61 protein-coding genes and 1 pseudogene are annotated in these 56,063 nt (G+C 69.6%); 24 read left to right on the top strand and 38 right to left on the bottom strand.

The features are described from left to right. Nucleotides 1-140 precede the first annotated feature (140 nt). Nucleotides 141-261, bottom strand: a pseudogene (locus AB0M73_RS37485) (IS30 family transposase); the annotation flags it as partial. A gap of 268 nt (nt 262-529) precedes the next feature. Between AB0M73_RS37485 and AB0M73_RS37490 the strand changes: the two are divergent. The 4 genes from AB0M73_RS37490 to AB0M73_RS37505 all read left to right on the top strand — a co-directional run bounded on the left by AB0M73_RS37490 (nt 530) and on the right by AB0M73_RS37505 (nt 5,846). Further along, on the top strand, nt 530-3,016 hold the full coding sequence (locus AB0M73_RS37490) for a hypothetical protein (RefSeq protein WP_363901450.1): 2,487 nt from the start codon (nt 530-532) through the stop codon (nt 3,014-3,016). Between the two features lie 127 nt (nt 3,017-3,143). Continuing rightward, nucleotides 3,144-3,269 carry a hypothetical protein gene (locus tag AB0M73_RS37495; protein ID WP_363901453.1) on the top strand — a complete coding sequence of 42 codons (126 nt, stop codon included), beginning with the start codon at nt 3,144-3,146 and terminating at the stop codon, nt 3,267-3,269. Nucleotides 3,270-3,426: 157 nt separating this feature from the next. Next, nucleotides 3,427-4,695, top strand: coding sequence for an ATP-binding protein (locus AB0M73_RS37500; RefSeq protein WP_363901456.1), 1,269 nt, complete (start codon nt 3,427-3,429; stop codon nt 4,693-4,695). Beyond that, complete coding sequence (locus AB0M73_RS37505) at nt 4,692-5,846, top strand: S8 family serine peptidase (RefSeq protein WP_363901459.1); 1,155 nt, start codon at nt 4,692-4,694, stop codon at nt 5,844-5,846. The genes AB0M73_RS37500 and AB0M73_RS37505 overlap by 4 nt, the downstream gene beginning before the upstream one ends. On the opposite strand, the gene AB0M73_RS37510 is transcribed toward AB0M73_RS37505, so the two are convergent. After that, on the bottom strand, nt 5,836-6,480 hold the full coding sequence (locus tag AB0M73_RS37510) for a TetR family transcriptional regulator (protein ID WP_363901462.1): 645 nt from the start codon (nt 6,478-6,480) through the stop codon (nt 5,836-5,838). The genes AB0M73_RS37505 and AB0M73_RS37510 overlap by 11 nt on opposite strands. A 59-nt stretch (nt 6,481-6,539) precedes the next feature. Between AB0M73_RS37510 and AB0M73_RS37515 the strand changes: the two genes are divergently transcribed. Continuing rightward, the gene (locus AB0M73_RS37515; protein ID WP_363901465.1) at nt 6,540-6,980 is read left to right on the top strand and encodes a VOC family protein; all 441 of its coding nucleotides are present in this window, start codon (nt 6,540-6,542) and stop codon (nt 6,978-6,980) included. 139 nt (nt 6,981-7,119) lie between these two features. On the opposite strand, the gene AB0M73_RS37520 is transcribed toward AB0M73_RS37515, so the two are convergent. The 6 genes from AB0M73_RS37520 to eccCa all read right to left on the bottom strand — a co-directional run bounded on the left by AB0M73_RS37520 (nt 7,120) and on the right by eccCa (nt 14,383). Further along, a complete protein-coding gene (locus AB0M73_RS37520) occupies nt 7,120-7,839 on the bottom strand; it encodes a hypothetical protein (RefSeq protein WP_363901468.1) in 720 nt (239 codons plus the stop codon). 2 nt (nt 7,840-7,841) lie between these two features. Beyond that, nucleotides 7,842-9,065, bottom strand: a complete 1,224-nt coding sequence (locus tag AB0M73_RS37525) for a WXG100 family type VII secretion target (RefSeq protein ID WP_363901471.1) — start codon at nt 9,063-9,065, stop codon at nt 7,842-7,844. Beyond that, entirely contained in the window at nt 9,056-9,406 is a 351-nt protein-coding gene (locus AB0M73_RS37530) for a hypothetical protein (RefSeq protein WP_363901474.1), read from the bottom strand. Before AB0M73_RS37530 ends, AB0M73_RS37525 begins: the two co-directional genes overlap by 10 nt. Nucleotides 9,407-9,494: 88 nt before the next feature. Further along, entirely contained in the window at nt 9,495-9,797 is a 303-nt protein-coding gene (locus tag AB0M73_RS37535) for a hypothetical protein (protein ID WP_043723824.1), read from the bottom strand. Between the two features lie 16 nt (nt 9,798-9,813). Further along, a complete protein-coding gene (locus tag AB0M73_RS37540) occupies nt 9,814-10,173 on the bottom strand; it encodes a hypothetical protein (RefSeq protein WP_363901478.1) in 360 nt (119 codons plus the stop codon). Between the two features lie 331 nt (nt 10,174-10,504). Then, complete coding sequence (gene eccCa, locus AB0M73_RS37545) at nt 10,505-14,383, bottom strand: type VII secretion protein EccCa (protein ID WP_363901621.1); 3,879 nt, start codon at nt 14,381-14,383, stop codon at nt 10,505-10,507. A gap of 361 nt (nt 14,384-14,744) precedes the next feature. Between eccCa and AB0M73_RS37550 the strand changes: the two genes are divergently transcribed. Further along, nucleotides 14,745-14,981 (top strand): hypothetical protein, encoded by a 237-nt coding sequence (locus AB0M73_RS37550; RefSeq protein WP_363901481.1) that lies wholly within the window; start codon nt 14,745-14,747, stop codon nt 14,979-14,981. 4 nt (nt 14,982-14,985) lie between these two features. Then, on the top strand, nt 14,986-16,743 hold the full coding sequence (locus tag AB0M73_RS37555) for a recombinase family protein (RefSeq protein ID WP_363901484.1): 1,758 nt from the start codon (nt 14,986-14,988) through the stop codon (nt 16,741-16,743). A gap of 90 nt (nt 16,744-16,833) precedes the next feature. Here the strand turns inward: AB0M73_RS37555 and AB0M73_RS37560 are convergent, their stop codons facing one another. The 29 genes from AB0M73_RS37560 to AB0M73_RS37700 form a co-directional block, all read right to left on the bottom strand. Then, nucleotides 16,834-16,998, bottom strand: coding sequence for a hypothetical protein (locus AB0M73_RS37560; RefSeq protein WP_363901487.1), 165 nt, complete (start codon nt 16,996-16,998; stop codon nt 16,834-16,836). After that, nucleotides 16,995-17,321: a hypothetical protein gene (locus tag AB0M73_RS37565; protein ID WP_363901489.1), complete on the bottom strand. Its 327-nt coding sequence runs from the start codon at nt 17,319-17,321 to the stop codon at nt 16,995-16,997. The genes AB0M73_RS37560 and AB0M73_RS37565 overlap by 4 nt, the downstream gene beginning before the upstream one ends. A gap of 161 nt (nt 17,322-17,482) precedes the next feature. After that, nucleotides 17,483-18,457, bottom strand: coding sequence for a GH25 family lysozyme (locus tag AB0M73_RS37570; protein WP_363901492.1), 975 nt, complete (start codon nt 18,455-18,457; stop codon nt 17,483-17,485). Between the two features lie 68 nt (nt 18,458-18,525). Next, the gene (locus AB0M73_RS37575) at nt 18,526-18,855 is read right to left on the bottom strand and encodes a hypothetical protein (protein ID WP_363901495.1); all 330 of its coding nucleotides are present in this window, start codon (nt 18,853-18,855) and stop codon (nt 18,526-18,528) included. Between the two features lie 6 nt (nt 18,856-18,861). Continuing rightward, complete coding sequence (locus AB0M73_RS37580; protein WP_363901498.1) at nt 18,862-21,129, bottom strand: hypothetical protein; 2,268 nt, start codon at nt 21,127-21,129, stop codon at nt 18,862-18,864. Nucleotides 21,130-21,133: 4 nt separating this feature from the next. Continuing rightward, on the bottom strand, nt 21,134-21,967 hold the full coding sequence (locus AB0M73_RS37585) for a hypothetical protein (protein ID WP_363901501.1): 834 nt from the start codon (nt 21,965-21,967) through the stop codon (nt 21,134-21,136). A 6-nt stretch (nt 21,968-21,973) separates the two neighbouring features. Then, nucleotides 21,974-24,967, bottom strand: a complete 2,994-nt coding sequence (locus AB0M73_RS37590) for a hypothetical protein (RefSeq protein WP_363901504.1) — start codon at nt 24,965-24,967, stop codon at nt 21,974-21,976. 3 nt (nt 24,968-24,970) lie between these two features. After that, the gene (locus AB0M73_RS37595) at nt 24,971-25,300 is read right to left on the bottom strand and encodes a hypothetical protein (RefSeq protein ID WP_363901507.1); all 330 of its coding nucleotides are present in this window, start codon (nt 25,298-25,300) and stop codon (nt 24,971-24,973) included. A gap of 71 nt (nt 25,301-25,371) precedes the next feature. Further along, nucleotides 25,372-25,656: a hypothetical protein gene (locus tag AB0M73_RS37600; protein ID WP_363901510.1), complete on the bottom strand. Its 285-nt coding sequence runs from the start codon at nt 25,654-25,656 to the stop codon at nt 25,372-25,374. Beyond that, nucleotides 25,653-25,901: a hypothetical protein gene (locus tag AB0M73_RS37605; protein ID WP_363901513.1), complete on the bottom strand. Its 249-nt coding sequence runs from the start codon at nt 25,899-25,901 to the stop codon at nt 25,653-25,655. Before AB0M73_RS37605 ends, AB0M73_RS37600 begins: the two co-directional genes overlap by 4 nt. Continuing rightward, a complete protein-coding gene (locus AB0M73_RS37610; protein WP_363901516.1) occupies nt 25,898-26,533 on the bottom strand; it encodes a hypothetical protein in 636 nt (211 codons plus the stop codon). Before AB0M73_RS37610 ends, AB0M73_RS37605 begins: the two co-directional genes overlap by 4 nt. A 92-nt stretch (nt 26,534-26,625) precedes the next feature. Then, nucleotides 26,626-27,051, bottom strand: a complete 426-nt coding sequence (locus AB0M73_RS37615) for a hypothetical protein (RefSeq protein ID WP_363901519.1) — start codon at nt 27,049-27,051, stop codon at nt 26,626-26,628. Further along, complete coding sequence (locus AB0M73_RS37620) at nt 27,048-27,410, bottom strand: hypothetical protein (protein ID WP_363901522.1); 363 nt, start codon at nt 27,408-27,410, stop codon at nt 27,048-27,050. Before AB0M73_RS37620 ends, AB0M73_RS37615 begins: the two co-directional genes overlap by 4 nt. Nucleotides 27,411-27,414: 4 nt before the next feature. Continuing rightward, the gene (locus AB0M73_RS37625) at nt 27,415-27,753 is read right to left on the bottom strand and encodes a hypothetical protein (protein ID WP_363901525.1); all 339 of its coding nucleotides are present in this window, start codon (nt 27,751-27,753) and stop codon (nt 27,415-27,417) included. Then, nucleotides 27,750-28,229 (bottom strand): hypothetical protein, encoded by a 480-nt coding sequence (locus tag AB0M73_RS37630; RefSeq protein ID WP_363901528.1) that lies wholly within the window; start codon nt 28,227-28,229, stop codon nt 27,750-27,752. Before AB0M73_RS37630 ends, AB0M73_RS37625 begins: the two co-directional genes overlap by 4 nt. After that, a complete protein-coding gene (locus AB0M73_RS37635; protein ID WP_363901531.1) occupies nt 28,226-29,119 on the bottom strand; it encodes a P22 phage major capsid protein family protein in 894 nt (297 codons plus the stop codon). The genes AB0M73_RS37630 and AB0M73_RS37635 overlap by 4 nt, the downstream gene beginning before the upstream one ends. A 179-nt stretch (nt 29,120-29,298) precedes the next feature. After that, on the bottom strand, nt 29,299-29,835 hold the full coding sequence (locus AB0M73_RS37640; RefSeq protein WP_363901534.1) for a hypothetical protein: 537 nt from the start codon (nt 29,833-29,835) through the stop codon (nt 29,299-29,301). 37 nt (nt 29,836-29,872) lie between these two features. Beyond that, nucleotides 29,873-30,673: a hypothetical protein gene (locus tag AB0M73_RS37645; RefSeq protein WP_363901537.1), complete on the bottom strand. Its 801-nt coding sequence runs from the start codon at nt 30,671-30,673 to the stop codon at nt 29,873-29,875. A 2-nt stretch (nt 30,674-30,675) separates the two neighbouring features. Further along, nucleotides 30,676-32,004, bottom strand: coding sequence for a phage portal protein (locus AB0M73_RS37650; protein WP_363901540.1), 1,329 nt, complete (start codon nt 32,002-32,004; stop codon nt 30,676-30,678). Between the two features lie 32 nt (nt 32,005-32,036). After that, complete coding sequence (locus AB0M73_RS37655) at nt 32,037-33,713, bottom strand: Terminase (protein ID WP_363901543.1); 1,677 nt, start codon at nt 33,711-33,713, stop codon at nt 32,037-32,039. 4 nt (nt 33,714-33,717) lie between these two features. Then, nucleotides 33,718-33,984 carry a hypothetical protein gene (locus tag AB0M73_RS37660; RefSeq protein WP_363901546.1) on the bottom strand — a complete coding sequence of 89 codons (267 nt, stop codon included), beginning with the start codon at nt 33,982-33,984 and terminating at the stop codon, nt 33,718-33,720. 475 nt (nt 33,985-34,459) lie between these two features. Further along, entirely contained in the window at nt 34,460-34,678 is a 219-nt protein-coding gene (locus AB0M73_RS37665) for a hypothetical protein (protein WP_363901549.1), read from the bottom strand. A gap of 608 nt (nt 34,679-35,286) precedes the next feature. Then, nucleotides 35,287-36,267: a hypothetical protein gene (locus AB0M73_RS37670; RefSeq protein WP_363901552.1), complete on the bottom strand. Its 981-nt coding sequence runs from the start codon at nt 36,265-36,267 to the stop codon at nt 35,287-35,289. Next, nucleotides 36,264-36,662 (bottom strand): hypothetical protein, encoded by a 399-nt coding sequence (locus AB0M73_RS37675; protein ID WP_363901555.1) that lies wholly within the window; start codon nt 36,660-36,662, stop codon nt 36,264-36,266. The genes AB0M73_RS37670 and AB0M73_RS37675 overlap by 4 nt, the downstream gene beginning before the upstream one ends. Next, nucleotides 36,659-37,186: a hypothetical protein gene (locus tag AB0M73_RS37680; RefSeq protein ID WP_363901558.1), complete on the bottom strand. Its 528-nt coding sequence runs from the start codon at nt 37,184-37,186 to the stop codon at nt 36,659-36,661. The genes AB0M73_RS37675 and AB0M73_RS37680 overlap by 4 nt, the downstream gene beginning before the upstream one ends. Then, on the bottom strand, nt 37,183-37,482 hold the full coding sequence (locus tag AB0M73_RS37685; RefSeq protein ID WP_363901561.1) for a hypothetical protein: 300 nt from the start codon (nt 37,480-37,482) through the stop codon (nt 37,183-37,185). Before AB0M73_RS37685 ends, AB0M73_RS37680 begins: the two co-directional genes overlap by 4 nt. A 650-nt stretch (nt 37,483-38,132) precedes the next feature. After that, complete coding sequence (locus AB0M73_RS37690; protein WP_363901564.1) at nt 38,133-38,795, bottom strand: helix-turn-helix domain-containing protein; 663 nt, start codon at nt 38,793-38,795, stop codon at nt 38,133-38,135. A gap of 237 nt (nt 38,796-39,032) precedes the next feature. Then, complete coding sequence (locus AB0M73_RS37695; RefSeq protein WP_363901567.1) at nt 39,033-39,569, bottom strand: hypothetical protein; 537 nt, start codon at nt 39,567-39,569, stop codon at nt 39,033-39,035. Continuing rightward, entirely contained in the window at nt 39,566-39,862 is a 297-nt protein-coding gene (locus AB0M73_RS37700) for a hypothetical protein (RefSeq protein WP_363901570.1), read from the bottom strand. The genes AB0M73_RS37695 and AB0M73_RS37700 overlap by 4 nt, the downstream gene beginning before the upstream one ends. A gap of 464 nt (nt 39,863-40,326) precedes the next feature. Here AB0M73_RS37700 and AB0M73_RS37705 point away from each other — a divergent pair, with 464 nt between their 5' ends. The 15 genes from AB0M73_RS37705 (at nt 40,327) to eccD (ending at nt 52,555) form a co-directional block, all read left to right on the top strand. After that, nucleotides 40,327-40,764 (top strand): hypothetical protein, encoded by a 438-nt coding sequence (locus AB0M73_RS37705; protein ID WP_363901573.1) that lies wholly within the window; start codon nt 40,327-40,329, stop codon nt 40,762-40,764. 463 nt (nt 40,765-41,227) lie between these two features. Beyond that, entirely contained in the window at nt 41,228-41,773 is a 546-nt protein-coding gene (locus AB0M73_RS37710) for a hypothetical protein (RefSeq protein ID WP_363901576.1), read from the top strand. A 131-nt stretch (nt 41,774-41,904) separates the two neighbouring features. Beyond that, nucleotides 41,905-43,143, top strand: coding sequence for a helix-turn-helix transcriptional regulator (locus AB0M73_RS37715; protein ID WP_363901579.1), 1,239 nt, complete (start codon nt 41,905-41,907; stop codon nt 43,141-43,143). 350 nt (nt 43,144-43,493) lie between these two features. Further along, the gene (locus tag AB0M73_RS37720; RefSeq protein WP_363901582.1) at nt 43,494-43,757 is read left to right on the top strand and encodes a hypothetical protein; all 264 of its coding nucleotides are present in this window, start codon (nt 43,494-43,496) and stop codon (nt 43,755-43,757) included. Further along, nucleotides 43,754-43,939, top strand: coding sequence for a hypothetical protein (locus tag AB0M73_RS37725; RefSeq protein ID WP_363901585.1), 186 nt, complete (start codon nt 43,754-43,756; stop codon nt 43,937-43,939). The genes AB0M73_RS37720 and AB0M73_RS37725 overlap by 4 nt, the downstream gene beginning before the upstream one ends. 573 nt (nt 43,940-44,512) lie before the next feature. Continuing rightward, entirely contained in the window at nt 44,513-44,758 is a 246-nt protein-coding gene (locus tag AB0M73_RS37730; RefSeq protein ID WP_363901588.1) for a hypothetical protein, read from the top strand. A gap of 286 nt (nt 44,759-45,044) precedes the next feature. Continuing rightward, nucleotides 45,045-45,443: a hypothetical protein gene (locus AB0M73_RS37735; RefSeq protein ID WP_363901591.1), complete on the top strand. Its 399-nt coding sequence runs from the start codon at nt 45,045-45,047 to the stop codon at nt 45,441-45,443. A 692-nt stretch (nt 45,444-46,135) separates the two neighbouring features. Further along, nucleotides 46,136-46,381: a hypothetical protein gene (locus tag AB0M73_RS37740; RefSeq protein ID WP_363901594.1), complete on the top strand. Its 246-nt coding sequence runs from the start codon at nt 46,136-46,138 to the stop codon at nt 46,379-46,381. Beyond that, nucleotides 46,381-46,671 (top strand): hypothetical protein, encoded by a 291-nt coding sequence (locus tag AB0M73_RS37745; protein ID WP_363901597.1) that lies wholly within the window; start codon nt 46,381-46,383, stop codon nt 46,669-46,671. Before AB0M73_RS37740 ends, AB0M73_RS37745 begins: the two co-directional genes overlap by 1 nt. A gap of 490 nt (nt 46,672-47,161) precedes the next feature. Continuing rightward, entirely contained in the window at nt 47,162-47,902 is a 741-nt protein-coding gene (locus AB0M73_RS37750; protein WP_363901600.1) for a WXG100 family type VII secretion target, read from the top strand. 14 nt (nt 47,903-47,916) lie between these two features. Further along, entirely contained in the window at nt 47,917-48,960 is a 1,044-nt protein-coding gene (locus AB0M73_RS37755; RefSeq protein ID WP_363901603.1) for a hypothetical protein, read from the top strand. Continuing rightward, nucleotides 48,957-50,390, top strand: a complete 1,434-nt coding sequence (locus AB0M73_RS37760; RefSeq protein WP_363901606.1) for a hypothetical protein — start codon at nt 48,957-48,959, stop codon at nt 50,388-50,390. Before AB0M73_RS37755 ends, AB0M73_RS37760 begins: the two co-directional genes overlap by 4 nt. Then, nucleotides 50,384-50,854, top strand: coding sequence for a hypothetical protein (locus tag AB0M73_RS37765; protein WP_363901609.1), 471 nt, complete (start codon nt 50,384-50,386; stop codon nt 50,852-50,854). The genes AB0M73_RS37760 and AB0M73_RS37765 overlap by 7 nt, the downstream gene beginning before the upstream one ends. Before the next feature lie 10 nt (nt 50,855-50,864). Continuing rightward, nucleotides 50,865-51,197 carry a YbaB/EbfC family nucleoid-associated protein gene (locus AB0M73_RS37770; RefSeq protein ID WP_043723837.1) on the top strand — a complete coding sequence of 111 codons (333 nt, stop codon included), beginning with the start codon at nt 50,865-50,867 and terminating at the stop codon, nt 51,195-51,197. Next, complete coding sequence (eccD, locus tag AB0M73_RS37775; RefSeq protein ID WP_363901612.1) at nt 51,194-52,555, top strand: type VII secretion integral membrane protein EccD; 1,362 nt, start codon at nt 51,194-51,196, stop codon at nt 52,553-52,555. Before AB0M73_RS37770 ends, eccD begins: the two co-directional genes overlap by 4 nt. A gap of 119 nt (nt 52,556-52,674) precedes the next feature. Here eccD and AB0M73_RS37780 read toward each other — a convergent pair whose 3' ends face one another. Beyond that, nucleotides 52,675-53,766, bottom strand: a complete 1,092-nt coding sequence (locus AB0M73_RS37780) for a type VII secretion protein EccE (protein WP_363901615.1) — start codon at nt 53,764-53,766, stop codon at nt 52,675-52,677. 174 nt (nt 53,767-53,940) lie between these two features. On the opposite strand from AB0M73_RS37780, the gene eccB reads away from it, so the two are divergent. Together eccB and AB0M73_RS37790 are read left to right on the top strand one after the other, a co-directional pair. Then, entirely contained in the window at nt 53,941-55,308 is a 1,368-nt protein-coding gene (gene eccB / locus AB0M73_RS37785) for a type VII secretion protein EccB (protein ID WP_363901618.1), read from the top strand. A 13-nt stretch (nt 55,309-55,321) separates the two neighbouring features. Further along, nucleotides 55,322-55,969 carry a response regulator transcription factor gene (locus AB0M73_RS37790; RefSeq protein WP_043723843.1) on the top strand — a complete coding sequence of 216 codons (648 nt, stop codon included), beginning with the start codon at nt 55,322-55,324 and terminating at the stop codon, nt 55,967-55,969. The last annotated feature ends 94 nt before the right edge of the window (nt 55,970-56,063 follow it).

Here is a 56,063-nt window from a genome sequence, read left to right on the forward strand (position 1 = left end):
GCCGGGCCGGGTCCCGGGTCATGCCCTCGGGGATCCGGTCACGGTGTCGTCTGGTCATCGTTGCGTCTCCTGATCACTCAGGTGTTGCAACGACCCCTAGAAACCACCGCTTGGGTGGGGGCTGGAGCCGTTGGGGCACCGCTGTTCTCGTTGGAGCCGCGTTGCCAGGGCGAGCGCGGTTTGTATAGGCGGACCGGTATCCCGGTGGCGGCGGTGACACGGCCCGTGCAGGCAGCCCTGGTCCCAGGTCAACGAGCGCCGGCCTGGTCGGTGAGACGAGGCTGGCAACGCATGGGCAGGGGCCCCGCTGATGGCGTCCGGGATCCGGCCGCGGTGCTGTTCGGCCACGGGTGCGGCTCCTGATCACTCAGGTGTTGCCACGACTCCTAGGAACCGCCGCTGGGTGGGCGCCATGGCGGTTGCCGGGAGCGGCCGGCCGGTGTCATCATGCGGGCATGATCTCCAGGAAGGACGACGCCACCCCCATTCGGTGAGCGCGGCTGTCGATCGGCTTCCGTTTGCGGCGCGGATGCGTGCGCTGGCGGAGCATGCGTTGCTGTTGACCGAGGCGGAATATCGGTCGGTACACAGGGAACTGGACTCCGGGGACGGCTATCACCGACATCTGGCGCTGCACTATGCGACGGTGCGGCGGGATGTTGTCGAGGTGGTGCGGGCGCTGGGCGACCCGGTGCTGAGGCGTAGGGCGCTGGCGGCGGCGCGGAGGGTGCCGGTGCCGGATGAGGTGCTGGCGGAGCTGGTTGAGACGGCGCCGCGCGGGGATCGGGTGCTGGTGTACGGGCTGCTGAAAAGGATCGGGCGGCGGTCGCTGGCGGATGCGTTGCTGCCCAAGGTGTTCGAGCGGCGCGGGCGGGTGGAGGCGTCGAGGCTGCTGCCGGCGTGCTCGCCGGGGATGGTCGAAGAATGGCTGCCGAGAACGGGTGCGGACCTGTCGGTGCGGCAACAGCTGGTCAAGACGGCGCCGAAAGTGATGGTGGCGGTGATCCGCGCCGAGCCAGGGAAAGCGGCCAAGCTGCTGGAACGGCTGGTGGTGCGAGAACCGGAGGCGGTGGGCGAGTTTCTGGCCGAGAATCCACGCCTGTGCCGGACGGCACGGCTGGCAGTGGCGGCGCTGAGGTCCACATCGGACCCCAAGAAGCTGTGGCCGTATATCCGGTTCGACGAACGGGCGCGGGTGCTGGCCGAGCTGCCGGAGGAACAACGGCGCGGGCTGATCGACCAGTACAGCACGGTGGACGAGATAGCGACGCTGCCGCTGGGCGAGCGCAGGGAATACGTCCGTGACCGCAAGGAGTTCATCGGTGCGTTGCCGTTCGCGGAGGTTGCGGAGCAGCTGCTGGACGCGGTGAACAACGGAGACCGGGCGTCGGCGTGGAGCGAGTTCCTTGCCTGTGCGGTGAGAAATGGCGACGGCGCGATGTTTGCTGACGCGGTGGCGCACACGGAGCGGGCCTGGACGGACTGGCACTTCACGCGGACGGCGGTGCTCGAACAACTGGCGTCTGCGCCGAGGAGGCTGCTCGACGCGGTGCCGAAAGTGTTGTGGCAGCGGATGATCGACGTCATGTCGGGTCACCTCGACCAGCCGCCGAAGAACCGAAGGGCGCAGCGCAGGCTCAAGGAGCGGATCGGCGTGATGACCGAGCAACAGGCCGTCGAATTGGTGGCCCGAGATCCTCGGCACGGCCTCGAACCCGAGGTCTGGGCGATCATCGCCGGCCGCCGCACCGATCTGGTCGACGACGTCCTGAAGATGGGATGGCCCGGGCCGACCAGCAAAACCGGGCGGTGGAATCTGGTACAGCGGCTGATCTACGAAAAGCAGGCGGCCCGGCTGGCCATGGACAACACGGCCGAGCTGACGGCGCGGGTCGAGGCGGCCAAGATGGTGCACGACCAGGGTGTCCTGATCCACCTCCTCGACCGCGCGCCGCAACCGCTGGCGCTGGCTGCCCTGCGTGGCATCACTGCGGAACACGTGCTGGTGCGCTGTGTGCAGGCCCGCCGAGGCCCGATCTCAAAGCTGGCTGCCCGTCGGCTGGCGGATCTCGTCGACGGTGAGCTGACGGCGATATCCGTTGGCGGGGAAAGGGAACAGGCCCGGCTGCTGGCCGAGACCCGACCGCCGACGGCGGTAGGCCGCCTGCTGAGGTTGTGGCAGCACGGTCACCGTGACCTCAGGACGGTCGCGATGTCCTCGCTGGTCACGTTCCTGGACGAGGACCCGCGAGTGGCCCTGGCCGTGGCGGCGGCTTTGGCGGACCACGATGACGAGATCCGGCAATCGGTGCTGCGTAAACCGGTGGTCGGCCTGACCCGCGACCAGTCGGTGACCTTGGCCCGCCTGGTGGTCGATGCGATCCCCCACGGACAGGAGGACGTGATCGGCGCGTACGGCAAGCTCTGGCGGCTGGCGCCGGACGGTTTCGACCGCGTGGTCGAGCATGCCGGCAAGCCCGGCCTGTCCGCCGCCGTAGTGAGCACACTGTGGGCGGCAGCGGACACGGAGGCCGGCGACAGGGCCGCAATGGCCGTGCTGGCCAGGATTTCCGGCGAGACCGACTGGCTGCGGGCCTTCCGGTCGGTGGCGTTCCGTAGCCGCTCGACGGACCTGGCCCGCCGCTACGTCGACACGCTCCAACAGTCCGGAATGGTCCGCTTCGCCGTCGACGCGCTCACCATGACGGCGATGCGCAGCCTCGATCCAGCGTGGTGGCGCGAACTCGTCGCGCTCATAGGCGATCGGCCGGATCGCATGTCCAGCAGGAGCTTTGTGCGGCCGCGAGAGTGGAACGAGGCGTCGGCGGAGGTCATTCTCACCGAACTGCAAGGGATCGGCGGCTACGTGCCGACCCGCCTCGCCCTGCAACTGGTCCACATCGGCGGCGCTTCAACGAATTGGGCGCAGCCATGGCCGACACGGCTGGCCGAACTCCGGGCGCACGAGGACGAGGACATCCGGGAACTGGCGGCGGCCGTGCCCTATCCGTCGTAGCCGATCAGACGCAGGTCCGGCGGTACCGCCGGCGGCGGCCCGGACCAAGGGCAGGGTGAGCGTGGGTCCACAGTGCTCGGTGTGTTGCCGAGAGACCGGAAGTATTGGTCAGGATCCTGGCCGGCCGGTGGCTGGCCCGCCGCTGATCACCGCCGGCTGGGCGACGGCCGTCGTCTCGACCGCCGTTTTCCTGCTGGCCGGCGGCGTGGCGTGGGTGGTCGTCAGCGCGCCGCCGCCGGCCGCGGCCCGGTGACGCTGGTGAGCAGCCTGAACGGCGCCTGAAGATTCTGCTCTGATCGGCTCAAGGGGGTTGCCTTCGCGCACCAGGGCGACTTCCCTTGAGCCCCTCGAAGGCCCGCCCCGGCCCCGGTACGGTGCTGGGGTAGCCGAGGCGCATCGGAGGGGTCCTGATGTCGTTGGCCGGATACCCGGCGCGCGTGCCGAGCTTTCTCGTGCAGCTGCTGCGCCGGGGTGCGCCGGTGATCGCGGCGACGCCTCGGGACGTGCCCGACCAGGTGGTGGACCCGACGCCGGTGCCGGGCTGGCAGCGGATTTCGGCCATGTGCTCGGCGGAAAGCCAGCCGGAGCCCGATTCCCTGATGGCACGGGCCTGCAAGTATGTGGTGCTGGTGCCGATGGTGTACCGCTTCGTCGTGCTGCCGGCGATGCTGTTCCCGGTGCTCGCCTCCGGCCACACCGGCCTCGGCCTCGCGGTGGGCCTGGTGCTGTTCGTGTTGAACGCGGCGACGATCGTGTGGGCGCTGCGGGTTCCCAGCGTGCTGAACGAGTCGATGCGGGGGCTGCTGATCACCGACTCGGCCATCGCGGTCACGGCGAATCTCGTGGTGGGCTACCTCGATCCGTCGGCCTCCGCGCTGACCTGGACCCATCTGGTCGGCTCCGTCGCGTTGTGGACGGTCGCGTGGGGAATCCCCTTCGGACTGTTGCTGGCCGCGCTGAGCGTGCCGATGCAGGCGGCGATGTCCCTGCCGGTGATCACGGTGGTCGGCAACACTTTGCTGCTCGGCGTCACGATCGTGACGTCGACCGGGGCGCTGCTGCTGGTCGGCCTGGGCACGAGATTGGCGTTGGGGCTGGGCATCCGGCGTGGGCGCGAGGCCGAGGCGGCCAAGGTTCGGCGGGAGCTGCACGACACCGTGTTGCAGGCGTTGGAGGTCATGGCCTTGCCCGTCGCCGGCGACGATCACCGGACGGTCGAGCTGCGCGGCATCGCTCGGGCCCAGGCGATGGAACTGCGGCGCGGGCTGGCCGGCGAGCCGGATCTGCCGCATCCGACGACGATCGGCGAGGATCTCACCCTGCTGGCCACGGAAATGGCCCGCGAGGGGTTGCGGGCCCAGCTGGTGTTCTCGGAGGTCGACGACAGCACCATGCCGGAGGCGCGGCGACGGGCCGTCCGCGACGCGGCGCGGGAAGCCTTGCGCAACACCATGAAGCACTCCGGCACGAATGTGGCCGTGCTGCGGATCGAGGAGCGCGATGGCGGCATCGCCGTGATAGCGCGAGATCACGGCAGTGGGTTCAGCGACGCCGATCGGCCGGCCGGCTTCGGCATCAGCGAGTCCATCGCCGCCCGGCTGGCCGAGGTCGGCGGCCGCTCACAGGTGCACTCCCAGCCCGGCCGGGGAACTCGGGTGACGTTGTGGGTGCCCCGGTGAAGGTGACCGCCGCGTTGTTCGTGGCGCTCGTGGTGGCGTTGTTCGTGGACGTGCCGCTTGCCCAGGCCGCCGGCTGCGCCACCTCGACCGAGGTGTACCAGGATCCGCCGTCGTGGGCCCAGAAGCTGGTCGACCCGTCGCGGATCTGGTTGCTCACCAGGGGAACCGGACAGACCGTGGCCATCGTCGGCGCCGGGGTCGATGGCAGCAACCCGCAGTTCGGGCACGACCAGATGCTGTCCTCGGACGATCTCGTGGCACGCCCGGGCGGCGTCGCCGACTGCGATGGCCGGGGCACATTCGCCGCCGGCATCATCGGCGCCCAACCCGATGACCAGACCACTTTTGTCGGCCTCGCACCCGGTGCCCGCCTGCTGCCCGTTCGCTACACCGCCGGGTCCGGCGACGCCAACCCCGGCGACCCCGGCCGTCTCGCCACTGCGATCACCCAGGCCGTTCATGCCGGCGCCGGCACCATCCTCGTCGACATACCGACCACTGTGGACAGTCCGGCCCTTGACGACGCCGTGGCCGCCGCCCTCGCCGCCGGCTCGGTCATCGTTTCTCCCGCCGCCGGAACCCAGCAGGGAATCGTCAGCTATCCCACCGCGTTGCCCGGTGTTCTCGCCGTCGGCGCCGTCGACCGCAACGGCGTCGCCGTCCAGACCGAAGCCGGCGACTACATCGACATCGCCGCCCCCGGCGCCGATCTCGTCAGCACGTCGGCCGGTGGTTTCGGCCATTCCTGGCCCATCAAGGACCCTTCCGCTGCCGCCGCCTACGTCGCCGCCACCGTGGCCCTGCTGCGGTCTCATCAGCCGACCGCCACGCCGGCTCAGATCGTCAATCGCCTCACCCTCACCGCTTCCCGGGCCTCGGGCGGCGGACGAGATCCCCGGCTGGGCTGGGGTCTTGTTGACGCCTACGCCGCCGTGACCTCGCAACTTCCTTTGACTGCGCCCGGTCCGGGCGCTTCCCCCGCCGGCGCGACGCCGCCGGACCTGGTCCCGGCCGCCGCCCCCGTCCAGCCGCCGATCAACGCCCTGGTCGGCGGACTGGCCCTCGGTGGCGTCGGGCTGGCCGCGCTGGCCGGGTTGATCACCCTGACGATTCGGCGTGGCCGAGAACGGGGCTGGAAGCTCAGCCGTTGAGCACCATGGCCAGCAGGTTGTCGACGAGCCACGCGCGATAGCGGTCCACGGGCCAACCCTGTTGCCGTCGCAGCAAGTTGTGCACGTGCGGCGACATGAGGGTGTGCAGCACGTCGGCGGCGGCGTCAGGATCGAGGTGCGGGCGGAGCAGGCCGTTGTCGAACCACGCCTGGGCCAGCGTGAGCATGTTGGCCCGGTTGGTGGCGGCGCCGCGATCGCAGAACTCGCGCATGTCGGCGTCGGCGCCGGAGGACTCGACGGCGGCCATGATGAGGTCGCCGGCCCGTTCGAGCAGGGCGGTGCCGAAGGTGACGCAGAGCGTGGCGGCGAGGCGGGGATCGGTCTCGGTGAACAGGTCGGTGAAGGCGGCGCGGTCGGCGATCGTGACCGGGAGCTCGTCGCCGGCGGTCGCGATGTCGACGACCTCGTTGAACAGCGCGGTTTTGGTCGGGAAAGCGGTGTAGACGGTCCGCTCGGCGACGCCGGCCTCGGCGGCGACCTGGCGCATGGTCGTCACGCTCACGCCCCGAGCCACGAACAGGCGCGCGGCGGCCGCCCGGATCAGCCCCCTGGTCTGTTCGGCCGTCTCCGCGCGCCGGCGGGACCGGTAGGGGCGCTTGACGTCGTCACTCATCGGGCGCACTCTATCATCTGTTAATGCAGTGCCGCTGCATTGAAATGGAGGGCCCGGCCATGCCGCGACTCAGAGGCATCCACCACGTCAAGTTCCCGGTCAGCGACCTCGCTGTCAGCCGGGCCTGGTACGAGAAGGTCTTCGGCTTCGAGGCGACACTCGAGTTCCCCGACGAGGACGGCGTCGTCCGTGGCGTCGCCGGCACGGCCAAGGGCCTTGGAGAGTCCTTCCTCGGCCTGCGCGAGAACCCCGACGCCGCCGCCGGCTTCCGGGGGTTCGACCCGGTCGGCTTCGGCGTCGAGGACCGGGCCGCGGCCGAGGAATGGGCCTCCCACCTCGACAGACTCGGCATCGAGCACTCGCCCGTCATCGACGCGACAATCGGCTGGATCCTGGTCTTCCATGACCCCGACGGCACCCAGATCCGCCTGTGCAGCTTCGCCGAGCACGGCATCGACCAGACCGGCCGCAAGGGCTACGGCCGGACGGCCGATGCCTGATCGGCCCACCCCCGCCTGCCGAGCTCTGTCGCATGCGGTCCGCAGGTGGCGTATGGAGGCAGCAACGACGCGCATATGAGGCTCGAATGTGCGGGAAACCGTATTTCGGTGTGCCGATGGGCGGGACTCGCGGGGGGTGTCAGGGCATGAGGGACAGGTAGGAGCGGGCGGCCTGGTCGTCGCCCTGCTGGTAGTTGGCCGAGCTGGACCGCACGCCGGCCGACAGCGCGGCCGCCCGGTCGGCCTGGGCGGTGATGCGCGCGGCGAGGACCTCGACCAGCTTGGTGTTCACCTCAGCGGCCTGCTGCGACTGCGGCAGGCCGCCGAAGGCGGACGGGGCCGGACCGGGGGAGCCGACCTCGCCCTGAAGGGACCGCAGCCGCTGTGCCTGTGCGGCGAGTTCGGCGGCCACCTGGTCCAGGGCGCGCGGGGCGACCCGGAACGAGGTGGGAGTGGCGCCGCCGGTTGAGGTGCCGCTGGTGACCTGACGGCTGGCGGTCCGCGCCTGGTTGAGATAACCCCGGTAGGCGCCGTTCGTGTACGTGGACCATGGCCGGAAGTTGTTGCCCTGTCGGGAAATCGCGTACGCGTGCCGCGCATTGGTCGCCGGGTCGGCGTTGGCCTGCGCGTTGCGCAGGGCTTGCTCGGCGGCGGTGCCGTGACCGGGGTTGAGGGACCTGATCTGCCACAGCCCGACGGACGGGCCCCAGGTGCCGGTCTGGAGGTTGACGTCGCCGTGAATCCCGGTCTCGCCATGGGATTCGGCCAGGGCGACGGCGACGGCGGTGGTGAGGGAGTCGCCACGGAAGCCGGCGGCGTAGGCGTGTTGGGCGATCTCCCGGGCGGTGATGGTCGGCACGGTCAGAAGTCCTCGCCGATCACGGACGGGGCGACGGCGGAGGATTCGCCCCACACGTCCTCGGTCTCGACCAGCCACGGCGGGATCCGGCGTCCGCCGCCCATGTCGTTGGCCCCGGCCCCGTTCATGGGCATCATGGGCATCATCGGCGACATTGCCTTGCTGCCGGCGGCATCCGCGACGGCCGCGCCCAGTGCGCCGCCGGCGAGATCGGCGGTCGGGGAGCCGCCGCTGGAGACCATGCTCGTCGGCACGGACCCGGGCACACCGCCGCCACCTGCGCCTGTCGCCCCGCCGCCGCCGGCGCCGCCGGGCAGCTTCAGCGACGAGTCGCCGAGCTTCGCGCCGGCCGGCGTGGCCGTGGACTTCTCGTCGTTCTTGGGCTTCGCGAAGCCGGGAACCTTGGGCATGATCGACCCGAAGCGCCCGAACGCCGCCGCCGACGCGGCCGCCAGCCCGGCGGTGAACATGCCGCCGAACAACGGAGATCCGCCCTGCTGAGCGTTCGTGGGCACGCCGCCGGCCGGCAAGGTCGTGGTGGTGCCGGTGGCGGTGTTGACCCAGGACGTCGACACGATCGGCGCGCTCACCGCCCCGCCGGACTGGGTGGTCGTTGGCGCGGCACCGGACGGAACCTGCTCAGCGTTGGGAGAAGGCGGGATCGACTGCTGCGCGGTGGTGTAGTCGCCGGCCAGGGCCTGCATCACCATCACGGCCTCGGCGTGCGCGGCATTCGACGCCGCCACGGCCGACTGCTGGTCCCGCACCTGGGAGATCGCGGCCGCCTGCTGTTGCTGCATCTGCGCCACGACCTGGGGCGGCGTGTCGGCCTGCACCTGGATCTGCGTCGTGGCAAGGGACATCACCGACGGCGACACCTGCGGCACGTTCACCGGCTTGGGCATCTTGGCCCGTGCGGTGGTCAGCGCCTCGGCGGCGTCGTGGGTGAGGTCCCGCATGGCGAACGCGGTCTCGGCGACCTTGCGGATGCCCTCGGAGAGATCGCCGATCATCGACTGGTACTGCTGCGCCGCGCCGCCCTGCCACTTGTCCTTGAAGCCGGACAGCTGCGACTGGAGGTCGTTGGCCTTGTCGTGCAAGCCCTTGCCGGTCGTGTCCCAGATGTCGGCGGCGTCGCCGACGGTGTCCGGGTCGCTGGCGAACAGCATCGCGTAGAGCTGCTCGTGGCTGTACTGGCCGAAGTTCGTGTGTGGGGTCATGTCCATGTGGAGTCACCCTGGCTGTCCGCGTAACCCGTCGTGACCTGCATGCCGCTGGCGAGATCGTCGTCCAGCCGCTCGTAGCCGATGGCGACGGTCTTCGTCACGTTCTCGGCGAACTCGATCGCCTGCCGCACCTGGTCGAGCAGGCCGTGCATCTCCGCGACCGCCGCCTTCGTGCGCTGCGCCAACGTGAACGCCTCGCCGAAGTCGCCGAGCAGCACCGGCGCCGAGGCCAGCTGCGTGAGCTGGTCCATCGGGTTGCCCATGCCGTCCAGCTGGGTCTGCAGCTCGCGGGCGAAGTCCGTCAGCGACTCCAGATGGACGGAGAACGACTGGTCCCACATCCCTGGTCAGCTCCCCAGATTCGTCAGTTGTGGTGAACGCGCGCCGACGGCGGCGGGCCGGCGCCGGCCGGACCGCCGCCGCCGGAGGTCACGCGAAGTACTGCGTGTTCTTGTTCTCCAACGCCAGCTGGAGGTCGTGCGCCTCCAGCACCTTGCCGCCGAACTGTCCGACGATGTTGGCGATGTCGTTGGTGGCGTTGCGCAGCCGCGTCTCGGCCTGCTCCGAGGCCTGGCCCGCGGAGCTGCCCGAGGCGTACCAGGTGGCCTTGATCGGCTGCAGCGCCGTGTGCAGCTGGTCGAGGTACTCCTGCAGCGCCTTCGCCTTGGCGGCCAGGGTCTGCGAGCTGACCTGGAGTGCCGCGAAGTCGACGCTGATCTGGTCGGCGGTCATCGTGTGCTCCCTCGGGTCAGACCGACGCGCCGCCGGTCAGGCGGCCGAAGACCGCCCCGCCGGCGTCGACGTTGTTGGACAGGCTGGTCAGGCTCTGGGCGACCGTGCTGTCACCGCTGCCGTAGTTGTGGAAGCTCTGGTTCACCAGGTTGGACATGGTGTCGAGCTCGGTGCTCGCAACCCGCATCTTGTCCTGGAGCTGCGTGTGCAGCTGCCAGAACGCGGTGGCCTGGCTGCCCTGGTAGTGGCTCAGCGCCGAGACCAGGTCGTTCTCCAAGTCCGACATGGTCTTCTTGGCGTTCGCCGCGCACTCCTCGAAACCCTGGACCGCTCGCGTCATCGCCGCTGCGTCGGCCTTGAAGCCGGGGCTGCTCACGGGCCACCTCCTCTCGCTCGACTGCCTTCTGGTCACCGCTAACGCTAGGAACAGCGAGGCTTCGAGCAAACGGCACAACTGACAGGTCGAGTGACGGCACAATTACCCGCAGCGTTGAATGGCGCCGCCTCCGGCGTCGCGGGGCTCGGCACTGTGCTTGACGCCGCGCGTCCCGCGCGGGGCTCGGCCCCTCGTGACCCCTGCCTCGCCCTTGCCGGATTTTCCCCCGCCGCATCGGCGCGGGTGGGTGGGCGCGTCGGGTGGCGGCGGGCGAAAATCCAGCAACGGGCGAAGCAGGGGCGGGGCCGAGCGGACTCTGGTCCTGGCAGGGTCAGGGAGTTGTCGACATGGCCACCTGCACCAACGACGTCCTTGAACGGCGGCGGACCAGCTGGCCGCGGCCGGGGGGCTGGGGGGAGGGCTTGGCGTCGCCCAGGAGGATGCCCTCCTCCTTGGAGCCGGACAGGACGATGCCGGGCGAGCCGAGTTCCCGGACGCGCTGCACCAAGGGCTCGAACAGGGCGCGGGAGGCGCCGCCGCTGGCCCGGGCGATGATCAGGTGCAGGCCGACGTCCCGGGCCTGGGGGAGGAAGTCCATCAAGGGGGACAAGGGATTGCGGCCGGGATTGGCCACCAGCTCGTAGTCGTCGACGAGGACGAACAGCTCGGGCCCGGTCCACCAGTTGCGCTCACGCAACTGCTCGACGGTCACCTCGGGGCCGGGAAGGCGGGTCCGCATGGCGGCGGCGGCCTCGGAAACCAGGCCGGTGACAGCGTTTTCGGCGCCGGCGTAGCCGAGCAGGTGTGGACCGGTCACGGCGTCGAGCAGGCCGCGCCGGTAGTCGACGACGATGATCGCGGCCTCATTGGCGGTGTAGCGGGAGGTGATGCCCTTGGCGATGGTGCGCAGCAGGTTCGTCTTGCCGGACTCGACGTCGCCGAAGGCCAGGAAGTGGGGTTCGGCGGCGAAATCGAGGTGCACGGGCTTGAGGTCGGCCTCGTCGAGCCCCAGCGGCACGGCCCTGCCCTCGCCGCCCGAGATGTCGGCCAGCGGGACTTCCCGTGGCAGCAGGCGAACCGGCGGCGCGGGCGGGTGGTGCCACGCCTTGGCCACGGCCTCGACGAACGCGGTCGTGCCGGCGGCCAACGATCCCGGCCGCTGGTCACTGTCCACTCTGGGCAGTGCGGTGAGGAAGTGCAGCTTGTCCTTGGTCAGGCCGCGACCGGGCGCGCCGGCCGGCACATTCTGCGCGGCACGGCGGTCGATCGAGGAGTCGGCGGGATCACCGAGGCGCAGCTCGAAGCGGGTGCCGGCGGCGTCGCGCAGCTGAGGCCGCACGCCCATCCACCAGTTGGCGGAGACGATCACATGGATGCCGAAGCCCAGGCCACGGGCGGCCAGCCCGATCACGGCCTGCTCCAGCTGTTCCTGCTCCTCGCGCAGCGTCGCCCAGCCGTCCACGACCAGGAAGACGTCGCCGAACTCGCGGCCGTCGGCGCTCTCGGTGAACTCCGACCGGCGCTGCCGGAACGTGTTGACGGAGTCGATCGCGTTGGCGCCGAAGAACAGCTCTCGCTCGGCCAGCAGCGTCGCCACCTCGGCGACGATCCGCCGCAGGCGCTCGGGCTCGCGGCGGGTGGCGTAGCCGCTGACGTGGGGCAGGCCGGAGATCGGACGCAGCGCGCCGCCGCCCATGTCCAGCACGAAGAACTGGGCCTCGGCCGGCGTGTGGGTCAGCGCCAGCACGCCGATCAGCGCGCGCAGCAACGTGCTCTTGCCGCTCTGCGGCGCCCCGACCACGATCGCGTTGCCGGCGGAGCCGGACAGGTCGGCCCACAGCAGGTCACGCCGCTGCTCGAACGGCTTGTCCACGATGGCGACCGGCACGATCAACCGGCCGTTGCCGCCCCATCCGACCGGGCTCAGCCCGCGCTCCGGATCCGCGCCCAGCGGCGGCATCAGCTGGTCCAGCGTCGGCGGCTCGCCCAGGGGCGGCAGCCAGATCTGGTGGGCGTCCGGTCCCTTGCCCTGTAACCGGTCCACCATGGTGCCCATGATCGTCTCGCCGGTGCTCGGCAGCTCCGTCGCCACCGGCTCGGCCACGATCTCGGGGATGGGCGTCGGCGCCAGGGTGAACGGCAGAACGGCGCGGCCCTGCGCCGGCCCGGCCTCGACGACACCACGCGGCGGCAACTCGCCGGACACGAACGCGGCCTTGAACCTGATCAGCGTTTCCGTGTCCACGCGCAGATAACCCGAGCCCGGCACCGGCGGCAGCTGGTGCGCGTCGGCCACACCGAGCACGGAACGGCTCTCCGAGGCGGAAAACGTGCGCAGGCCGACCCGATACGACAGGTGCGAGTCGAGCCCGCGCAGACGGCCCTCCTCAAGCCGTTGCGAGGCAAGGAGAAGATGGATGCCGAGGCTGCGGCCGAGCCGGCCGATCATGACGAACAGGTCGATGAAGTCGGGCTGACTGGACAGCAGCTCGGAGAACTCGTCGATGATCACCAGCAGCGACGGCAGCGGATCCAGCGACGCCCCGTCCATCCGGGCCCGCTCGTAGTCACGCACGGAGGCGTAGTTTCCGGCTGCCTTCAACAGTTCCTGCCGGCGGACCAGCTCGCCCTTGATCGCGTCGCCCATCCGGTCGACCATGGACAGGTCCTCGGCCAGGTTGGTGATCACGGCACAGGTGTGCGGCAGGCCGGTCATGCCGGCGAAGGTCGCGCCGCCCTTGAAGTCGATCAGCGCCAGGTTCAGCTGCTCGGACGAGTGGGTCGCGGCCAGGCCGATCACCAGGGTGCGCAGCAGTTCCGACTTGCCGGAGCCGGTCGCGCCGATGACCAGGCCGTGCGGTCCCATGCCGCCCTCGGCCGACTCCTTGAGGTCCAGATCGACCGGCCGCCCGTCCGGGTCGACGCCGATCGGCAGGCGCAGCCGCTCCCGGGCCGTGCGGCGACGCCACGTGACGGCGGTGTCGAGGTCGCGGGGATCGCCGATGCCGAGCAGCCCCGGCAGCCCGAAGTTCGCGGCCATCGGCGACGCCGCGACTACCGGTTGGCCCTGGTAGAGCGGGGCGAGTTGGCGCGCGAGGGCCTCGGCCGAGGCGTGGTCGAAGCGGTCGGGACGGCCAAGCAGCGCGATCCGCCGGTCGCTGTCCTCGCCGACGACCATGCCCAGCCGGTCGCCGGCCACGTGCAGGGAAAGGTCAGTGTCCTGCGACGGCTCGTCCGGGATGCCGCCGCTGACGTCGATCACCGTGACGGCCTGGCGGCCCCCGGCGGCCGCGAGTCGGCTGTCGTCGGAGGTGCGTCCGCCGTCCAGTACGACCACGATGTGTTGGTACTCGGGGGAATTTGCCTTGCTGAACGGTGGCCGCTCGCCGAGGTCGGAGCCGAGGAGGTCGGCCAGCACGCCGACGCGGTCGGCCACCAGGCGGGTCGGGCCGGTGGGATCGCCGGTGGTGCCCTGGTTGTGCGGCAACCACTTCGCCCATTCCCAGTCGCGGATCCGTTCCGTGGGCAGGCAGAACGCGATGCGAAGCTCGGTCGGTGAGTGGAAGGCCGCCAGCTGCGCCAGCATGGCCCGGGTCAGGTCCAGCACCTGCCGCCGATCACCGGTCACCGTGATCCGCGCGAACGAGCGCAGCGAGATCGCCACCGGGAGGTCCTGGACCGTGGCGTAGGCGCGGATGAAGTGCCGCAATGCCGTGGAGGAGACGGGATCGAGGTCTTCCAGCGGCACGGTCTGCGGCGCTCGCAGCGGGGTGGCCAGCCGCTGCGGGCCGGAGCCGACGCGGACCCGGCCGAACGCCGGATCCATTCGCCGCCGCTCCCACAGCCGTCCCCGTTCCACGAACGCCCACAGGTCGGCCGGTTCGGGTTGGGCCGCCGTCAGCGCGATCCGCTGGCGTTCCGCCACTTCCCGCACCTGGCCGCGCAGGCCCGTGAGATAGCGCTGGTAGTCCCGCCGCTCCTCGTTGATCTGCGCCTTCTTGGCCGCCCCGCCCCGGGCCAGCGACATGATCACCATGCCGCCCATGGACACCGCGAACAGCGCGCCGAAGACGTAGGTCATCACGCCGCCGCTGCGTCCGATGTAGACGAACGACATCGCTCCCATGCCGAGCATCATCGGCAGGAAGAACAGCAGCTGCACCGCGCCCTGGTTGGAGCCCTTGGGCAGCATCGGCGGCGACTGCAACATGATCTCGCCGCTCGGTGGCTCCAGCGGCGCCCGCCGGGTCTGCGTAGCACTCACAACGGCATTCTGCCCAGAGAAACGGGTGGGGCTTGTGGGTATTTCTACCGCCACCACGGCCACGTTCATGCAGGGAAGGACGCCTTAGCGCTCTTCGTTCCTAGGGTCATTTGACGTGACACCCCAGGAACCCGCAGGTAGCAGCCCTGCCAGCGCCCGTGAGGCGGTCCCGGACGGGGCCGCGTCGCGGCCTGCCGGCGGCGGACAGGACTCCGCCGCCGGCACCAGCGCCGGCCGCCTGGCGACACCGCCAGCCACCGCAGCAATTTCGGTCGTTTCCGATTCCGAATCGCCTATTATGGAATACATGGAAACGACGTCTCAGTTCCCCCGGCACACCGTCCGCATCGTCGCGCGCATTGGTGACGATGCGTCGCCGATCGTGCGCAACGTGATCGTCTATCGGCCGTCCAAGGACATCCCCGAGGAACGAAGTACCGACCGGCAGCAACTCGCCATGGAACAGTGGTTGCGTTCTCACGGTTGGTCGTGTCCTGGTGTCGTTCACGCGCGGGTCGGCTCGCGCCGTTTCGGGGGGAGATAGTCCAATGACCGCATCGCTCGAAAAGGTTGTCGACAAGACCGCGCGTCCGTCGCTCGCTTCTCGCCGGCCCCGTTACGGTGCCACGCCGAAGCAATGGACGGGCGTGAAGTACCTCCGCGCATCGCAGGACGCGCAGGGATACAGCATCTCTGTTCAGTCGCAGCTTGACGAAGGTGAAGAGTTTTTCGAGGAACACGGCATCCTTGACGGCGGCGTGTTCTGCGATAACGACATCAGTGCCAGCGTGTACGCCACCGAAGAGCGGCCCGACTATGAGGCCGCTATCAATGAGGTTCGGTCCGGTCGCGCGAACCTGATCTGGTTCTTTGACGCCAGCCGTGGACAGCGCGATCTGGAGATCTTCGCGCGGGTGCGCCGAATCCTGATCGATGCCGGCGGCGCGTTGTCCTACAACGGCCGCGTCTACGACATGAACGACCCGAACGACCGCAAGGCCACCGCACGCGATGCGGTCGAGGCGGAGAACTTCATTGACACGCTGGTGGTCAACATCCGCCGAGGTGTGCGGAAGCGCGCGAAGTCTGGCAAGCACGCTGGGCCGCAGGCATATGGGTACAACCGGGTGTACAGCCCGGAGACGGGCAAGTCCCTGGGGTGGGTGATCAACTGGGAGCAGGCGAAGACGATCCGCCGGATTGTCCGGTGGTGCCTCGAACTGAAGTCCCTTGGCTGGATTGCCCGGCGGTTGAATGAGGCGGGTGTGCCGTGCGCCCGGGACGGAAAGTGGACCCGCGCGCACGTTCTCAAACTCGCCGAGCTGTACCAGCACCCGAAGCAGTGGCGCGCGTTTCTCGCCCAGTTGGAACCGCAAGCGCGTCCGGTCGCTCAGCGGGCGGTGGCGTTGGTGGAGGCCGGCGAGAGTTTCAAGGGCGCGGCGAAGCTTCTCAACTCCGAGGGCGTGCCGTGGGTGATCCCGAGCAAGTGGGACACCACGAAGGTGCGCAACATCGCGCTGAGCAAGGCGGCCGCCGCTATCCGCATTCACCACGGTCAAGAGCACATGGTGAAAGTGCTGGACGGCAAGGGCGGTTTTAAGATGGTCGCGGTGAAAGCGGCGTGGTCGCCGATCGTCCGCCGGTCCGAGCATGTCCAGTTGTCGGCGGTTCTGCGTGCGCCGGAACGTCAGCGCAACACCAACACGGAGACGTTGGAACACCTGTGGTCGGGTACTGCGACGTGCCGCACGTGTGGTCTGGGATTCGGTCGGGGAAGCTCTAAGGACGGCCCCCGGTACCGGTGTCCCAAGGGGCACGCGAGTCGGGATTACTACGCCTTGCACGCCTACCTGTTGGAATTCGCGCTGTGCACGTTGGAGCGTCCCGACGCGGCGGAGATCTTCCGTCTGAAGACCAGCAAGGCCGAGGCCGCCACAGCGGACCAGGCTGCGCAGGAATTGCGGGCGGAACTGGCGATGTGGCAGGCGGACGCGGCGGCCGGGAACGTGTCGCGGGAGTCGTTCCGGGCGATTGAGCCGGGGCTGTTGGAGCGGATCCGCCAGGCCGAGGCGGCGGCGCGGCGGGTGCGGGTGCCGGCGGCGCTGGAGAACATGACTGGCGTCAACGCCCGCGCCGCGTTCGCGCGGCTGGACATCGAGGGTCAGCGCGCGGTGGTCCGCACGATCATGCGGCCGGTGATCGGCCCGTCTGCGACCCGGGGCAAGGGGGCTAAGGAGATGGACACCAGCACGATTGACCCGGGTCTGTTGTACGACCTGCCCGAGGACATGCCCGTAGCGGCGTGAGCAGCGCGCCCGCCCCGCACTGCGGGCAGGCGCTGTATGGCCCCCAGTGGCCCCGTCCGGTTTCCGGGCGGGGCCGCTGGCGTGTGCGGGCTAGGTGCCGGCCGAGGCCGCCAGCTCGGCCACGGTGCGGCGGAACACCGCCCGTAGGCGGTCACGCTGGCGGGCGGTCAGCGGCGGTGCCGCGTCCACCCGGGCGTGGATGGCGGCGCACTGCTGCGGGGTGAGGTGCCGGCGGTGGTCGGTCGGGGCTGTCACGGCGTGGTGCTCCCCTCGGCCGGCGAGGCGGGCGGGTCGGCGGCCTCGGCCGGCGGGGTCGCCTCGGCGGGGCGCAGCGGGCGGCCGGCCTGGTCGACGGGATCGGCCAGCGGGGTCACGCGTGGCTCTGTGGTGATGACGAACCCGAACGCGGCCAGCAGCGCCACAGCGGCGGAGATCAGGCCGGTGACCGCGCCGCCCTGCCCGCTGGTCAGCAGGCCGGCACCGACCAGTCCGGACACCAGCGCGCCGAGGCCGCCGACGATCGAGGCGGCCACCCGCAGCGGGCGGGGCCGGCTGGTGGGAGTCGTGGTGGTGGTCATGAGGGTGGTCCCTTCGTTCGATGGGGTGCGCCGAGGTGGCCTCGGCGGGAGGGTGTCCAAAAAGGAGTAGGCGCGCACGAACGCGCGGCCGCCGAACACGGCGGCCCATGCGATCAGGACGCCGAGGTAGAGCTGTCCAACGCCCTGGTGGCCGTCGCCGGCTACGGCCGCCGGATCCACACGCCCGCCCGGATCCGGTCGGGATCGGGGATGCCGTTGAGCGTGGCGATTGCCGCAACTGTGGTGCCCCAACGTAGTGCCAGCGCGGACAGGGTGTCGCCGGGCTGAATCTGGTACATCGCCCCGCCGCCGCCAGTGCCGCTGTTGCCGGGGACCTGGATTGTCTGACCGGCGTAGATCAGGTTCGGGTTGCCGATGTTGTTGTGGGCGGCCAGTTCCGCGACCGAGCTGCCGAATCGGGCGGCGATGCCGGACAGAGTGTCGCCAGCCCGGATGGTGTACGGCACCCACGCCGGGTCCGCCGGCGGCGGCGTCGGGTCCGTTGGCGGAGTGGGGATCGTTCCATCAATGACCACAGTGGACAGTTGGGCGCCGGGCACGGTGGCGTCCCGGTCGACCCACCCCGTGATACCGGGAATGGTTCCCTTGTCGGTGTGCTGGTGGATGACCAGCTTGGGATGTCCATAGTCGACGTTGCCGGGGTCGCCGTTCCACTCGGCGCACCACAGTCGGACCTGGTCGTCTGCCCAGCGGTCAGGGGTGAGACGGTGCTGGTACCAGTCCAGGTTGGCGTACATCAGCACCCCGACCGCGCCGACGCGCGCCCGCAGTGCGGCGATGAACCCGTCAATGAACGCGTTGGCGTCGCCGATGTTGCCGTCTTCCATGTCCAGCATGGGCCACAGTGAGCCGGCGGTGAGCAGCCCTCGGGCGGACAGCTGGTCGGCGAAGCGGTTGGCCTGGTCCACGATGGACCCGGGCCGGGCGAAGTGGTAGCCCCCGACCGTCAGGCCGACGCCCCGTGCGCCGTCCACCTGCGACTGTGCGTCCGGGTTGGTGTAGTCGACGTCTTCGGTCAGCTTGACGCTGACGAACGAGATGCCGTTTCCCTTGACCGCCGGCCAGTCAATGGCGCTGCCCTGGTGGGACGAGATGTCGGTTCCGTACTCGGTCACGTCTGCTTCTCCTTGGTGCTCATGGAAAAGGGCCGCGCGGTGTGGGCGGCCCCGGGATGGGTGGGTGGTCAGGTGCGGCGGCGGCGTGCGGCGGCGGCCTGGTCCTCGGCGGCGCGGCGGCGCTCCCGTTCGGCGTCCAACTCGGACTCCAGCTCGGCCACGCGGTGTTCCACCTCGGCCAGGCGGACGCGCAGCGCGGACACCTCGGCGTCGTGTGTGGCGCGTTCGGCGGCCAATTCCGCGGAATGGGCTACGTCCCGAGTGGACAGAGCGGCGAGGTAGTCGGCGCGGTCGCTTCTGTTGACTTCCAACAGCTTGTGCAGCGCGGCGAGTAGGTAGGCGACGACCAGGACGAGAGCGCCGGCGACGCCGAGGCCGCCGACGTCGACGGGGTCCATTGCGGATCACCCCCTGTTCGGTGGCTCCGCGCGCAGCGTGAGCGTGTCGGACAGTCCGTCCGTGTCGGACAGTGCGCGGCGGATGCCGATGACGTGCGCGCGGATCGGGCCGCCGAGGCCGTCCGGGTCGGACAGGGTGACGATGTCGGCAAGCTCTAGCCGGGGGTCACCGACCACCGGCACATCGGACAGCACGGGAACCGGGGCGGCAAGGTCGGTCAGCAGTGAGCCGGCGATTGCTGCGGCCGAGTCGCCTTGCTGGCGGTATTCGTTGTTGGGCAAGGAAAGTACGCGCTGTCCGTAGGTGCTGACGGATGCGGTGTTGGTCCAGGTCTGCTTGGTGGTGCTGCCGGAGACGAAGCCTGGACCCCAGATCACCAGGGCGGGCGTTGCACTGTCCCGGGCGAACCGGACCCAGAACGAGTTGGGGTTGCTGATCCTGAGTTGCAACTTGTCGTCGGCTGTCTGGTAGCGGGAGACGGTGACGTTGGAGACACGCGCCCCGGTGTCGCGGTTGAGTGAGATGAACGCGTCCGTGTCCGATGTGCTCGGCCAACTCGTCGGGGGGAGGCTGGTCAGCTGATAGCGGGTGAGCTGCGTCCGAAACGGCAGGGTGATCGTGATCGTGGTCGTTCCGGGCGGTGAGTCCAAGGCAGACACGGCCGGCGATTCCCAGACCTTGACCGGGTCATGGGTTTGCAACCGGGGCGTGTATTCGGCTGTGATCACGTTCCGGACGCTGTCGACCGCCGTGGACACAGTCAGGTCCGAGAGCGACACCGCCGAGGTGAGCGAGCGAACCGGGGCCGCTGTGGCGCGGGCGCGGGCGGTGTCGCGGTTGACGAACGAGAATCGCCCCGACTCGTCGAATCCCACGATGCCGTACTCGGCCGCTACGGCGTCGCGGATGACTTGCCAGCCGTCGCCGTTGACGACGTCGGGTAGGCCAGCCAGCCAGTTCAGGCCGGTGTCCACATCGGCCTGTGACACGTGCGGAATCTTTCCCCAGTTCGCCGGCGGCGTGGGGGCGAGGCTGACTTGCATACATTGCACGGGAAGCGTGCTCGCCGCCCACACCTCGCCGTTCCCGCCGTCCGCGTAGAGGCTGAATGAGGTGAGCGGGACGGTTGCGGGCGGTGTGACGACGCCATCGACCATCCATTGGTGCGTCAGGGTTCCCGCGTGGGCGTCGTACTTCACCCAGCAACCGACCGCGTGCCACGCGGCAGCACCGGAGAACTTGGGCCCGTTGACGGTCAACGTCTTGGTGGCCGCGTTGTAGGCGCTGAGGGTGAGTTGGCCAGCGGTCGTGATGTCGATCTCAAACGTGCCGCCGTTGAACTGCCGTGAGTAAGTCGACGCCGAGATTACCAACCCATCCGCGAAGGGATGGAAAGCGTTGGTGCCGCCCGCTTTGATGTAGAACTCGAACAGGTGAGCCGTGTCGCTGGTGAGACCCGGAGTGAACGGCGCGACCATGTACGTGTTCACGATGGCGACGACGTTCGGGCCGCCGTTGGCGGCCAGCCCGTAGACGCCGGGGATGTAGAGCGGATCGGTGGCGAGGTTGTTCGCCCGGCCGTTCCAATACTCGTGGCTGTAGCCGATGTCGGGAGCCATCCCGCCGTGACAGGTCACGGCCCACAGGCAGTTCGGACGCGGTGGCGGTGAGAAGAAGATTCCGTTGCGCCGCAACACATAGTCCACGATCCACTGCGTGTTGACCAGCCAACGGAAGCCCCAATACTCCGGGTCTGCGTTCATCGCGTCCATCTCGGCGTCCGGCGGGAGGGAGATCGGTACGCGGAGCCTGCCGGCCTGGTCGAGGGATTCCATGCTCACGGTGCGGTCCGCCGAGGACACCGCAAGGGAGCGGGTGGACCCGGTGAACTGCCGCAGCATCGCCGGTCCGGCGTCGGTGGTGAAGCCGAGGTCGCAGGTGATCGGGGTGTCCACCTCCGGCAGGCCGTAGAGGGGACTGTCCGATCGGAACGGTGACAGCATCCGGGCGATGTCGCGCGGGTCGCTGGGACGCTGCCCGCCGAGGCCGGCCGTGAGTTTGGCGGTGGCGTAGCCCTCCACCAACGTGCACTCCGGCGGCAGGTCGCCGGTCAGCGAGCGTTCCACCGTCACGTCCCGGGTGACGTCGGACAGGTCGGACAGGGCGTGGCTGTAGGTGCCGTCACGGCTCCAGTCCGCCCGTAGCGACACCAGCGGGTGACGGGTCGGGGAGTCGACGGCGGCGGCCAGGGTGGGATCGTCGGGGCGTTGCATGGTGCTAGACCTCCAACAGGGTTAGCGCCACCTCGGCGGCGGTAGGGATCGGGTAGGTGGTGGACAGGGAGTCGACGACCACGACGGCCGCGCCGCCGCCGGCCTGCCACCCGGTCACGAGCGGGCCGGCCTCGGCCTGCCAGCCGGACACCGTCAGCGCGCCGCCGGCCGAACTAGCGGCGGCGGACAGGCCAACGCGGATCCACGCGGCGGTAGCGGGCAGGGAGACGGTGAGGGCGGCGCGGGTGCCGGCCGCCCCGGGAGGGCCGGCCGTGCCCTGGTCGACCCGCAGCGCGGCCCCGGTGGCGGTGAACGAGGAGACGGACAGCGCGGCCGGCACGGTGCCGGCCAGCGTCGCCGAGGCAGTGACCGTCTCCCCGCCCAACACGGGCACCACGGCATCGGCGGTCAGCGCGCCGCCGGCCGCCGGCACCGTCCAGGACAGGCCGCCGGCCAACGGCACCTCAGCGACCGTGGGCACGCCCGCCGCCCACGCCACGGTGCCGGCGGTGGCGGTGAACCCGGTCGTGGTGCGGGAGGCCGAGCCGGTGGCGGCCACGTGCGGCGGGAGGCGGTTGACCCGCATGGGGTCGACCAGCCACAGCGGGCCGGCGACCACGCCGAGGTACAGCGCGTCCAGATAGGCGCGGGTGCCGTCATCCAGGTAGGGCCACGCCAGCGTCCACGTGCGACGCACGGCGAGGCGGTCGACGGTGACGCGGCCGGTCAGGGACCGGTGGACCCCGCCGAGGCGTGCGGCGGTCGCCTCGGGTGTGGTGCCCAGGGTCGGGGACGGCAACGGCCGCAGCGCGCCGAGCGGGCCGAGTAGGAACGGCATGTGTCCTCACCTTCTGGCGTTGCGGGCGTTGACGTCGTTGACCAGGCGGGCGACGCCGGCCCCGTCCACCCGCAGCCGGGCACCGTCCAATGCGGCCAGCACGCCGGCGGTCACCGCCCCGGCGAGGGCGCCGCCCGGGTCCACAGTGGATGCAGTGCCGAGAACCGTTGTGCCGGAACCGATAGGGCGAACCGCGGGGCGTCCTATCGGGCCTGTCGTGACGTCCAGCGGCAGGGTTGCGGTCAGGTCCTGGAGGTAGTCACGGACCTCGGGGGCCGCGTCGTCAAACCCGGTGACCAGGCCGCGCATGATGAGTTTCCCGTTGGCCTGCAACAGGATCGCATCCCGCGCGGGCGGCCCCTTCCACTGGCTGATCCAGTTGGTCAACTCGCCGAGCTTGTCCTTGACCCACTGGAAACCGGCCTCGATGCCCTTCACTAAGCCGTTGATCAGATCGCGTCCCGATTGGACCAGCGTGCCCGGCAGGCCGCTTGCCGCCGAGAGCACAGCGTTCGCCAGGCCACGGATGATGTTGAGCACGATGTCCAGCCCGGCGTTCACGACGCCGGCCAGTGCGCCGACGACGCCGTGCACGATCTCGCCCAGCGCCCGCCAGGCACCGGACCAATCACCCGTCAGCACCGCAAGGGCGAGGTGGATCACGCCCTTGACCACCTCCAGCGCGCCCGCGACGACGGCGGCCACGGCCGCGAACACGTCGCTCACGATCAGGCCGAAAGCCTGAATCTGAGGGCTGAGTTCGTTTGCTAGCAACACAACCAGTGGCGTCGCGGCCTGAACGATGGCAGCGAGCACGCCGGCCGCCTGGACCACGACGGGCACCAGCGCGGCGACCAGGGCGACGGCCCCGGGCAGCAGCGCGGACACCAGCTGTAGCAGCGGCGGCAGCAGGCCGAGCGCCGCGTTCACCAACCCCAGCAACGCATCCGCCAGAGGCGGCACCACCGGCAGCAGCCCGGACAGGATGACCCCGGCCGCCGCCGCGAGTTGCTGTCCAACCTGGATCAGAGTGGGTGTCGCGGCGGCAAGGGCGGTGCCGATCACAGCGGCCAGCTGACCCACGGCCGTGGTGATCACCGGCAGGATCGGAGTCAACGCCTGAAGCGTCGCCAGCAGCACCGTGCCCACCGCGCCACTGAGCGACGAGAACGCTTGCAGCACAGAGGAAAGCACGGACAGCAACGCGCCGCCGAACACCGGGACAAGCCCGGCGCCCATGATCGCCAGCTGACCGAACCATTGCGCTGCAATGGAAAGCGCGTTGACGAGAACCGTCCCAAACTGACCGATCAGCGGGGCGGCGGCCTTCGCCAACGCCAGCAGGCCGGGGCCGAGGCTGCCGGCGATGGCGTTGGCCAGCGTGGAGCCGAGCAACTCGGCGACCGACTGAAGTGGCGGAACAAGCGCCGCCACAACGGGTTGCACCGCCGACAGCGCCGGAACAAGGATCGAGGCGGTGGCCTGCGCGGCGGTGCCCAGCAGCGGCGCTACGGCCGCCAGGATCCCGCCCAACGGTGCGAAACCGTTGGCAGCCAACGTCAACGCGTCGCGGATCTGCGGGCCGAGCGCGGAGATGGCGGGGGCGACGCTGGTCACCACCGCACGGCCCAACCCGTCCAGCAGCGGACCGAGGGCAGCCGCCGCCGAGGACAGGCCGCCGAAGATCTGCAACAGGGCGGTGTTGCCGGCGGCGGAGTGCAGGAACGTGTTCAGATTGCCGGTGAGCGACACCAGCACGCCCAGCGAGGTTGTGCCCGCCTGCTCAAGCGCGGAGAACACGCTCCCGACGATCCCGCCGAGGTTGCGCACCAGCGCGACCAGCTGACCGAGCACGCCCAACGCGTTACTGATCCACGTCGACAGCTGACCGCTTTCCCTTGCCCTGTCGACGAAAGCGCCGAACCGGGTTGCCAGGTCGGTCGCCTGCTGTGCGAGTTGCGGCAGGAACGTCGCGCCCACGGCGGCCACGTCCCGCAGCGCCGTTCCGATCGGCACCAGCGCGCCGCCGAGGACCCGCACCGCTGCGGCGGTGTTGGTGAACACCGTCGACACGTCGCCCGACGTGCGGGCCGAGGCGAGGAATCCGGCCAGGCCGGTAGCGGAGGTGTTGAGTGAGCCGGCGATGCCGTCCAAACCGGACCGCAGGACCGGCATGTACTGGCGGCCCAGCGCCGTGACCTCCGTGGACAGTCCACGAAACAGGGTCTGTTGCACGTCCAGGCGGAGATCGGTGAACGCGGGCTGCAACTCGCGGACCGCGACCACTGTGGACCGTGCCGCAGGTGCCAGCGCGGCCAGTTCCGCGGCCAGCTTCGTCGGGTCAGATTCCGTTACAGCGTCGGCAAAACCCTGGAGGCCGAGCTTGAGCGTGACGACCGCCGAGGCGGCCGCCAGGCCGGCGGCGGGCACCAGCAGCAGCGCCCCCGACGCGGTGCCGGCCGCCGCGCCGAGGCCGCCGAGAACCTGAATCGCCTGCCCCACGGCGGCCACCATCGCCCCGTACCGCAACACCGACGCGCCGACCGACAACGTCATGGTGGCGAAGGAAATCCCGGTGCGGTCGGCCGCCCCGCTGACCTCGGACAGCGCCCGCACGGCGGCGGCCAGGCCGCCGGCCACCTTCACGTCCAGCCGGACCGTCTTGCCGTCTTCCTCCCGCCGCACCCGTTCGATGTCCTCTTTGGCCTTGAGCGTGTCGGCCTCGGCCTGGAGAGTGACCTTCAGACCGTCGTCTTCCTTCGCGGCCTCGGCGATGCTTCGCCGCAACTGAGCGGCGGACACCTTCGTGCCCACCGTGATGGGCGGCGCGGAATCCTGCGCCTCGCGGAGCTTCTGGTGAATCTCGGCGATGTCCACGCCGGCCGGAATGATCAGCGTTGGGGCCTTGTCCTGCGCCTCGCGGACCTTCTTGAGCAGGTCCTCCAGCAGCCCCTCAACCGTGGGAAGTAGCTTGAAATAGCCGTGTCCGACGGTAGCCACGGGTCACACCCCCTCGCGCATCAGGCGCGCGATGTCGCGCAACGGGGTGGTGACGGGTTCGGCCTCACCTCCCCGAGGGGAGTCCGGTGTGGACGAACGCCACGGCGGGGCCAGCTGGGCGGGGTCGACGGTGCCGCCCAGCGCGGCGGTGACCGTCGCCCACAGCGCGGTGACACGGCGTTCGACGGCGGCGGTCAGCGCCTCGGCGCGGGACCAGCCGGCGGCCTCGGGGTTGAGCACCCGCCACACCGCCGCGTCCTGCGGCAAATGCCGCACCAACAGGCAGACCCGACGCAAAGTCAGGCCGCCACGGTAGAAGTCCAACAGGTCCACCTGGTACACGCGAAGGAAGTCCGCTTCCAACGCCTCGGCGGTGTCCGTGCTGGACAGCAGCGCGGCGACCGCTAGCGGTTTCCCGCGCCCAACTCCCGCATGATGTTCGTCGAGAACTCCTCGGCGTCGCCAGCGGTGCGGGCATCCTTGCGCCACGTCGCGTACTGGTCGTCGCCGAGGATCAGCCGCAGCGCCGTCAGCGTCTTGCCGTTCTCCTCGGCTTCCATTGCCTCCAGCGGGAAGTCGTCGGCGGACGGGAGTGTGTAGGTGGTGCCGCGCCACGTGACGGTGACGCGGTCGTCGACAGGCTTGGGGGCGGGGCGTTTGGTGGCCTCGGCGCGCTGGCGGGTCGTCACGGCTGTTCTCCTTGGGGTGCCTTGTCGTTGGGGTCGGGGTATTCGTGGGCCAACAGGGCGCGGAGGCCCTTGGCGGCGAACTCCAGCCGCAGCGTCAGCGGGGCCGGTTTGGCGGCCCCGAGGCTGAGCGTCGCGGCGGCCTGGTCGCGGGCGCGGTGATGCGCCAGCGCGTGTTCCACCGTCTCGGCCACGCGCACCAGCTCCCGGCGAACGTCCGGATCGGACATGCCGGCGGCGGCGGTCACGACTTGCCGCCGCTGGTGTTGGGGCCAACGGACATCGCCGCAGCGCCGGCGGCGATGACGGCCGGGTCATCGGTCAGCCAGACAGCGAGCACAGTGGACGATCCGGCCGGCGCCAGGCCCGAGAACGTGAGGCCCCATTGGGCTTCCTGCGTTCTAGTCCACTGTGCATCCTCGGTCTCGGAGACCTCGGCGCGGCCGATGAACAGCCGGTGGTGGTAGATCTCCAACGCGCTGATTTGGTCGGTCCAGTCGATGCACAGCGCGCGGGCGTCTCCCTTGGGAAGCGAGGAGATCTCCGCCCGGTACTTCTTGGATCCCTGCGTCGTCTCGGCGAAGGTCATGCCGCCGAAGTAGACGGACAGGACTTCGGCCTTGGTCTCCTGAAGGGTCGACTTGACCGTCAGTTCCAACGACTTGTAGACGAACCGGGCCGGGGTGAGCGTCTGCCAGGAACTGGTTCCCTCGCGCTCGACCTTCCGGCTGACGGTCACCCCGTCGTCGGTGGACAGTCCCAGCCCGACCCACGGCGCGGGCAGCGCCGTAGCGGGGTCGGTGGGCTCCGGGGTTCCCGGCGGGGCAATGGAGATCTCCCCGATTCCGGGCACCCGAACATGGCTGCTGTTGATCGTCACGGTGGGATGCCTCTCGTGGTACGGGCGAGGCGACCCACCGACACGTCAACCTCCGTGGTCGGGGGCCGCGCGTCGCGGTGATGAACGGGTGGTCAGGTGGTAGGGGTGCGGACGGTGACCACAGCCACCGCGAACGCGATCGGTTCCCCGGTGTAGGGGTCGACATCGGCTATCGGCGCGGTGTCCGGTTCGGACAGGATCAGGCCCGGGGTCGCGATGGCGGTCGCGCGGTCGCACAGCAGGCCGAGCACCAGGCCGGCGATGTGCTTGGCGTCGTGCTCGGTGCGGTGCCAGGCGGTCAGTCGGACGGTGGCGGACTGGACGGCCGGCCACCGCCAGGTGTGGGAGTCCTCGGCGACCACCACCCACGGCAGGGACGGCGGCCCACCGTCGCGGCCGCGCCCGGTTTCGGTGGAGATCTTCAGGCCGGCGGCTACCGGGTCGGCGCGGCCGGTGACGGCGGCCCGCAGCACGCGGGCCACCAGCTCGGCCACGTCGACCGGAACGGGGGCGGTCATCGCTTGCGCTTCTTCCTGCGTTTCTTCCTGCTCTGCGTCCGGGCTTTCCTGTGCGGGTCCAGGCCGATCACGGTCAGGCCGGCGGCCTGCGCCGCCTGCCGCAGCACTCCGTGTCGGGCCTCCATTCCGACCCCGGCGGGGTGCGGGATGGCGACGGTCACGGCGGCCCGGTCGGTCGAGTCCTCGGCGATGATCTCGACCGGCAAGGGCCGGCCGTCGCGGGTGCGCAGACCCCGGGCACGGATGAGCGCCACCATCTCCTCGGCCACCGCGTCCAGCTGTGCCCGCACCTCGGGGCCGCGTAACACTTCCTTGATTCCCTCCGGGTCCAGCACTACCCGGACACCGTTGCGTGCCAAGGGATCAGCCCTCCACGTGTGTGAGTGTCGTTTCGTAGTGGACGTGGCCGGGGCGGGGTTCCCATCGGTGTGGGAAGCCCTGGACCGCGTACACCGCGCCGCCGTACTCGACCCGCTCCCGCGCGGTGACGGGCTGGGCCGTGAACAGCCACCACAGCCCCTCTCGGGACTGCCGGCCCTGCTCCGGGGTGTCGGTGCCGCGCGGGTCGCCCCGGGGCTGTAGGAGGCCGTCCAGCTCCCGCCGGGCGGCGGCGGGGCCGTAGTCCAGGGCAGGCGTGGGGTTGTCGTACTGGTCGACCACCTCGGCCGGGGTGACGACGGTCAGGCGGTGCGGGAGCCTCACGGCGGCACCTCCCCGTCCACGTCCGGCCACCAGGGGAACGGGTAGCCGGCGGATCCGTCCGAGTAGAACACCGCCACCCGGTCCGGGCCGGGGTGATCCCCGGCGCTGTAGGGGGTGCGGGTGCTCTGGAGTCCGCCCTTGCCGGCGAACCTGCGCAACAGCCGTAGCTCGGCCTCGGTCAGGTAGACGTCACTGCCACCGTCGTAGCGGTAGGAGTACTCGCCGATGGTCTCCCCGCTGTAGCCCTCGGGGTTGCGCACGACGCGGCCGGCGGCCTTGCACACGACGGTGACCACCAGCGGCGGTGTGGGCGGGCCGAGCAGCGCCGCCGGCACCTCGGCCCGCACCAGCGCCGAGGCGTCGGCCAGCGCCGCCCACGCCCGCCCCTCATCCGGGGTTCCCGCCAGCGGCCGCGTGCGGTTCTCCAGTTCGGACAGTGCCACCAGAACCCCGCCGCCAGCCGGCGGGGTCGTCACGATGCGGCCGTGGTCAGCCGCAGCGCGCGGGACACCGCCCCGGCGTCCAGAGTGGTCGACACGCCCGCCAGGGTGGACACCACGCTGCGGTCCTGTTGGAAAGCCGCGTCGTAGTCCCGGACCAGTCGCATCGAATAACCGTTGTAGGTCATGCTCTGTCCGAACGTCGCCCCGGCCGGCACGACCAAAGCCCTTGAAGCCATGGGGAAAGCTGTCGTGTGGTAGGCGACGGCGCTGCCGGTGGCCACGAAGTTGCTCGGTACGACCGTGAAGCCGTACAGCCGGCCAATGACGGCCTCCCGCAGAGCGAGCGGCGAACCGCTGACGTCCGCCGGGAGCAGCCTCTTGCCGGTGTCGTTGAGCAGCATCGCCTCAACCTCGGGCGACACCGCGAAGTACCGCTGATCGAACGGGACACCAGCCTTGTTCAGCCTGCGACGGGCCTCGATCATTCCGTTGTGGACGTCGGACCCGTCGGCCTTGAGCGTGAGCGCGCTGACGAGCGCGTTCATGTTGGCGGCGATCAGGTTCTCGATCCCGCGACTGATCGCCTTGGCCTGCGGGGTGGCCACCTGAAGCGTGAAGTCCTTCAACGCCAGCGTGAGCTGTTCGTCCGGCAGCGCCACGCCCTTGTACAGATAGGACGCCAGCTTGACGTCAACCGGCGTCTCCTGAAGATCATCGATCACAATGGGCTGACCGGCCGCCCTGTTGAACGTCCTTGCCTCGCCGGCGATTCCCTCGATCCGAACGGTGACGGTGTCACCGACCTGCCCGCCGAAATCGGACTCGGCGTCGCGCCACACGGTCGCGCCGAGGACCTGCTGAGACTCCAACGCCGCAATGCCAGCGGCGGCAATCGTCTTGGGTGTGAGGAATACGTTGGCCACTGGGGGCCGCCTCCTTCTCGGGTGGGCGAGGCGGCCCACCGACACGACGCCTCCTGTCTCGGGGGCCGCGCGTCGCGGGGTGATGGGTGTCCGGCGGGTACGTCACCGGTACGTGATCGGGCACGAACAGGTACGTGATCCGGGTGCGCCGTTCACGTACTCGGTTTCGGGCAGCTGGGTTACTTGCCGCCGAACAACAGGCGGGTGATCGCCTCGGGGGTGTCCTCGGTCGGCGGGGTGCCGGTGGAGGCGGCTGGCCGCAGCGTCTCGACCGGACGGCCCGGCGGGGTGCCGCTCGGCGCGGCCGAGGCCGGCCCGGTCGGGGTGGTGCCGCCCAGCAGCGCGGCCAGCGCCGCCGCGTCCGCCGCCATCTCCTCGGGGGTGCCGCCGCGTAGCCGGTCGGCCAGCTGGTCGGGCAGGCCGGCGGCGCGGGCGGCGGTCATCCGCGTCAGCGCTCCCTCGGCCTCGGCGACCTGGCGGCGCAGGGCCTCGGTCGTGGACTCCAGTTCGGACGTCCGGGAGGCGGCGGAGCGGGCCTCGGTCAGCTCGGCCGTGACCGCCGCCAGGCGGGCGGACAGCTCGGCCGGGTTGCCGCCGGCCGGGCCGGCGGCCGGTGGCGCTGCGGCCGGCGGGGCGGTCGGCGCTGCGGGAGCGGGCGGGATCGTCTGGGCGGGCGGGGTGGCGGCCGCCGAGGCGGCCGGGGTCGGATCGGTCACGGTGTTGTCCTCCATCGGTGATCAGCGCCGCCGCCGGCTACGTAGCGGCGGCGGCCTTGGCCTTGTCGCGCTGCTGCGCGTAGTACGCCCGCCGGAATGCCCGCACGGCCGCTTTCCCCTTGTGGCCTTCGTCTTTGACGGCGGTCTCCCAGAGCGCGGCGTGTGCCTGCGACTGGGCGGAAAGCGGCGTCCCGTAGCGGTAGACGGTCTCAATCTGGCAGTTGCATCCGGTGTGGAAGGTGTCCACCTGGCCGTCCACGTACCGGTCCCGGGCGGATTCCTCACTGGCGTACAGGACTTCCCGCCCGGCGAGCATGGCGCACCAGAAACACGGGTCGTCGGAGGTGACGCGGCGGTAGCCGACCGCCCGCCGGTCGGTGCGGGCGGTGCGTTCCACATGGGAGCGTCCGCCGTTGGTGACGTGGCGGGCGGCGGCGGCCGCGACCTCGGGGCCGGCCTTGTCGGCGGCGACGACGGGCGGAATCCCGTTGCTGCTCAACGTCTTGACCCGGGATGGGCCGGTGGCCAGCAGTGAAGCCGCGGCCGCTTTGGGCCACTGTGGATTGTCGGGCGCCGGGGGTGGCGCCGGGCCGGCCGAGCGTCCTAACTCGATAGTCCGGAACTCCAGGAAGTAAGTCTGAGCAAGGGAAATCGAGGTGGCACGGTTGTGGCGGATCAGGTCGAGGACCTGCGTCAGCCAGCCGTCCACTGTGCCCGCGAGGTTGAACGGGTCCACCCTGGACCACAGGGTGAGCATGTCCGCGACGGTGGCGGCGGCCAGCCGGCCCTGTGCGCGGCGGTGGTTCTCCGTCGCCGTGGCGGCGGTCAGGCTCGGCACGGTCAGCCCCCGGGGTTGGCGCGGCCGAGCACATCGGCCAGCAGCGCGTGTCCGTCAGGCTCGGCCGGCATGTCCTGCCACCGCTTCACGTCGTTGTCGGTGACGCCCGGAAGGCGTTCCCACGTGGCGGCGGCCGGAACGCCCAGCATCGTGACGGCCTTGCCCCAGGCGTCCACCACGGCCGCCAGCGACCGCGTGCCGGTGTCGCGCCACCGCACCTCGGCGGCCATGTCCGACCAGCCGGCCGTGTCGCCGGCCGCCAGCGAGCACAGCCGCAGCACCTGTCCCCAGGACTCACCATAGGACGTTCGCCGCTCACCAACCCGTCGCTGTAGACCCTGTTCCGCTTCGTCCAAGGCGTCGGCGGCAAGGTTGGTCAGCGACCCTGACAGCGTGTGCGGCGGGGTCTGCGTGAGCGCCGCGAGGTGCCGGAGGACTTGCTCCAGCGCTGCCACGTAGCCGGCGAGGTCGGTGGCGTCGAACGAGCCGAACCGCGTTTCTGGACTGTCCGAGTGCAACAGTCGGTCCGGTCCTATCGGCGGCTCGTTCCCGTCGTCCAGTTCCAGGCCGGCGGCCCAGCGCTGGCGGTGCGCCCCGTGTTCCTGCGCCATCATCAGTTGAAAGACGCTGAGGTTGTAGCGGTCCTGAACGTCGATGATCGGCGCGACCACGCCGGGCCGTTCCCCGTCCAGGTCTTCGTTGTCGGAGAACTTCACGACCGGGCAGACGCCGAGGCCGTGTTCCCGTGTCTCCACGTAGGACAGTTCCCCGGTGCGCTGGTCGCCGGCCAGGAAGTAGACGGCCTGGTCGTCGTACAACCTGAACACCTGCGCCGGGCCGGTCGGCCCCCATGACGTGCCGCGCGCCACGGCGTACACGGGCCATTCGTCGGTGTTCTCATCGGCGTAGACGGCGGTCATGGTGCGCGGCGACGCGCCCCGGATCAGCGGCACCGGGTCGCCCGGGGTGACGGCGGCGAAGCTGTGCCCGTACTCCAGCGCTGAGCGGTGGACGCCGGTTTGCCTGCGTGCCATGCGGTTCGCCGTCCAGTAGGACCAGCCGCCGCCTTCTGTGCCGTCCGGTGTGGAGGCGGCGCGGTAGCCGTCCACGTAGAGGTTCTGCGCCATCAAATCCAGGATCAGCCGGCACCAGTTGGTGCGCGCTTTCCTGAGCAGCCAGAGGTAATGGGCCTTTGCTGTCTTGGGCGCATACGGCAAGTCGTGTTGACCCTTGACGTAGCGGTGGACGTGGTCGTTGTGGTCCTGGTCGGGCCACATCGCGATGACGCGGGCGGCCACGTCGGTCGCGTCCCGTTGGGAGAGAACCGCCACGTGGGCTCACCTCCCTTACATGGCAATGGGTTTTAGGTGAACACGCGGAGCTTGCCCGCGCGCTTGCGACTGCGTTTCGCCCAGGCGGGTGAGGAGAGCACCAGGCGGCGGGCGTGCCGCGCGCCGATCAGGCACACCGCAAGGTCGATCTTGTGCGGTGACTCGCGGCCTTCCTTGGCGACCGACACGCCGTAGCGGTTCGGGGCTCGGCGGGCGTTGAGCACGTGCCGCCGTAGCCGGCGGTCCCCGTCGTGGGTCATGGACTGGTCGCGGATGTCCACGAGGGACCGTTGCGCGGCAACGGTGAATTCCTGTGTCCGGGAACGCATGTCGAACGCCACCGCGTGGTGGGTGCGGCCGGCGGTCGCCTCGATCAGCAACCGGTCCCCGAACGCCAACGCCCAGCCGTCCACGTAGGACTCGAACTCGCGGACGTCCGCGAGGAACGCCACCACGTCGTACTTGTCGAATGCGTCCCGCACGGCCCGGTCCGCCTCGGCGCGGTTGACCTCCCACGCCTTGCCCGCCACGCCCTCGGGCTTTTCCTGGACGTGCAGCACGACCGGGTGGCCGTCGGAGATCCGCACCGCCACCAGACCGGTAGCGTCGTCGTTTTTGGATCCATCAAAGAACATTGCGATTGTGTCCTTTTCGGACACTGGTTCCCGCGGAGCAAGTCCGCAGGCGTCCCACTCCTGCGCCGTGACCCACGCCGTTGCCGACGCTCCGCGCTGGTTGAAGAAGTATCTCCGTGACTCCTCAACGGTTTTCGTCACGTCCCAGAACTCGGACTCGACGATGCTGGCGAGATCCATCCACTCTGCCGCCGGCCCGTATGCCTCGGCCAGCGCGGCGACCATCGCCGTCATGTCCGTCAGGTCCACATCGGCCGGTGCCTGCCGGTGGTCCCACAGCAGCCGAGAGGCGCGGGACCGTCCCTCTCGGATCGCCTGGGCCTGCCGGTCGACTTCCTCCAGCACGGAGTCTTCGCCGGCCTGGTACATGGTGGACGTCATCAGCCCCCATGGCTCGCCGTCCTTGCGTTTGCGTAGGTTGCGGTCGACCGTGCGGAACATCCTGCGCAACTCGCCGGTGATGTAGAGGTGCGGTTCGTCGAACACCGCCAACGTCTCCTTGCCACCGTCCTTTGCGGACGAACTCGCGGTGGACGGGACGATCTCACCGCCGCCGGGGATCACGATCCGCGTGAGGCCGGCGGCCCCGGTCGGCAACCCCTCGGACAGCGGCCCCTCGGTCAGGTTGTGGTGGACGACGTCGTAGGTGTTGCCGGCCTGAGTCTCTTCTGTTGCCAGGCAACGGATGTAGGGGTAGGTGACCATGCGGCCCATGGGTTCGCCGGGCGCGTACTCATACACGAAGTCACGCCACCGGAAGACTTCTCCTCCTTCGGCGAACCCGCTGAACCGGGCCGGGCCGAACGCCTCGAACAGCGCCAGCCACCCGGCTAGCTCGGACTTGGCGCGGCCCTTGGGGCGGACCAGGGCGGCCCGGGAGTACAGCCGGCGGCCGGCGGTGCCCAGCGCGTAGGCGTCCACCAGGAACCCGGCGAATTCGTCGTCCAACTCGGCCGGGTCGCCTTGGATGTCGCCGGGGCCGTGCACCGCCCAGTGCTCCACCCACGCCGAGGCCAGCCAGCCCAGCGACCGGCGGCGGTTGTGGGCGGGGGCGTAGACCAGTTCGCGCGGCACCGGGTCACGTCTCCTCGGCCAGCCTGCGCCGACGATCGGACAGCCGCGTCACCACGGCCGTGTCCGCCACGGCGGCCGGCTGGTCGCTCTGCGGTGCCACGTAGCGGATCCGCAGCTTGAGCCGGTCCTCATGGGTCAGGCCGAGCTTGCCGGACCGTAGCCGCAGCTCGGCCGCGCGGCTGCTCTCGCCCCGCCAGAACTCCTCGACCAGGACGGCGGTTTCCAGGCCGAACCACCAATCCGTCTCCGTCCACAGGAGAGCGTGCGGCATGTGCCGCACCGCCTCCCACCACGCCACGGTCTGTGGGTGCCAGCGTGCCCGCCCACGCCGAGGAAGGTCCGGCGACGGACCCGCGTAGGGGACGGCCTCCACCGTGGTCCAGTCGTATGTCTTCGGATTGCGGTTACGCGCATTCTCACTCGGCGGGCGACCCGTTAGCGCCACGATTCCACCCCCATTTATGGAATGCCCGGCGCCCATTACTCAATGGGCCACCTGAAGTTGCCTCACAAACGCGATTCGAGGCGTTTATGGAATAGCCCTGCGGCCGCATTTATTAATGCATTGTTGTCGCATTTCCGCGCGATTTGTGGGGGCGAGGCAAGGCTGTCACTGATCGTGAGCGGACCCACTCCAGCGGCCCCCGCTCCAGATACCCGAGTTTCATACGGACCGCGAATAGCTATGACGTACCGGTACCGGGCGTTTCCGCCTCGGGGGTACCCCCCACCCCGGTCACACACAGTCAGCGCCGACGACCAGGCCGAGCCTGGCGACCGTCGTTCTGTGCCGCTGGTGCTGCGGGTTCCTCGGTCGGGCCGGCCTCGGCGGCCGCCTGGACGCTCTCACCGTCCGCGTAGCTGGCCTGCCCGGCGTCGTCCACCAGCTCGGGCACCGCGACCGCGAGGCCGGCGGACAGCAGCCACTCGGCCGCCGCGTCGTCCCGGTCGATTACCTCGCCCACAGCACTTCCGCCAAGGGCCTGATTCAATCGCACTCGCATTGCAATTCACTCCCATTCATCGGAGATATCCGGGGTGTTTCTCGGGTGGTCGGCGGACCGGCACGCGGCGCGCTGCGGCGGCCTGCCCACCCTCGCGTCCGGATTTGGACGCGTGGCACGGGGAGCACACCCCGCGCAAGTTCTTTGGGCGGTGATCGTCACCGCGTTGAATGTGGTCGACCTCGGTCGCCGGCCGTCGCCGGCATATGCGGCACGCGGGGTCGCGGGCGAGGATTCGGGCGCGAATGCGGGGCCAGTCCGGCGGGAGGCGAGCGGCCCGGTCGCTGGTCTCCCAGCCCATCGTGACCACCCCCAACCGATCGGCGGCTGTCCACATCGGACGCTGGGAACGGGAGCGCCCCGACGCGGGGGAAGGTGCGTCGGGGCGCTCAACCGTGGTGAGTGGCGGTGCCAGGGGGGAGGCACACACCACCAACATGATCCACGCTACGTTCGGTGCTGGTCAGAGGCAAGCGACTTCGCAGACTTTGTTGCCACAGCGCCACATCGGACAACATGCCGCACCTGGCGAGGCGGAATCCCTTGCCAGGTGCGGCATTTGCCGCACCTCACGCGCTGGAGGCCAACGCACCCGCTCTCCGCCGGGACCACGACGTCAGCACCTCGGCCCGGTCGTACAGCGGCCGGGCCTTGTCGCCGTGGCGCTTCCACTTGTCCTCACTGCGCCACCGCCGCAGCGTCCCCGTGGGCACGCCCAGCCACGCGGCCAGCTCGGCCGTGTCGGACAACGGCGTGCCCTGCGCCACCGACAGCGCGTCCCACTGCTCACGCGGCCAACTGGTCCCGCAGGAACGGCAGACGATCCGGGCCGCGCCGACCCGCACCCGCAGCGCCGCCCCACAGGTGCGACCGCGTCCGGTGGACACCGGGCAGCAGCCCACGGGCAAGTGCTTGTCCAGCAGCCCCAAGGCGGCCCGCATACTGCGATGCAGGGAGGTGACCTCGGCCGCTAGGTCGGACACCCACGGCTGACGGGTGATCCAGTCCAGCCAGCGAATCAACAGGCTCACCTCACCGGAGACCGTCCGCCGGCCGAGGCCGAGCGTGCCGGACACCTCCGTGCGCAGCGCGCCCAGTTGCGGGAGCACCGCGCCCGCCCACGGCTGTGTGTTGCACCAGTCCAACCAGGACACCAACAACGTGGCGTCGCGCCGCTCGGCCTCGGACAGCGCGGGCCGCACGCCCGTGTCCGTCCGCACGACGTCGGCCCACGCGCCCAGCACCGCCAGCACGCCCACGGGTTCGCCATCCTCGGCGGCGCTGCGGGGATCGGTCAGCGCCAACACCGCGTCCACCGCTGGCGACCGTGGCCCGTATCCGGGACTCGCTCTCCCCCCGCCCGTGGACGGTGCGGGCACGGTCGCGTCTTCGGTCAGCGCGTACAGCTCCACCAGCTCCCGCAGCGTCGCCCGCAGCTCTTCGGCGCACGGGTCGCACGTCAGGTAGCCGGCCTGCGCCGGATACGCGCCGCCCGCCGCCGAGCGGCAGCCGAGTACACAGGGGACGATGGTCGATGCGTTGTGGTTCAACGGTTTTCCTCCGGATCGTCATGGGCGCCACCGGTCTCGGGCCAGCCCATGGCCTCCCGGATCTTGGCCATTCCACGATGGATTGTCGCGGCGTTGCGTGCGTTCTGCTCGGCGTCCAACCCGTGGCGGCGCAACGCTTCACCGTTGCCCTTGGTGCGGCGCGCGGCGCGGATTCGCCTGATCAGGTTGAACGGGGACAGCGTCTCCGGGCTGGTCTGGGCGTGGGCGATGACGGCCGCCTGGCACTCGCCGAGGCTGTAGCCGGCAAGCGCGTCCCGCCACTGCGCCACGGTCTCCTCCGTCGGGGCCTCCACCGGCCCGCCGTAGGCGACCACCAGGGCCAGCAGCACCGCCACTTCAGCCCGGGACATCGTCCCGGCGGCCGCGCCGGTCACGGGGTCCACTCCGGACCGGTCGACGTGTGCGCGGCGGCCAGGTCGCGCGACCGGGACGGGTGCGGGGCGGCCAGCGCCACCAGCTCACCGCGCCGCCGGCCCCGAGCGATCTCCCGCGTGCAGGGGCGGCCCGGCCCGGCGTGGCAGTGCGGGCACGCCTGGTCGAGCACGCCCAGCGCGGCGGGGTCGGCCACCGCGCGAACCCAGCCCATCCGGCCCGCCACGGCGTCCACGATGGACCGGACCCGCTCCGGGGCCGTGGGCTGCCCGGCGGGCAGCGCCAGCAGCTCGGCCATCGCCGCCGGCCCCGACCGCATCGCCCGTAGCCGCTGCGTGACGTGGCCGGGCATGAGCCATGCGGTGGACTCGGCGAAGTGCGCGTGCACCGCCTCCACGGCGTCCGTGAACGCCCACCGTCCACGGTGCGCGGCCTCGGCCCACGCGGCCACGGTGGCCTCTCCGGGCTTGCGGTTGTCGTAGGCCATCGCCACCGCCAGAACGGCGCGGATCTCCTGCTCTGTCATGGTTTCCCCTCGGTCAGGGCAAGCGGTCCGGTCGTGGTGCCGCCGCCGAGAAACGCGGCGATGTTGGCGTCGGTCGCGCTGACCGGGCCGCCGCCGGCCGCCGGTCGGTGACGCCGAGGCGGGGCCTGGACGTCGCGTTCGGCGTCGCGCTGGGCCTTGCGCATCCAGGTCCGCCAGGCCGCCGGCCAGTCCATTTTGGACGCCCTGCCGCCGCTGGCAGCGGTCCAGTAGTCCACGAACTGGTCCGTGTCGGTCCGGCCCACCAGCGGGGTGTTCTGCCGCGCCCAACGGATCATGTCCTCGGTGACGGTGAAGTCCCCGGGGATGCGGCACGCTCGCTTTCTTGCACCAACAGACGACGAAGGAGTCTGTTGGTGTTCTTTATCTTGTATCTCTTGTCTTTTACTACTAAAGATCAAAGGGGTGTGACCGACCTGCGACTCCGCTGCGAGTCGCGGCGGTGTCACGCGTGTGTCACGCCGTGACGGCGGTGGGGTTGACGTGCGCCGACGCTGTTGGCGGGCGCGGTCCGCGTCCCGTTTCGCTTCCACGTAGTCGCTGCTGGCCTGCCTCGGCCAGACGACGAAACGGAAGCCTCCGCGCGTTCGCTTCCAGATGCCGCGCGCCACCAGCTCGGCCGGGGGCTGTTCGTCGTGGACTTGGAGCACGGCCAGGGCCGAGGTCGGCACGAACCCATCGGTGAGATGGTGTGTGGACCAGGACACGGACCGAGTCCAGAGCGCGACGGCGTCACCGGAGATACCGAGGAACGCGGGATCGGCGTAGAACCCGTCAGAGAGCGGGAAAGTGGCCATGTCAGCACCCCACCGACCCGGCGGTGTGGGTTGTCATTCTGCTGTCCTCCTGTTGTGCGGGAAGGGCAAAGGGCGCGCGAGGCCGTCACCGGACCCGTGGCGGGTCCGGCGCTGGCCTCGGTGTAGAGCGGTTAGGCGGTGACGTTCTCGACCAGCGCGGCGGCGCGAGCGATCGTCCCGGAGTGCTTCTCGGCGATGCGGGTGCGCTGGGCCGGCCACCGTGAGTCTGCGGTGACGGCGTCCCAGCGCGACAGTGCGGCGTCCAATGTGGCGGCGGCCTCGGCCGCCTCGGCGTGCAACGGCCGGCGGCGCGGCGGCCCCGATTCGGCCGGCCCCGATTCGGCCGGCCCCGGCTCGGTGTCCGCCTCGGCGCTGGGCTTGCCCGGGGTGGCGTAGGACTTGCCGTCCACACCGACCACCGGGACGGGGACGGTGTCCGCCTCGGCGGGCAGGTCGCGCCGAACGGTGCGCTGATCGACGCCCAGCGCCACGCCAATCGCCCGGGTGGACAGCCCTTCCTCATGCAGCCGCGCCACGATCTCCTGACGCTGCGGCCGGGGCAATCGCACGTGGTGCCCGCCGAACTCGCCGGCCACGTACTCCTCCCACGTGCCGTAGCCGAGCTGCGTCCAGTCGCGACGCTGGTAGGCGGTCACGACGTCGTCTTGCAGCTGCGCCACCACGCCGATGCCCACGCGGATGCGGTCCGCGCGGGCGCGTGCTTCCTCCAGTGTGGATATCGGGACGTCGCCGGCCTCGGCCACGTCTGTCACGGTCGCCAACTCAGCTGGCATGACAAACCCCCCTTGTGGGTGCGGGATGTGCCGCCAGCCGCAACCGGGTGCGGATGCGGGCAGCGGTGTAGGTGGACATGCGGATGCGGGCCGCCACCTCGGCGTCCGTGCACCCTCGGCGGTGAAGCCAACTCACCGCCAGCTCTCGCGCGTGCGTGCTGACCTGTTCGGCGACAACCTCGCCGCGAACACAGCGACGGGCGGCCTCAGCGTCCACATGGGACTCCCCGGCGCCCATCACTGATCCTCGCCAAATACCATGTGCTCCAACAGGTCTGCGTTCATCTCGTACACGCGTTGCGGCTTGCCATGGTTGCCCGCGGTTCGGTCGTCACACTCCACGTAGCGGCCGGTGTCGCTCAGAAGTCCAAGCCCAATAAGGCTTTTCACTGTCGCGCCGACGACGGCCGGGTTGGTCGACTTGGGAATGTAGGGCCGCATCGTGTTCGCCGTGGTCCTCCAGAAGACGTCATCGGCGGCGCTGCGCAACACTGCGCTGACCACCGCTTCCAGGCTGTCCCGGTTGGACGGGTCGCCGACCAGCAGCGCGCACACGGCGTCCACCGCCTTGTTCGGCGGGTCCGTCTTGCTGGCGGGCAGTGGCTTGCGGGCCTCGGCGCGGCGGGCGACCACGCGCACCGCCGCGCCGATGTCGGCCGCCGTCCACCACAGCTCACGCTCGTCCGTGCACAGTGGATGCACGCCCCGGCCGACGACGTCCCACAGCTCACCGCCGCAGACCCGGCACACCGTCGCCCGCCGTACCTCGGTCATGGCACCAGAAGGAACGTGGTCACTGGCTTGGTCTCCATGCACAGCCGGGCCACGCGCGGATAGCACAGCTTGACCAGGTTGGCGGACAGCGACGTGCGCATGACGGTCTTGTTCGTCACCGCCACCTCACCGCCGATCAGCCCCGCTTCGGCTCCGCCGAGGTCGCGCCGCACGACGGATCTCAGTTCGTCGCGCGCCTTCTTCAACCGCGTTATCTGCCGTTCCACCTGGGACAGCATGTCGACGTGGGCGGCGAGGTGATCAAGGTCGGCGGTAGGCGCCGCAACGTCCATAGTGGACAGAGTGACTCGAATCGGCATGGCTGGTTCGCCTCCTGACGGCTGGGCATGGCTGGTGACCACGGGGCTTGAGACACGGCGTGCGCGTGGCCACGGCGGACGTGCGCCACCCACGGACGCCTCCCTCCCCAGGGCGCTTTCCCTTGCGGCGCAATGCCGCACCTGCGTAACCCCAGCTCCCATGCTGGTCGCCCTCCACCTTGATCACATTTCGATGCCGTGTCAAGTAAGCGGACAAGTGCCGCACCTGCGTGTGCAACCACAGATGACAGGAAGGCACGAGAGATGCCAAGATGAGACAGGGGACGGCGCGGGGCCGCCGTCCGTCGCACAATCCAGGTGCGGCATTTGCCGCACGTGCCTTCCAGGGGGGACGGCACGCACCGCTGACGGGGTAGGCGGACAGGAGGGACGCTATGGGGCGTAACAGAAAGCAGTCGGACGAACACAGTCCGTCTGTGTCCACGGAGGACAACGAGCTAGAGACCGTCGACACCCGCTTGCCCATGGACGTGGTCCGGCTGGAGTGGACGGGAGGAATGAGCGTCCGCAGTCTGGAGGCGCGGGCGGGCTTCAACCCGGGGCGGTTGTCGCAGTGGCTGCGGCCCAACAGGCGCGGCATATATCCGACCGTCTACGGCCTCCAGTCGTTCGCGAAGGCGTACCGCGTGCCGCTGGCGGTGATCTCGCGGGCGTTCGCCGCAGAGGCCGGCATACCCGAGCTACACGCGGGCGACCCGCGACCGCCCGGGCCGCCGGAGTACACGCCCGAGGAACAACAGCTGGTGGAGGACTTCCGACGGACACAGGAACCGGTGCGCTCACTGCTGGCCGCACAGGTGCACCTGGCGGCCGAGCGAGAGGGCCGCCGCGAGGTGGCCGAGGAGACCGCGTGACGGGATGCGTGGAACCACGTATGCCGCGACGCGTCGCCACGTACCGGCCGCCGGGGACTACGTATGCCGGTCCCCGGCAGCACGCAAGCCCGTTGGTGGCACTACGTATCTGAGTCCAATGTGGACGTAGAAACCGCCACTCGGCCGATGTGTTCAACGTCGAATGTTGCGCCGTCTGGGTGACTTCTCTTGCAGTGTTTGAAAAATCCGTGCTTCGCGGGTTGAGTGGGAGCGCATACACAGCAGTAACCAGCACTGACCGGCTGGACCCGTGGCTGAGCACGGGCGGGCACGGTAGAGGGCTGCCACCTCGCGCATGGGGCCGGGGTGTCACGCAGAGGGGGATCACGTGAACGACGGGGTGTTTCGGGTCGTGGATGGTCTGGACAGACCGTGGGCTGTCCGGATCGGCCTGGACGGCCGGCCCACGGTCTTGATCCGCCGGGGTGAGGTTCTACACCCGATGCTGCTGCGCTGGCTGCTCGGCGTGGCCGCCCAGGTGCCCGCACAGCGCCGCGCAGCACCGCTGGCACCGCCGGCAGCCAGGCCGGCCGAGCGGCTCGTGTACGACGTCGCGGGAGGCGCGGCCTGCGCGACGCTGCCCAAGATCGAACTAGCCGCGCTGCGCTGGCGGCCGCGCGTGGTGCTGACAGTGCACACCGACCGGGGGCCGCTCGTGATCGGCGACACCCCCACTCAGACGACCGGGCCGGCAGCAGCCGGCGGCCCGCCTGTCATCGGCGGTGATGAGCTGGTGCCGCCGGCCGCCGAGTTGCCGGCCCGGCCGAGCCTCGCTGGCCACCAGTTCGGCCGCGTGACGGCCCGCAGGCGGGTGCACCGTTGGGTGTCGGTCGCAGTGCTGGCGGTCGGGGTGCTGTGGGTGGCCGACACGTTCGACGACCAGCCGGCAGACGGCCGATACGGCGTCGCCGAGGATGTCCGCATGGAGGCCGTGACGGTTGTGACGCACGCACCGCCGCAAACCTGGCCCCGCATCACCACCTACTAGAACGCCTCCTCCGGCCCGATCGGTGCACCGTGTAGAGGGGTTACGCTGGTGACAACCTCTTCGCCGAGGCAACGCCCCCGGCCGACGGGCCGGGGGTTCGGCGAAGGGGACCAGGCGAAGAGGGTGACCGCATGAGCGGAGTTGATGAGCTTGCGGGGCTGCCGGTTGGGCAGCGCGTACAGACGATCCGCGAGCGACAGGGGAAGGCTCGCGCCATCGTCGGCGGGTTGGTCGGCCGGAATGAACAGTGGCTCAAGCGCGTAGAGAAAGGCACTACGCGCCCCACTTGGGAAGACCTGTTCCGCCTCGCTGACGTATTGGGGCTTGAACACATCGAGGACCTTACGGGAGACATGGGTACATCACCTATGGGTGTGCTGGGGATGGGCCGTCGTGTTGGCCATGACGCGGTGCCCGCAGTTCGTGAGGCAATTGAAGAGATGCCACTAGCGGTTGCGGATACGCCTCCGTCAGATCCGGGCGAATTGGCTGCACGAGCAGCGTCCGCATGGGCACTGTGGCACTCTTCGAGCACTCCGCGCGCAAGTGTCGGACAGGTATTGCCACAACTGATTCGTGACGGTCGGCACGCGGCACGAGTCCTTGAAGGAATCCCGCGCCGCGAAGCTTACGCCGCACTTTCCGGTGCCTACGCATTGTCAGAACAGTTGCTGGCATGGGTGGCGGATCCGGCATTGCTGTGGCTTGCGGCCGACAGGTGCATGGATGCCGCGATGCAGGCTGACGACCCCGAGACGTTGGCCGGGGCGGCATGGGTCCTGGGCAACGTCTGGCGGGCTACTGGCCGCGAAGACGACGCGCTAGACCTGGTCACGGACGCCGCAAATTTGCTGGAACCCTATTTGAATGGCGACAGTGTCAACACCCGAGCACTTTGGGGCGCGTGTCAGCTCCATGTCAGCATCACTGCGGCGCGGCTTGGGCGAGAAGGCGACGCGTTGTTCCGCCTTGACCAGGCCAACGATATGGCTGGGCGGCTACCAAAGGCGTTCGCGCATTCGTGGACAATTTTTGGTCAGGCCAACACGGACCTGACTGGCGTCACTGTCCATGTGGACCTACACAAGGGCGGTCGCGCACTCGACCGCGTGAGTCAGGTTGATCCTGATTCCATTCCCTCGCTTGACCGGCGTGCACGACTCTGGTTGGAAACTGCACGGGCATACGCGCAAAAGAAGGACTACACGAGCACGTTGCACGTGATGCAGCGGGCAACATCAATCAGCGCGGAATCCATGCGGTCCCACCCGTTGGCGCGCGGCATCGCGGGCGAACTCGTGACCTCCGGCGGCCGGCTGGTGGCGAGCGAGGCTCGCGGCCTGGCGAAGGTGCTCGGTCTGGCCGTGTAACGGTCGGAACGTGTCCCCCCTTTGAGGGGGTCAGAACTTGACCCCTTGACACCCGGTTCAACAACCGAACAGCAAGCGCTGAAGATCACTCCTACCGTCATCGGCCGGCACTGACCAGGCTCGATGCGCGGAGGAGTGATCTTTTATGTGGAGCGACAGTCTCGGCGTGTTCAGCGTCGTTGGTGGCTTGCTCGGCATAGGTGCCGCGTTGGGCGGAATGGTCGGTCTCTGGCGCTTCGTAGAGCACCGCCGATACCTCCGCGACATCGATGCCACCGACCCTGTAACCGCTCACCGTCCGCCGGTCAGATCACACCGTCGTTTCCGGCTCGTGTGGGGCGGTGGCCGTCATGTCGGCTGACGCTCTCGGCGGGCTCGTGTTCCTGTGCGGGCTCGGCGCGGTGCTGACGGGTGTGTTCGGCGGCCGTGTCATCGGCGAGCGGCTGCTCCGCTTGCACTTCCGGCGCGCTCACGGCATGAGCCCGCTCGACGCCCGGGTTACCGCCGAGCTGGTCATTGCCGGCATGGTCGAGCCCCCGGCGCGTCGCCGCCCCGCTCGGCCGTTGCCGCCGGCATCCGGCCGTAGTTGGTTTGTCCGGGGTGGTTCGTCGTGAGCTACCGAGCGGATGCCTTGTGGTGCATAGGGATTATCGGCGGCGTCGGCGTGCTGGGCATCCTCGGTCTGCTGGCGACAGTCAAGTACGACAGCCCTCGACACGCGCTCGCCGCATTCATGCGCCTTGCCGGCCGGCCCTTCCTGCGGCTCTACCGGCGGCTCGACAGGGGGCGTGACTGATCATGATCCTGATCATTGCCCGGATTGAATTCGCAGGCTTTCTGTTGGTGCTGCTGGGTTCTGTCGCTGCCGCCTACATGTGTTCACGCCGGCTGACGATCGGCGACGTGCTCGCCCGCGCTCGAACCATTCCCGTTCTACGGATCGTCGTCGTCGCGTTGCGCCCTCGCTGGCTGCACCGTCGCGCCGATCCGGCCTGCCGGCCGGCGTGGTCCCCGACGCGCCGACCGGCCCCGATCCCGGTCGCCCGCGCGACCGCCGAGCCGTCCGACGACGCCCCCCGCGTCACCGGCTCGCCGGCAGCGACCGGGACACCCGGGCCGGCGGTACCGATCCCCCCGCAACGGGGCGGTGCCGTCGGTCCGGCCCTCACGTCTGCCGATCCGGCAGACGCGCCGTCACTGGCAAGTGTCACGGCAACCGCCCGTGACGGCGTCCTAGCACCCGCCGGCAGGGACGGCGGGAAGTTGCACCGGGGTTGCGGCGGCGACCGCCCCGGGGCAACGAGCGGCGGCAGCGCGACAAGCACGAGGGGTGCGTTGCCGCCGCACTCCATTGGGGAGTGAGGGTGCCGTGAACGGGGCCGCAGAGCCGCCGGCCGGCAAGACGCTGATTCGGTGGTTCATCCCGACCGAACCGCAGTTCGACGCCATCGTTGAGCGGCCACACGCCTTTGAGTTGCCAGAGAACTACGTCCGGCCCGATCACTACATCGGGACGTGTGGCGACTCGTTCATTCTCAATGACTACTCCCGTGAGACTGGCGACGAGTCGAACCGTTGTCCGGTGTGCGTGCGCAACCTGCGAGGTAAGTCGTGATGCTCTCGACGACCCCGGACCACATCGCGTGGTGGTGGGCGCGCTCAGTCGCCGCACGCCAGTTGCACACGTTCCGAGGCACGGTCACCCGCCCGCCGAACAGTGGCAAGGACATAACCGCGCTGTGCGATGAAGTTCGAACGTTGCCGCCGACGCCCGTATACGGAGCGCGCGAGCGTCCGCGTCTGCCGAAGTGCCCGAAGTGCGTAGACCGTGCGGCAGATTTAGAAGCGAAAGGCTTCAAGGTGATATCCAATCCGGCTGTGATGTGACTAGAGGTGTTCGCATGACGCAACTCATGACCAGGAATACGCTAATACTTCCGGAGCTGATCACGATCGAGCCTGGACGCAACAAACATGCGCGACTGTCCGACAGATGGCTTCCGCCTGACGTGTATCAGGAACTCGGCAATTCCAAAAAGTTTCCGGTCGGCGCTTACTCGCTTTACCGCTTCCTTTGGCAGACGGCCCACGCGCGCATTGGCGAGCTGGATTTTCGAGCACTTACGCGCAGATGGGGTTCTAGGCAGAACGACCCCGATTCGGTGCCGTGCCTGCGCAGCCTGCTTGTCGTCGCCGTGAGCGCGGAAGCGCTCGCCGATAACGAATTCCTAAAGCGAGAGCCGACCGAACGCGGTGAACACTGGACGGTCCTAACCCGTCCATGCCACTTTGCCCTTTAGTTGACATCGCAAACCGCCAGTTAGGGCTGGGGACAATTTATGAGAGTGGATGAACGAGCAAACCACAATGGCATTGTCACTATCGGCGGGTTGTTCGCCCGTCGAGGCGTTCAGGCAGGCACCGTGTCCGCCTTGAGTATCACGCCTGACGCGGACGGCAATCGGGCTGAACGTCGCGCGGCAGCGCGGATGAAGAAAAAAATTGCCCGCCAGCAGAGGTAAAAGGGGGTGAACGGGCGTGACCAGCACGCTAAACCCTGAGGATGACTGGAGCGAACCGGTTGTGACTGATCTGCGAGAGAACTACACCCCCTATCAGTCCGATGATTCGTACGTGGCACCGGAAGACAATCAAGCACCCTGGCGGTGAGGGTCGCCGGCATGTCCACGTGTTATCCGACGAGTTGACAGATCGGAAAAGTGGGACGAAATGATAGCGAGGATGTCCAGCGGCTACGCGGGTCGCAGGGGTAAATGTTGTGTCTGTGGCACGCTGGCTTCCCCTGGGGTCGGTGCGCCTGCGGACGAGCACAACAACCCGGAAACGGGTCAGCCTTGCGAAGGCGTCAGCCTGGGCACGAACTGACCTAGGTACAGCGAAACGCCCCCGCGCTCATGGGGATAGAGCGCGGGGGCGTTTCGTTGTAGACCCTGATTGGTCAGACTTGAGGAGGCGGTGAGATAATACCGCCATGAAACTACCCGAGCTTGATGAGCTCATTAGGGACGTGATCGTTGCCGACGATCACCCCGGGATTGTGGGCGTCGAACTCCTTGCGGGCGGCGACAACCCGAAGACGTATCACCCACGCGTCAAGGTTCAATACGCGGACGGCGGAAGTAGCACTATTCAGGTCTTCACAGTGTCCGGGCCGAAGATTTCGAACGTCGGCAAATACGCGGTGCCTCAAGAAATGTTGCCTCGGGAGGCGTTGTAATGCAGAACGCACTCTTTAAGGCGTACCTGTTCGACCTGCTAACGAAGGCGAACGACCCCCGCATTAGCAAGGTTGAGAGGTGCGACGCAGACGGGCAGCCCGCTATTCGCATCATGGACACCGATGGCGTAACCGTCGTGTTGTCAATTGTGAATGCCTCGCCGCCGGGTGGCTCGGCGGTAGAGGCGCGCAATATCGTCAAGGAAGGGGCGACGCCCCGCCCCGTGCCCGAGGTTGATCCGGAGTGGCAACACCCCAAGGTGCGGGCGGTACCAGCAGTGAGGGAGTGATGCCAGCGTGGCGGACGAAAAGGGACACTGCCCGGTCTGTGGCCAGGTAGCGACTGACAGCCCCGGTCAGACGGTCGGCCCGCATCAGGACAGGAGCACCCGTACTGCGTGCTCCGGTAACGGCCAGACGTCCAACTAGTCCAGACGCAGCGAAGCGCCCCCGTGCTCATGGGTACTGAGCACGGGGGCGCTCCGGCGTTCAGGGTACGACGCGGCGGTATGGGGCCGGGACGCTGTCCTCCAGACGGGCCGACCGGGGGCCTAAGCTACAACACAGGCTGGCCGTCGTAGTGCGTGACCTGCGAAAACAGTCCTGTCGCCCTAAGGTGCGTAAGTCCGAACTTGACTTTACCCGCGTTCAACGAGGGTAAGGCGTCCTTCCCTGCACAAGGGGGAGGCCGACACACAGTGGGTACTTTTGCCGTCTGTTGCGTGCCGCCGCCCGATCTACGCTCGCCTCCACAAGGTCGCCGACCAGGGAGGGAGTGGGATGGACACCGGTCAGTACGAGGTGCGTCCGGAGGCCATGCGGTCCGCGGTCGGCAATATCGGCGGCATCATCATGCAGACCGTCAACGCCGTGCTCGACCTGGAGGCGCTGGTGTTGGCGCCGACCTCTTTCGCGATGATCGGCGACGCGGTGGCGTCAGGGAACGTCGCGATGCAGGCCCAGCAGGTCGCCGCGTTGCAGTCGCTGCTGAAAGGCCTCCAGGCGGTCAATGACCTGATCCGCAAGAGCGCGGACGCCTATGACGACGCCGATCGCGCGGTGGCGCAGGGGTTCGGCGGCAGCCCGTCGGCGGGCACGGCGAACACGGCCAGCCTGTGGTCGAGCCCGGCCGCGGGCCTGGTGGCGGCGCAGGCGTTCAACGACAGCGTGGGCGGCGCCGGCGATCCGCACTCGGTGGCCAACGTGCTGGACTACCTGGGGCACGCCGGCCTCGGCCACGACTCGTCGGCCGGGCAGTTCGCCCACGACAGCACGGGTTTCGCCAACTGGCTGGACTCGAGCCCCGATCACCAGGCCCAGGTGGGCGTGATCGGCGTGTACTCGGGCGTGGCCCGCAATCTCGGCGACATTCCCGGCGGCGTGCACGCGGGCGACGTGGTGGTGGTCAACTCGGCCATCGGCGTCGCCGGCGCCGGCGGGCAGCTCTACAACCACGGCCTGCTCACCCCCGACTTCGGCGGCCTCGCGATGGTCCGCGTCTACCGTCCGATGCCGGCCTGACAGGAGAGACCACCGTGTTCACGTTCCCGAACTCCAGCGCCATGGACGCGACGGCGGGCTCCGGCGGGCCGATCACGTTCCTGCCGCGCATCGTCACCGGCCAGCCCGAGCAGGTCGCCGCGCACGTGGCCCACGTGCTGGACAAGGCCAAGCAGTTCGTCACGCTGATGGACGACTTCGCCAAGGCGGAGAAGCAGCTGTCCCAGGTGTGGTCGGGCGCGGCGTCGGAGACGGCGCTGAAGAAGATCACCGACTCGCTGCAGTCCTTCGAGAAGATCATCAAGGTGGTGCAGGAGGGCGCGCAGCTGCTCGGCGTGGCCGGCACGCTGGTCAAGACCGCGCAGACCGCCTACACCTCGGTGGTCTCGGCGGTGAATCCGACGGTCGCGGCGCTGATGTCGAACCCGTGGACGCATGCGGCGGCCGTGGCCCTGTCCACCGCGACTTCGGCTTCGTTGCGCGGTTTCATCGAGGCCATCGGCGGCCTGCTCAAGACATTGGGGCTGACCAAGCTCGGCACGGAGCTGACGACGCTGGCGTCGATCGTCCAGGAGCTGGAGAAGCTGTTCGGTGGCAGCAATTCCGCCTCCGCGTCGACGCCCGCGGGCACGACTCCGTCGACAACGACCGTGACGAGCAACCCGGTGACCGCGCCGGTGACGCCGCCGCCGGTGGCCTCGCCGACCGGGCAGCAGGTGACGTCGACGCCGACTGTGTCGCAACCGAATCCCTACAACTACACGCCGCCCGCGCTCGGTGGCACGGGAACCACCGCCCCGAGCACGGCCGATTCGTGGATCCCGGTCGACCCGCCGGCCGGGACCACACCTTCCACCGGCACCGTCACCACGCCGCCGGCCACCACTCCGCCGGCCACGACCACTCCGGTTTCCGACCCCGGCGTGATCAAGGTGACCACGACGATCGGCAGCGAGTCGACGACCGTGGAGATCCCGACCGGCCATGACGCCCAGGTGGACGTGGACATCCCGGTCAACGGCGAGCACGTCACCGAGCACATCTCCGTGTCGGGCACGGGCAAGGTCTCGGTGTCGTGACCGACATCTCCGGGGTGGTCGCCTCGGTTCTGAACCGATACGTGAGCGTGCTCGACGAGTGTGCGAAGCAGGTCACCGGCGACCCTGGTGCGCTGCAACAACAAGCGCAGCGGCAGGCGGACGAGGCGTCGAAGCTGGCGGCGGTGTCCTCGGACATGACCGGCTGCGCGGGCAAGAGTGATGCCAGCTGGCAGGGCACCGCGCAGCGGGCGTTCGCGTCGGCGGCGGGCGTGCTCACCAAGGACATCGACGACGCCGTGCAGCAGCTGAAGACCGAGTCGCAACGGCTGTCCATGACGGCCAACGCGATTCAGACCACGATGGCGGCAATGGACACCGTCCGGGCCGAGTTTCTTCAGTACGCCAAGGTTCTGATCGACGAGGCGCGGACCGCGGCGACCGGGTCGGAGCAGGCGTTCCTCAACGCGGCCCAGCAGTTGGGCGACTCGGCGGTGAAGTCCGCCACGGCGTTGAGACAGCGGCTGGCCGACGCGTTGACGCAGTTGTACGGCCTGAAGCCGGAAACCGCGGAACCCGCTGAGACCGCGGAGAAAAAGGAAGACGAGGGTCCCGGCAAGGTCAAGGTCGATCTGACGCAGCTGAAGAAGGGCTCGCTGTCGTGGATCGGCGACGAGATCCTGGACGGGCGCAAGCGGCCGCGCTCGGTGCCGTCCTGGTTCTCCAACTCCGGCTGGTACAAGCTGACCGAGGACGGCGTCTCCGGCACCCGAGCGCCGAAGAAGGACGACACCCCCTTTGGCGACGCGGAGCTGCCTGAGCACACGTCGACCGGCCAGAAGATCTGGCACAGCACGGATATCACGCTGCTCAAGGGCGAAGGCGTGCTCGGTGACGAGAGCTGGGGCAAGAAGGTCGGCGACAACGTCGACGAGGCGCACGCCTACCTCGGACCCCGAGCGACCTGGGACGGGTCGGCGCTGGTGCACGGTGGTGAGTTCCGGCTCGACGGCAAGGTGCAGGGCACCCTGGCCGACGTCGGCGCGAGCGGTGCGCTGACCGACGGCGTCATCACGGCCAAAGGCGATGTCGACGCCTACGTCGGCGGGCAGCTGGGCGGGCACCTCGACGGCAGCTCGCACGGTGTCGCCGCGCACCTGGATGCCTTTGCCGGAGCCAAGCTCAGCGGGTCGGCCGGTGTCGACGTGGCGGGCATCGGCGTCGGCGCGAAGGGCGAGCTGGAGGCCGGCATCGGCGCCCAGTTCGACGGACAGGCCACAATGGACAACTGGCACGTGAAGGTCAACTTCAAGGTCGGTGCGGCGCTCGGGGTCGGTGCCAGCCTCGGCGCGAACATCGACGTGGACCTGCCCAAGGTGTGGGAGACGGCGTCGCACTACGGTCATGAGGCGTACGAGTCGGTGAGCAACACGGCGTCGCAGGCGGCGCGGGCGATCGGATCGGTATGGTAGAGCTGCCGCTGGGACTGGACGTGCCGGACGGCTGGGTTCCCGTCGACCCGGCCGAATCGGGGGCTCCGGGCGCGGCGCTGGTCGTCGTGCTGCCGACGCCCGAAGGGGAGTTCACGCCGAACATCACCGTCGGCGTCGGTGAGCCACGGTCCACTGTAGACCTTCGTGCCGCCGCGGATGCCGCTGTCGAACGACTGTCCGAAGTGGCCGACGAGCTCGTGGTGCGCAGCCGTCAGGACGTGGGCGACGAGCCCGCGCCTGGTGTGGCGCAGGTGATCGACCTGCTGGTGGGGGGCCAGCGGCTGGCGCAGTACCAGGTGCACCTGTCGATTCCGTTGCCGGACAACGAAGGGCACGTGGCGGTCGAGCTGGCCGGCACCTGCACGCCGTCGCAGGCCGAGCGGGCAGTGCCGGACTTCCAGCGGGTGGTGGCCAGTTTCCACCTGCGCGCGGACGAGGAGTGAGAGGCGGATCATGGACCTGGAGACCGGTGTCGATGTGCAGGGCCTGCTCGATCAGGTGCGGGTGCAGCAGGAGCAGGTGCAGCGCATCCAGCGTGGCGTCGAGGCCATGGAGGTCAAGGGATATTCGCGCGGCAACGAGGTGACCGTGTCGCTGAAGGGCAGCGGGCAGTTCACCGACATCAGCATCGACCCCGAGTCGCTGCGCCGCTACAACGCCCGTGACCTCGGGGACATGGTGCTGGAGGCGGTGAACGACGGGTTGCGCAAGATGGCCGAGGCCACCAGCGCCCGGTTCGCGCCGGTGATCGAGGCGGCCGGCCGGATGGAGCGGTTCACGTCATGATCTCCACGACGCGCCGGATCACCGTTGTCACTCCCCGGGCGCGTGTGGATGTCGCGCTGCCGGTGCAGAGCACACTCGCCGAGTTGGTGCCGCAGTTGGTGCGGTTGTCCGGGGCCGAAGGCCAGGCCTCGCCGGACAATCCGGGCTGGGTGCTGTCCCGGCTCGGCGATTCGCCGTTCCCGCCGGGCGTCACCGTCGCGGCGATCGGCCTGCGTGACGGCGAGGTCCTGCATCTGAGCCCCCGCGAGCGGCAGGTCGTGCCGCTGTTGTTCGACGACGTGGTCGATGCCATCGCCAGCGTCGCCGCGACCAAGACCGGCGCCTGGGCCGGCCGGATCGCCCGCCGCTCCGCCCAGCTGGCCGCTGTCGCCGCCTTGCTCGGTGCCACAATCCTGCTCGCCGCCGGCCTTTCCGGGACCTGGTATGCGCCCGTGGCCTGCGGCTCGTTCGCCCTGATCCTCCTGCTCGCGGGTGGTGCCCTGGCCCGGGCCTACGGCGACTCCGGCTCCGGAGTTTCCTGCGCGGCGGCCGGCGTCGGCGCTGCCCTGTTGGCCGGCTTGACTGCTGTGCCGCCTTTTGTCGTGTCCCTGGACGTTGCTGCCCTCGCTGCCGGCTTGGCCGCCTTGACGGGCTATGGCGTGCTGGCGGCGGTGTTGTTGTCGGACCGACTGCCCTGGTTCGGCGGCCTCGCCGTCGCGGCCGCCGCCGGGACGGTCACCGCCGCCATCGTGCTGTTGTCCGGGGTTCCCGTCGTTGGTCCCGCCGCGGTGTTGACGGCCGTGATGACGGCGCTGGCCGCCCTGGCCCCGATGTTGGCCCTGCGGCTGGGAAAGCTGCCGCTGCCGCGCGTGCCGGCGGATATCGAATCGTTTCGAGCCGAGGAGGAACCGACCCTCGGGCCCGACGTGCTGAATCAGACCGCCAGCGCCGAACGGATCCTGACCGGCCTGCTCGCCGCGCTGGCGCTGGCCGGCGTCGGCGGGGTTTTCGCCTTGTTGACCGACGATTCGCCTTGGCCGGCGGCGCTTTCCGGTGTGCTGGGCGTGGTGTGGTTGCTGCGCTCGCGGTCGTATGCCGGCACCGCGCAACGGCTTGTGCTGCTGCTGGCCGGTTTGGCGATGCTCGGGCGGCTCGGGGCGTGGCTGGTGACCTGGCAGCACGGGTCCCTGGTCGCCGTCGCGGTGCTGGCCGTGGCCGCGATTCTGTGCCTGGCGCACGCAAATCGTATCCGCCGCGGCCTGCGGTCCCCGTACTGGTCGCGGATGATGGACGTCGCCGAGTTCCTGGGCCTCATCGCCATCGTGCCGCTGGTCGGGGCCGTCCTGAACGTCTACGAAGTAGTCCGCGGCGTCCTCTGACCCTCGCGAGTCCCGCCCAGCGTCACACCGAAATACGGTTTCCGGCAGAACTGAGCCTCAAGGCTCGTTTCTGCACGAAACTGCATTTCGGTGTGACTGTGAGCGGGACTCGCCGGGGTTCAGTCGGGGGTGGCCAGGGGGAGGGAGCGGAGGAGGGCGGGGGAGTGGCGGCCGTTGGCGGGGTAGAGGTCGGCGGCCAGGCGGCGGATCAGGGGCGTGAGGGGCTGGTGGGCGTGCTTGGCGAGATAGCCGACACGGAGGGACACGCTGGTCTCGGTGGTGCCGCTGGGGGTTCGGCGTAGCAGCAGCGACGTGCACGTGAACTCGGTGCCGGGAACCAGAACTCCCAAGACCTCCGTGGCGACGCGAGGGCCGGGGGCGAAGGTGGTCTGGGTGAGGCGGCCGATGGACCAGGTGCGCCAGGACTCGGAGACCGTGACCACGGGGCGAGAGCCGGGGGTGTTGCCGGCGAAGGCTCGTGGGTCCGCGCCGAGGGCGACGAGCAGGTCCTGACGGAGCTCGGGCTCGTCCAGCACGACAGCGGCCTGCCCGGCCTCGGCCAATCGGCCGACCAGACCAAGGGCGGCGCTGGCGGCGGCGCGGTCGGAGCCGGTGGAGCCGCCGCCACGGGCCAGCGCGGCGCCGGGGGCGACAGAAGGCCGGTACCGCAGGGCCAGCCAGTGGATGCGCATGGGCTCGACGGAGGTGGGACCGGGCACGGTCCACACGACGAGCTGAGCGCCGGCGAGGGGGATGTCGGAGCGCTGCTGGGCCTCGCGCAGCGCCGTGACGAGAACGTCGAGCTCGGGGCGAACGCCGGACGGCAGCCGGACGACGGCGATGCGGTCGGAGTCGCTGGCCGCGAGACCTACACGATTGCCGGCGCGGTCGACGTGACGGGCGAACCGAAGGCCCGGCAGCACGGCGGCGATGGGGTCCTGGGACGGGGACGGCTTGGCCCGGCGGAAATAGGCCAGCCGAACGCCGATCCACTGGTACAGGCACAGGCCGCCGCGGCGGACGGACGTGGCGGCGACAACCAGGACGGCGGCCGAGGCGACGGCGATTGCGGTCACGTCGAAGGGATTCACGGTGACCAGAACCGCCAGTGCGGCGATCTGCCACACGGCGATCTGGCCGGCCGTGACCGGGCGCAGCCACCGTGCCCTGAACCGGGGCCCGGCCTGCGTGCTGGTGTCTGTCAACGTCATGAGGCTGCGCCGCTCCCTGCCCTCGCGTCCGGCAAAGCTGCCCGAAAATCCACGAACTTGTCCCGGGCGCCGCAGGCAGCATAGGTATGCTCGGGTCGCCCCGTACAGAGGGATTTCTTACCGGGCAAGGGATTTTCGCAACACCGTCTTGGGGGCAGTGTCTGGGGGCACGTGGTGTGGACGCAGCGGGACCAGATCCAGGCGTACCAGTTCCTGCGCCGCAGGCTGGTGTCGGCGCTGGTGGCGGCCGACGCGAACCACCCTGTCTCGCCGAGCCGGCGGCTGGTGCTGGGCGTGTCGATCGGGGCGGGCGCGGCGTTGCTGGTCACGGCGGTTTTCGGCGTGCTGGGTGTGATCAACCCGACCGGTGACGCCGATTGGCGGCAGGGCGGGCAGGTCATCGTCGAACAGGAGACGGGTGCACGTTTCGTGCTGGGCCAGGACAAGCTGCTGCACCCGGTGCTGAACTTCGCCTCGGCCCGGCTGCTGGCCGGCGGCAACGGGGACAAGACGGTCACGGTGCCGGCGGCCACGCTGGCCGGGGTGTCCCGCGGCCCGGCGTACGGGATCCCGGGCGCGCCGGATTCGATGCCATCGACGGATCGCTTGCTGGGCACGGCGTTCACGACCTGCACGAGCACGTCGGCGGATCATCCCGTTGGCGTGGAGCCGGTGTCGACGGTGGTGCTGGGCCCGATCAGCGGCGGCACACCGGAGCCGAACGGCCAAGGCCTTCTCGTGCAAGCGCATTCCGGCGACCGCTACCTGATCAGCGCCGGCCGTCGCTACGCGCTGCCCGACGCGGCCTCGGTCACGGCCCTCGGCTACGACGGCATGCCGTTCGTGCCGGTCGCCACCGCCTGGCTGGACACTGTGCCGGCGGGGCAGGGTCTTGGCCTGATCAGGGTGGACGGCAGCGGCGCAGGCGGACCGAGCGTCGGCGGCAACGCCACCCGGGTCGGTCAGGTGCTTCAGGCCGACAACGACGGCTTCTATTTGGTGCGCAAGGATTCCGTGCAGGCCATCACCCAGACCGAGGCGAGGCTCGTCGCCGGCAATCCGGCGAACACCGGCACTCGCACGGTCCAGGTTTCTACTGCGGACGTGAACTCCGCGCCACGGGCGGCAGTCTCCACTGTGGACGAGAACGCCGGCGGCTATCCGATCAAGGTGCCGCAGGTCGTCGCCACCATCCCGGCGATGATCACGTTGTGTGCCAATGGCTCCAAGGTGACGGTCAGCAAGGACGTGCCGCTGCCGGCCGACGCGCATCCGATCACCGTCACTCCGACCGATGCCCGCGGTGTGCAGAACGTCTACGTGCCACCGGGTTCGGGCGCTCTGGTCAAGGACCGGTCGAACGCGCTGTACCTGATCACCGACACCGGTCGGGAGTACCCGGTCACGGACGCCGATGCCGTGAAGGCGCTGGGCTATGGCAGTGTCCAGGCGCCGGTCGTGGACACCAGCCTGCTCGCGCTGCTGCCGAAAGGCGCGGCGCTGGACCGGACCGCCGCAACGAAGCCGGCTCCGGTGAACTGAGGGGAGTGGTCTGATGGGGGCCGAAGGGGAGCCGATCGTCGTCGGCGTGATCGAGGACCATCCGCTCTACCGTGCGGCGGTGGCCCGGGTGCTGGCCGACGCCGTGGACATCGAGCTGGGTGTGGTCGCCGACTCGGTCGGCCGCTTCGCCGCCGGCCGGCAGCGGCCGGACAGCGTGGTGGTGTTGGACCTGAAGCTGCGGGGAGTGCACGACGCGGCCGCGGTGCTGGAAGTCGTGGGCATGGGCCACAAGGTGCTGGTGGTGTCGGCTCACGCCGGCCAGGCGGAGGTGCTCGGCGCCATCGCGGCCGGCGCTCGCGGCTATCTTTCCAAGGATTCCGACGGCGACGAGATTCTGCGTGCCGTAAGGGAAATCGCCATCGGCAACAGCTACGTGTCGCCCACGCTGGCCTCGTTCGTGCTCAATTCGTCGCGGGAGCGGCACAGCGGGCCGAAGCTGGTGCTCTCCGACCGTGAGCGGCAGGTGCTGTCGCTGCTGGCCGCCGGGGAGCGGGACCAGGACATCGCCGAGGCCATGAACATCACCGTCCGAACGGTGCGGTCCTATTTGGACCGGATCCGCGACAAGACGGGCCGTCGGCGGCGGCCCGAGCTGACCCGACTGGCCATCGAGGAGGGCATCGCCCACCGGGTGGACTGAGCGGGTCTGCTCGAAACCGTATTTCGGTGTGCCGGAGAGCGGGACTCGCGGGGGTGGACATGGGGGTGCCCCCGGACCAGAGGTCCGGGGGCAC

It is taken from the genome of Kutzneria sp. NPDC051319, assembly GCF_040682195.1.
Lineage (GTDB): Bacteria > Actinomycetota > Actinomycetes > Mycobacteriales > Pseudonocardiaceae > Kutzneria.

Excerpts from the sequence above, each read along its gene's own strand:
- AB0M73_RS37490 (WP_363901450.1), top strand. The coding sequence starts at position 530 with ATGCGTGCGCTGGCGGAGCATGCGTTGCTGTTGACCGAGGCGGAATAT.
- AB0M73_RS37500 (WP_363901456.1), top strand. The coding sequence starts at position 3,427 with ATGTCGTTGGCCGGATACCCGGCGCGCGTGCCGAGCTTTCTCGTGCAG.
- AB0M73_RS37510 (WP_363901462.1), bottom strand. The coding sequence starts at position 6,480 with ATGAGTGACGACGTCAAGCGCCCCTACCGGTCCCGCCGGCGCGCGGAG.
- AB0M73_RS37515 (WP_363901465.1), top strand. The coding sequence starts at position 6,540 with ATGCCGCGACTCAGAGGCATCCACCACGTCAAGTTCCCGGTCAGCGAC.
- AB0M73_RS37525 (WP_363901471.1), bottom strand. The coding sequence starts at position 9,065 with ATGGACATGACCCCACACACGAACTTCGGCCAGTACAGCCACGAGCAG.
- AB0M73_RS37530 (WP_363901474.1), bottom strand. The coding sequence starts at position 9,406 with ATGTGGGACCAGTCGTTCTCCGTCCATCTGGAGTCGCTGACGGACTTC.
- AB0M73_RS37535 (WP_043723824.1), bottom strand. The coding sequence starts at position 9,797 with ATGACCGCCGACCAGATCAGCGTCGACTTCGCGGCACTCCAGGTCAGC.
- eccCa (WP_363901621.1), bottom strand. The coding sequence starts at position 14,383 with ATGTTGCAGTCGCCGCCGATGCTGCCCAAGGGCTCCAACCAGGGCGCG.
- AB0M73_RS37550 (WP_363901481.1), top strand. The coding sequence starts at position 14,745 with ATGGAAACGACGTCTCAGTTCCCCCGGCACACCGTCCGCATCGTCGCG.
- AB0M73_RS37555 (WP_363901484.1), top strand. The coding sequence starts at position 14,986 with ATGACCGCATCGCTCGAAAAGGTTGTCGACAAGACCGCGCGTCCGTCG.
- AB0M73_RS37565 (WP_363901489.1), bottom strand. The coding sequence starts at position 17,321 with ATGACCACCACCACGACTCCCACCAGCCGGCCCCGCCCGCTGCGGGTG.
- AB0M73_RS37575 (WP_363901495.1), bottom strand. The coding sequence starts at position 18,855 with ATGGACCCCGTCGACGTCGGCGGCCTCGGCGTCGCCGGCGCTCTCGTC.
- AB0M73_RS37580 (WP_363901498.1), bottom strand. The coding sequence starts at position 21,129 with ATGCAACGCCCCGACGATCCCACCCTGGCCGCCGCCGTCGACTCCCCG.
- AB0M73_RS37585 (WP_363901501.1), bottom strand. The coding sequence starts at position 21,967 with ATGCCGTTCCTACTCGGCCCGCTCGGCGCGCTGCGGCCGTTGCCGTCC.
- AB0M73_RS37615 (WP_363901519.1), bottom strand. The coding sequence starts at position 27,051 with ATGACCGCCCCCGTTCCGGTCGACGTGGCCGAGCTGGTGGCCCGCGTG.
- AB0M73_RS37660 (WP_363901546.1), bottom strand. The coding sequence starts at position 33,984 with ATGCCGCACGCTCTCCTGTGGACGGAGACGGATTGGTGGTTCGGCCTG.
- AB0M73_RS37680 (WP_363901558.1), bottom strand. The coding sequence starts at position 37,186 with ATGACAGAGCAGGAGATCCGCGCCGTTCTGGCGGTGGCGATGGCCTAC.
- AB0M73_RS37685 (WP_363901561.1), bottom strand. The coding sequence starts at position 37,482 with ATGATCCGTTGGGCGCGGCAGAACACCCCGCTGGTGGGCCGGACCGAC.
- AB0M73_RS37690 (WP_363901564.1), bottom strand. The coding sequence starts at position 38,795 with ATGCCAGCTGAGTTGGCGACCGTGACAGACGTGGCCGAGGCCGGCGAC.
- AB0M73_RS37695 (WP_363901567.1), bottom strand. The coding sequence starts at position 39,569 with ATGACCGAGGTACGGCGGGCGACGGTGTGCCGGGTCTGCGGCGGTGAG.
- AB0M73_RS37700 (WP_363901570.1), bottom strand. The coding sequence starts at position 39,862 with ATGGACGTTGCGGCGCCTACCGCCGACCTTGATCACCTCGCCGCCCAC.
- AB0M73_RS37710 (WP_363901576.1), top strand. The coding sequence starts at position 41,228 with ATGCTGCTGCGCTGGCTGCTCGGCGTGGCCGCCCAGGTGCCCGCACAG.
- AB0M73_RS37715 (WP_363901579.1), top strand. The coding sequence starts at position 41,905 with ATGAGCGGAGTTGATGAGCTTGCGGGGCTGCCGGTTGGGCAGCGCGTA.
- AB0M73_RS37720 (WP_363901582.1), top strand. The coding sequence starts at position 43,494 with ATGTCGGCTGACGCTCTCGGCGGGCTCGTGTTCCTGTGCGGGCTCGGC.
- AB0M73_RS37735 (WP_363901591.1), top strand. The coding sequence starts at position 45,045 with ATGACGCAACTCATGACCAGGAATACGCTAATACTTCCGGAGCTGATC.
- AB0M73_RS37740 (WP_363901594.1), top strand. The coding sequence starts at position 46,136 with ATGAAACTACCCGAGCTTGATGAGCTCATTAGGGACGTGATCGTTGCC.
- AB0M73_RS37745 (WP_363901597.1), top strand. The coding sequence starts at position 46,381 with ATGCAGAACGCACTCTTTAAGGCGTACCTGTTCGACCTGCTAACGAAG.
- AB0M73_RS37750 (WP_363901600.1), top strand. The coding sequence starts at position 47,162 with ATGGACACCGGTCAGTACGAGGTGCGTCCGGAGGCCATGCGGTCCGCG.
- AB0M73_RS37765 (WP_363901609.1), top strand. The coding sequence starts at position 50,384 with ATGGTAGAGCTGCCGCTGGGACTGGACGTGCCGGACGGCTGGGTTCCC.
- AB0M73_RS37770 (WP_043723837.1), top strand. The coding sequence starts at position 50,865 with ATGGACCTGGAGACCGGTGTCGATGTGCAGGGCCTGCTCGATCAGGTG.
- eccD (WP_363901612.1), top strand. The coding sequence starts at position 51,194 with ATGATCTCCACGACGCGCCGGATCACCGTTGTCACTCCCCGGGCGCGT.
- AB0M73_RS37780 (WP_363901615.1), bottom strand. The coding sequence starts at position 53,766 with ATGACGTTGACAGACACCAGCACGCAGGCCGGGCCCCGGTTCAGGGCA.
- AB0M73_RS37790 (WP_043723843.1), top strand. The coding sequence starts at position 55,322 with ATGGGGGCCGAAGGGGAGCCGATCGTCGTCGGCGTGATCGAGGACCAT.